The organism is Clostridium sp. C2-6-12, assembly GCF_009928485.1.
Lineage (GTDB): Bacteria > Bacillota > Clostridia > Clostridiales > Clostridiaceae > Clostridium.
On sequence record NZ_JAABNP010000015.1, the window covers coordinates 73,405 to 126,571 of the forward strand.

The 53,167-nt window shown below is 29.1% G+C and carries 63 protein-coding genes, 2 riboswitches and 1 other annotated feature (1 of these 66 cut by a window edge); of the genes, 14 read left to right on the forward strand and 49 right to left on the reverse strand.

Translation table 11 applies throughout. The features are described from left to right. The 9 genes from GXK56_RS14025 to GXK56_RS14065 form a co-directional block, all read right to left on the reverse strand. Positions 1-288, reverse strand: the 5' portion of a protein-coding gene (locus GXK56_RS14025) for a DUF3102 domain-containing protein (RefSeq protein ID WP_160688363.1). It extends 678 nt beyond the left edge of the window; only the first 288 of its 966 coding nucleotides appear in the window; the start codon lies at positions 286-288; the stop codon falls past the left edge of the window. Further along, the gene (locus GXK56_RS14030; protein ID WP_160688365.1) at positions 289-1,785 is read right to left on the reverse strand and encodes a PcfJ domain-containing protein; all 1,497 of its coding nucleotides are present in this window, start codon (positions 1,783-1,785) and stop codon (positions 289-291) included. Position 1,786: 1 nt separating this feature from the next. Next, positions 1,787-2,194: a hypothetical protein gene (locus GXK56_RS14035; protein ID WP_160688367.1), complete on the reverse strand. Its 408-nt coding sequence runs from the start codon at positions 2,192-2,194 to the stop codon at positions 1,787-1,789. A 46-nt stretch (positions 2,195-2,240) separates the two neighbouring features. Further along, positions 2,241-2,417 (reverse strand): hypothetical protein, encoded by a 177-nt coding sequence (locus tag GXK56_RS14040; protein ID WP_160688369.1) that lies wholly within the window; start codon positions 2,415-2,417, stop codon positions 2,241-2,243. A 13-nt stretch (positions 2,418-2,430) separates the two neighbouring features. Then, positions 2,431-2,811, reverse strand: coding sequence for a VRR-NUC domain-containing protein (locus GXK56_RS14045; RefSeq protein WP_160688371.1), 381 nt, complete (start codon positions 2,809-2,811; stop codon positions 2,431-2,433). 8 nt (positions 2,812-2,819) lie between these two features. Continuing rightward, on the reverse strand, positions 2,820-3,665 hold the full coding sequence (locus GXK56_RS14050) for a hypothetical protein (protein WP_160688373.1): 846 nt from the start codon (positions 3,663-3,665) through the stop codon (positions 2,820-2,822). A 205-nt stretch (positions 3,666-3,870) separates the two neighbouring features. After that, complete coding sequence (locus tag GXK56_RS14055) at positions 3,871-4,023, reverse strand: hypothetical protein (protein WP_160688375.1); 153 nt, start codon at positions 4,021-4,023, stop codon at positions 3,871-3,873. 12 nt (positions 4,024-4,035) lie between these two features. After that, complete coding sequence (locus GXK56_RS14060) at positions 4,036-4,278, reverse strand: hypothetical protein (RefSeq protein WP_160688377.1); 243 nt, start codon at positions 4,276-4,278, stop codon at positions 4,036-4,038. Between the two features lie 3 nt (positions 4,279-4,281). Next, positions 4,282-4,524, reverse strand: a complete 243-nt coding sequence (locus GXK56_RS14065) for an AbrB/MazE/SpoVT family DNA-binding domain-containing protein (RefSeq protein WP_160688379.1) — start codon at positions 4,522-4,524, stop codon at positions 4,282-4,284. A gap of 76 nt (positions 4,525-4,600) precedes the next feature. On the opposite strand from GXK56_RS14065, the gene GXK56_RS14070 reads away from it, so the two are divergent. Further along, on the forward strand, positions 4,601-5,026 hold the full coding sequence (locus GXK56_RS14070; RefSeq protein WP_160688381.1) for a DUF2513 domain-containing protein: 426 nt from the start codon (positions 4,601-4,603) through the stop codon (positions 5,024-5,026). Here the strand turns inward: GXK56_RS14070 and GXK56_RS14075 are convergent. Genes GXK56_RS14075 through GXK56_RS14090 form a run of 4 tightly spaced genes read right to left on the reverse strand, consistent with a single transcriptional unit; the run spans position 5,010 to position 5,867 of the window. Further along, complete coding sequence (locus GXK56_RS14075; RefSeq protein WP_160688383.1) at positions 5,010-5,216, reverse strand: hypothetical protein; 207 nt, start codon at positions 5,214-5,216, stop codon at positions 5,010-5,012. The two genes, GXK56_RS14070 and GXK56_RS14075, sit on opposite strands and share 17 nt — an antisense overlap. Before the next feature lie 36 nt (positions 5,217-5,252). Continuing rightward, entirely contained in the window at positions 5,253-5,396 is a 144-nt protein-coding gene (locus tag GXK56_RS14080) for an aspartyl-phosphate phosphatase Spo0E family protein (RefSeq protein WP_160688385.1), read from the reverse strand. A gap of 37 nt (positions 5,397-5,433) precedes the next feature. Beyond that, positions 5,434-5,601 (reverse strand): hypothetical protein, encoded by a 168-nt coding sequence (locus GXK56_RS14085; protein WP_160688387.1) that lies wholly within the window; start codon positions 5,599-5,601, stop codon positions 5,434-5,436. Positions 5,602-5,660: 59 nt separating this feature from the next. Then, the gene (locus GXK56_RS14090; protein WP_160688389.1) at positions 5,661-5,867 is read right to left on the reverse strand and encodes a helix-turn-helix transcriptional regulator; all 207 of its coding nucleotides are present in this window, start codon (positions 5,865-5,867) and stop codon (positions 5,661-5,663) included. Positions 5,868-6,079: 212 nt separating this feature from the next. On the opposite strand from GXK56_RS14090, the gene GXK56_RS14095 reads away from it, so the two are divergent. Both GXK56_RS14095 and GXK56_RS14100 read left to right on the forward strand, forming a co-directional pair. Beyond that, on the forward strand, positions 6,080-6,472 hold the full coding sequence (locus GXK56_RS14095; protein ID WP_160688391.1) for a helix-turn-helix transcriptional regulator: 393 nt from the start codon (positions 6,080-6,082) through the stop codon (positions 6,470-6,472). 57 nt (positions 6,473-6,529) lie between these two features. Next, positions 6,530-8,020 (forward strand): recombinase family protein, encoded by a 1,491-nt coding sequence (locus GXK56_RS14100; protein WP_160688393.1) that lies wholly within the window; start codon positions 6,530-6,532, stop codon positions 8,018-8,020. A 177-nt stretch (positions 8,021-8,197) separates the two neighbouring features. On the opposite strand, the gene GXK56_RS14105 is transcribed toward GXK56_RS14100, so the two are convergent. The 3 genes from GXK56_RS14105 to GXK56_RS14115 are packed head-to-tail and all read right to left on the reverse strand — an operon-like array spanning position 8,198 to position 14,453. Then, positions 8,198-9,937: a FapA family protein gene (locus tag GXK56_RS14105; RefSeq protein ID WP_160688395.1), complete on the reverse strand. Its 1,740-nt coding sequence runs from the start codon at positions 9,935-9,937 to the stop codon at positions 8,198-8,200. Between the two features lie 27 nt (positions 9,938-9,964). Next, positions 9,965-12,934, reverse strand: a complete 2,970-nt coding sequence (locus tag GXK56_RS14110; RefSeq protein WP_243156129.1) for an EAL domain-containing protein — start codon at positions 12,932-12,934, stop codon at positions 9,965-9,967. A 52-nt stretch (positions 12,935-12,986) separates the two neighbouring features. Further along, positions 12,987-14,453 carry an extracellular solute-binding protein gene (locus tag GXK56_RS14115; RefSeq protein ID WP_243156130.1) on the reverse strand — a complete coding sequence of 489 codons (1,467 nt, stop codon included), beginning with the start codon at positions 14,451-14,453 and terminating at the stop codon, positions 12,987-12,989. 278 nt (positions 14,454-14,731) lie between these two features. Between GXK56_RS14115 and GXK56_RS14120 the strand changes: the two genes are divergently transcribed. Continuing rightward, positions 14,732-15,139, forward strand: coding sequence for a secondary thiamine-phosphate synthase enzyme YjbQ (locus GXK56_RS14120; protein ID WP_160688397.1), 408 nt, complete (start codon positions 14,732-14,734; stop codon positions 15,137-15,139). Positions 15,140-15,245: 106 nt separating this feature from the next. On the opposite strand, the gene GXK56_RS14125 is transcribed toward GXK56_RS14120, so the two are convergent. From GXK56_RS14125 to GXK56_RS14155, 7 genes are all read right to left on the reverse strand, one after another. Continuing rightward, positions 15,246-15,464, reverse strand: a complete 219-nt coding sequence (locus GXK56_RS14125; RefSeq protein ID WP_160688399.1) for a heavy metal-associated domain-containing protein — start codon at positions 15,462-15,464, stop codon at positions 15,246-15,248. A gap of 171 nt (positions 15,465-15,635) precedes the next feature. After that, positions 15,636-16,202, reverse strand: coding sequence for a nitroreductase family protein (locus tag GXK56_RS14130; RefSeq protein ID WP_160688401.1), 567 nt, complete (start codon positions 16,200-16,202; stop codon positions 15,636-15,638). Positions 16,203-16,219: 17 nt separating this feature from the next. Next, the gene (locus tag GXK56_RS14135; RefSeq protein ID WP_160688403.1) at positions 16,220-16,900 is read right to left on the reverse strand and encodes a GTP pyrophosphokinase family protein; all 681 of its coding nucleotides are present in this window, start codon (positions 16,898-16,900) and stop codon (positions 16,220-16,222) included. 118 nt (positions 16,901-17,018) lie between these two features. Then, positions 17,019-17,522 (reverse strand): 3D domain-containing protein, encoded by a 504-nt coding sequence (locus tag GXK56_RS14140; protein WP_160688405.1) that lies wholly within the window; start codon positions 17,520-17,522, stop codon positions 17,019-17,021. A gap of 129 nt (positions 17,523-17,651) precedes the next feature. Next, on the reverse strand, positions 17,652-18,425 hold the full coding sequence (locus GXK56_RS14145) for an endonuclease/exonuclease/phosphatase family protein (protein WP_160688407.1): 774 nt from the start codon (positions 18,423-18,425) through the stop codon (positions 17,652-17,654). 228 nt (positions 18,426-18,653) lie between these two features. Then, positions 18,654-18,836 (reverse strand): DUF1858 domain-containing protein, encoded by a 183-nt coding sequence (locus GXK56_RS14150; protein WP_160688409.1) that lies wholly within the window; start codon positions 18,834-18,836, stop codon positions 18,654-18,656. Between the two features lie 152 nt (positions 18,837-18,988). Further along, complete coding sequence (locus tag GXK56_RS14155) at positions 18,989-19,642, reverse strand: HAD family hydrolase (protein WP_160688411.1); 654 nt, start codon at positions 19,640-19,642, stop codon at positions 18,989-18,991. Between the two features lie 232 nt (positions 19,643-19,874). Between GXK56_RS14155 and GXK56_RS14160 the strand changes: the two genes are divergently transcribed. Both GXK56_RS14160 and GXK56_RS14165 read left to right on the forward strand, forming a co-directional pair. Further along, positions 19,875-20,417 (forward strand): NADH peroxidase, encoded by a 543-nt coding sequence (locus GXK56_RS14160; protein ID WP_160688413.1) that lies wholly within the window; start codon positions 19,875-19,877, stop codon positions 20,415-20,417. A 41-nt stretch (positions 20,418-20,458) separates the two neighbouring features. Further along, entirely contained in the window at positions 20,459-20,776 is a 318-nt protein-coding gene (locus GXK56_RS14165) for a DUF1540 domain-containing protein (RefSeq protein WP_160688415.1), read from the forward strand. Between the two features lie 196 nt (positions 20,777-20,972). On the opposite strand, the gene GXK56_RS14170 is transcribed toward GXK56_RS14165, so the two are convergent. The 5 genes from GXK56_RS14170 to GXK56_RS14190 all read right to left on the reverse strand — a co-directional run bounded on the left by GXK56_RS14170 (position 20,973) and on the right by GXK56_RS14190 (position 23,653). Further along, positions 20,973-21,410, reverse strand: coding sequence for an N-acetyltransferase (locus GXK56_RS14170; protein WP_202127890.1), 438 nt, complete (start codon positions 21,408-21,410; stop codon positions 20,973-20,975). Positions 21,411-21,432: 22 nt separating this feature from the next. Next, complete coding sequence (locus GXK56_RS14175) at positions 21,433-21,924, reverse strand: HD domain-containing protein (RefSeq protein ID WP_160688419.1); 492 nt, start codon at positions 21,922-21,924, stop codon at positions 21,433-21,435. Between the two features lie 248 nt (positions 21,925-22,172). Next, positions 22,173-22,775 (reverse strand): isoprenylcysteine carboxylmethyltransferase family protein, encoded by a 603-nt coding sequence (locus GXK56_RS14180; RefSeq protein ID WP_160688421.1) that lies wholly within the window; start codon positions 22,773-22,775, stop codon positions 22,173-22,175. Positions 22,776-22,790: 15 nt separating this feature from the next. Then, positions 22,791-23,192, reverse strand: a complete 402-nt coding sequence (locus tag GXK56_RS14185) for a DUF3021 family protein (protein WP_160688423.1) — start codon at positions 23,190-23,192, stop codon at positions 22,791-22,793. Positions 23,193-23,215: 23 nt separating this feature from the next. Next, positions 23,216-23,653, reverse strand: a complete 438-nt coding sequence (locus tag GXK56_RS14190) for a LytTR family DNA-binding domain-containing protein (RefSeq protein WP_160688425.1) — start codon at positions 23,651-23,653, stop codon at positions 23,216-23,218. Between the two features lie 191 nt (positions 23,654-23,844). Here GXK56_RS14190 and GXK56_RS14195 point away from each other — a divergent pair, with 191 nt between their 5' ends. Further along, complete coding sequence (locus GXK56_RS14195; RefSeq protein ID WP_160688427.1) at positions 23,845-24,393, forward strand: MarR family transcriptional regulator; 549 nt, start codon at positions 23,845-23,847, stop codon at positions 24,391-24,393. Positions 24,394-24,426: 33 nt separating this feature from the next. Beyond that, complete coding sequence (locus GXK56_RS14200; protein WP_160688429.1) at positions 24,427-25,857, forward strand: serine hydrolase; 1,431 nt, start codon at positions 24,427-24,429, stop codon at positions 25,855-25,857. Between the two features lie 174 nt (positions 25,858-26,031). Here the strand turns inward: GXK56_RS14200 and GXK56_RS14205 are convergent, their stop codons facing one another. The 6 genes from GXK56_RS14205 to cbiQ form a co-directional block, all read right to left on the reverse strand. Continuing rightward, on the reverse strand, positions 26,032-28,461 hold the full coding sequence (locus GXK56_RS14205) for a heavy metal translocating P-type ATPase (RefSeq protein ID WP_160688431.1): 2,430 nt from the start codon (positions 28,459-28,461) through the stop codon (positions 26,032-26,034). A 21-nt stretch (positions 28,462-28,482) separates the two neighbouring features. Then, on the reverse strand, positions 28,483-28,848 hold the full coding sequence (locus tag GXK56_RS14210) for a metalloregulator ArsR/SmtB family transcription factor (RefSeq protein ID WP_160688433.1): 366 nt from the start codon (positions 28,846-28,848) through the stop codon (positions 28,483-28,485). 198 nt (positions 28,849-29,046) lie between these two features. Next, complete coding sequence (locus tag GXK56_RS14215; RefSeq protein ID WP_160688435.1) at positions 29,047-29,370, reverse strand: cobalt transport protein CbiN; 324 nt, start codon at positions 29,368-29,370, stop codon at positions 29,047-29,049. Then, positions 29,370-30,122: an energy-coupling factor ABC transporter permease gene (locus GXK56_RS14220; protein WP_160688437.1), complete on the reverse strand. Its 753-nt coding sequence runs from the start codon at positions 30,120-30,122 to the stop codon at positions 29,370-29,372. The genes GXK56_RS14215 and GXK56_RS14220 overlap by 1 nt, the downstream gene beginning before the upstream one ends. A gap of 78 nt (positions 30,123-30,200) precedes the next feature. Further along, positions 30,201-31,028 (reverse strand): energy-coupling factor ABC transporter ATP-binding protein, encoded by an 828-nt coding sequence (locus tag GXK56_RS14225; protein WP_160688505.1) that lies wholly within the window; start codon positions 31,026-31,028, stop codon positions 30,201-30,203. 66 nt (positions 31,029-31,094) lie between these two features. Further along, the gene (gene cbiQ, locus GXK56_RS14230; protein ID WP_160688439.1) at positions 31,095-31,994 is read right to left on the reverse strand and encodes a cobalt ECF transporter T component CbiQ; all 900 of its coding nucleotides are present in this window, start codon (positions 31,992-31,994) and stop codon (positions 31,095-31,097) included. A gap of 230 nt (positions 31,995-32,224) precedes the next feature. Further along, a riboswitch (cobalamin riboswitch) is annotated at positions 32,225-32,434 on the reverse strand. A gap of 182 nt (positions 32,435-32,616) precedes the next feature. Here cbiQ and clcA point away from each other — a divergent pair. Continuing rightward, positions 32,617-34,203 (forward strand): H(+)/Cl(-) exchange transporter ClcA, encoded by a 1,587-nt coding sequence (gene clcA, locus GXK56_RS14235; protein ID WP_160688441.1) that lies wholly within the window; start codon positions 32,617-32,619, stop codon positions 34,201-34,203. A 167-nt stretch (positions 34,204-34,370) separates the two neighbouring features. Here the strand turns inward: clcA and crcB are convergent, their stop codons facing one another. The 3 genes from crcB to GXK56_RS14250 all read right to left on the reverse strand — a co-directional run bounded on the left by crcB (position 34,371) and on the right by GXK56_RS14250 (position 35,840). Further along, the gene (crcB, locus tag GXK56_RS14240; protein WP_160688443.1) at positions 34,371-34,748 is read right to left on the reverse strand and encodes a fluoride efflux transporter CrcB; all 378 of its coding nucleotides are present in this window, start codon (positions 34,746-34,748) and stop codon (positions 34,371-34,373) included. A gap of 220 nt (positions 34,749-34,968) precedes the next feature. After that, positions 34,969-35,337: a DUF4180 domain-containing protein gene (locus tag GXK56_RS14245; protein ID WP_160688445.1), complete on the reverse strand. Its 369-nt coding sequence runs from the start codon at positions 35,335-35,337 to the stop codon at positions 34,969-34,971. A 14-nt stretch (positions 35,338-35,351) separates the two neighbouring features. Beyond that, positions 35,352-35,840 (reverse strand): helix-turn-helix domain-containing protein, encoded by a 489-nt coding sequence (locus tag GXK56_RS14250; protein ID WP_160688447.1) that lies wholly within the window; start codon positions 35,838-35,840, stop codon positions 35,352-35,354. A gap of 360 nt (positions 35,841-36,200) precedes the next feature. Between GXK56_RS14250 and GXK56_RS14255 the strand changes: the two genes are divergently transcribed. Beyond that, on the forward strand, positions 36,201-36,557 hold the full coding sequence (locus tag GXK56_RS14255; protein ID WP_160688449.1) for a NifB/NifX family molybdenum-iron cluster-binding protein: 357 nt from the start codon (positions 36,201-36,203) through the stop codon (positions 36,555-36,557). A gap of 238 nt (positions 36,558-36,795) precedes the next feature. On the opposite strand, the gene GXK56_RS14260 is transcribed toward GXK56_RS14255, so the two are convergent. After that, the gene (locus GXK56_RS14260; protein WP_160688451.1) at positions 36,796-37,683 is read right to left on the reverse strand and encodes a LysR family transcriptional regulator; all 888 of its coding nucleotides are present in this window, start codon (positions 37,681-37,683) and stop codon (positions 36,796-36,798) included. 125 nt (positions 37,684-37,808) lie between these two features. Here GXK56_RS14260 and GXK56_RS14265 point away from each other — a divergent pair, with 125 nt between their 5' ends. Next, entirely contained in the window at positions 37,809-38,807 is a 999-nt protein-coding gene (locus GXK56_RS14265; RefSeq protein ID WP_160688453.1) for a YeiH family protein, read from the forward strand. A 157-nt stretch (positions 38,808-38,964) separates the two neighbouring features. Here the strand turns inward: GXK56_RS14265 and GXK56_RS14270 are convergent, their stop codons facing one another. From GXK56_RS14270 to GXK56_RS14305, 8 genes are all read right to left on the reverse strand, one after another. Further along, positions 38,965-39,165: a hypothetical protein gene (locus GXK56_RS14270; RefSeq protein WP_160688455.1), complete on the reverse strand. Its 201-nt coding sequence runs from the start codon at positions 39,163-39,165 to the stop codon at positions 38,965-38,967. Positions 39,166-39,202: 37 nt separating this feature from the next. Continuing rightward, positions 39,203-39,658, reverse strand: coding sequence for a DUF134 domain-containing protein (locus tag GXK56_RS14275; protein ID WP_160688457.1), 456 nt, complete (start codon positions 39,656-39,658; stop codon positions 39,203-39,205). A 157-nt stretch (positions 39,659-39,815) separates the two neighbouring features. After that, positions 39,816-40,373 (reverse strand): DUF488 domain-containing protein, encoded by a 558-nt coding sequence (locus GXK56_RS14280; protein ID WP_160688459.1) that lies wholly within the window; start codon positions 40,371-40,373, stop codon positions 39,816-39,818. Positions 40,374-40,449: 76 nt separating this feature from the next. Next, on the reverse strand, positions 40,450-41,892 hold the full coding sequence (gene proS, locus GXK56_RS14285) for a proline--tRNA ligase (protein WP_160688461.1): 1,443 nt from the start codon (positions 41,890-41,892) through the stop codon (positions 40,450-40,452). Between the two features lie 58 nt (positions 41,893-41,950). Next, positions 41,951-42,173: a binding site (T-box leader), on the reverse strand. 76 nt (positions 42,174-42,249) lie between these two features. Further along, positions 42,250-43,683 (reverse strand): glycoside hydrolase family 1 protein, encoded by a 1,434-nt coding sequence (locus GXK56_RS14290; protein ID WP_160688463.1) that lies wholly within the window; start codon positions 43,681-43,683, stop codon positions 42,250-42,252. 22 nt (positions 43,684-43,705) lie between these two features. Beyond that, complete coding sequence (locus tag GXK56_RS14295) at positions 43,706-45,538, reverse strand: beta-glucoside-specific PTS transporter subunit IIABC (RefSeq protein ID WP_160688465.1); 1,833 nt, start codon at positions 45,536-45,538, stop codon at positions 43,706-43,708. A gap of 75 nt (positions 45,539-45,613) precedes the next feature. After that, entirely contained in the window at positions 45,614-46,456 is an 843-nt protein-coding gene (locus tag GXK56_RS14300) for a PRD domain-containing protein (RefSeq protein ID WP_160688467.1), read from the reverse strand. A 369-nt stretch (positions 46,457-46,825) separates the two neighbouring features. Beyond that, positions 46,826-48,067 (reverse strand): DUF1565 domain-containing protein, encoded by a 1,242-nt coding sequence (locus GXK56_RS14305; protein ID WP_160688469.1) that lies wholly within the window; start codon positions 48,065-48,067, stop codon positions 46,826-46,828. A 356-nt stretch (positions 48,068-48,423) separates the two neighbouring features. Next, positions 48,424-48,597: riboswitch (cobalamin riboswitch) on the forward strand. Between the two features lie 150 nt (positions 48,598-48,747). Between GXK56_RS14305 and GXK56_RS14310 the strand changes: the two genes are divergently transcribed. From GXK56_RS14310 to GXK56_RS14320, 3 genes are read left to right on the forward strand one after another with little or no spacing between them, the layout of a single operon-like run. Continuing rightward, complete coding sequence (locus GXK56_RS14310; protein WP_160688471.1) at positions 48,748-49,662, forward strand: ABC transporter substrate-binding protein; 915 nt, start codon at positions 48,748-48,750, stop codon at positions 49,660-49,662. Further along, positions 49,655-50,668, forward strand: coding sequence for an iron ABC transporter permease (locus GXK56_RS14315; RefSeq protein ID WP_160688473.1), 1,014 nt, complete (start codon positions 49,655-49,657; stop codon positions 50,666-50,668). The genes GXK56_RS14310 and GXK56_RS14315 overlap by 8 nt, the downstream gene beginning before the upstream one ends. A gap of 8 nt (positions 50,669-50,676) precedes the next feature. After that, the gene (locus tag GXK56_RS14320; protein ID WP_160688475.1) at positions 50,677-51,432 is read left to right on the forward strand and encodes an ABC transporter ATP-binding protein; all 756 of its coding nucleotides are present in this window, start codon (positions 50,677-50,679) and stop codon (positions 51,430-51,432) included. A 98-nt stretch (positions 51,433-51,530) separates the two neighbouring features. On the opposite strand, the gene GXK56_RS14325 is transcribed toward GXK56_RS14320, so the two are convergent. The 3 genes from GXK56_RS14325 to GXK56_RS14335 form a co-directional block, all read right to left on the reverse strand. Then, positions 51,531-51,809, reverse strand: a complete 279-nt coding sequence (locus GXK56_RS14325; protein ID WP_160688477.1) for a barstar family protein — start codon at positions 51,807-51,809, stop codon at positions 51,531-51,533. Between the two features lie 27 nt (positions 51,810-51,836). Beyond that, on the reverse strand, positions 51,837-52,358 hold the full coding sequence (locus GXK56_RS14330) for a ribonuclease domain-containing protein (protein ID WP_160688479.1): 522 nt from the start codon (positions 52,356-52,358) through the stop codon (positions 51,837-51,839). 176 nt (positions 52,359-52,534) lie between these two features. Beyond that, the gene (locus tag GXK56_RS14335) at positions 52,535-53,089 is read right to left on the reverse strand and encodes an NAD-dependent epimerase/dehydratase family protein (protein ID WP_160688481.1); all 555 of its coding nucleotides are present in this window, start codon (positions 53,087-53,089) and stop codon (positions 52,535-52,537) included. Positions 53,090-53,167: the final 78 nt, after the last annotated feature.

The window sequence follows — 53,167 nt, forward strand, 5'->3', positions numbered from 1 at the left end:
GCCTAATTCTCCAATCGCTTGGCTTTTTGCATTACCTAAAAGGTTCATTTGTTCATCTGAATACTTCTCAAATATTTTCATAAGATTATTGGCTGTTGATTTTGAATAATCAACTTTTTCCTCTAGCCATTTTCCCCACTCTCCATGACTTACCAATGATTTCGCCTCTACAAGCTTTCTCCCTATCTCAATACTGTTATTTAGAACCTGTATTCTAGTTTGCTCTTTTATATGATTAATTTCAGCTGCTATTAAATCCGGTGTTCTACTAATCGATATTTCATTCATTTATGCTACTCCTTTTCTTCTACTTTTTTTCAATACTTCTTTTTCAAACTTTTCTATGAATATCTTTACCTCTTCCTCAGGAGATTTATTTCTATATCCTCTTACTTGCATTATTTTTTTCTCTTTTATCTCAACTGTATAATAAGGCTTGTCTTTCTCTTCAATTTTTCTTATTACAAAAATATTAGTTTCAGCATTTGCATACCTTTTAGCATATCCTCCAACACAATGTACTAATTTTTCTCCTTCAGCAATAAGTTCTTTCTGGGAAACTGCAGGTCTTATTAATAATCCATTATATTCAAACATAAACTTTTCCAATGTTTTTGCTCTATCACTTATTTTTTTATTCAATTCTTCATCTACTTTATATCTAACTTGCTTTATTGTTTCTTGATGGGCCTTATACAAATCTTTAGGATACAATATACTATCATTATTGAGATCAAGCCCTAATGTTTTACAATCAGCCATGTAATCTCTCCATGTTGTTGATATATTCTCTCTACTATGAAAATGCTTCCCAAAGCTCTTATGCTGTTTCTCTATATAATTAGCAGCCTTTCTCAAAGGAATTTTCTTCGCAATATTTATAAGTTCATCTAAACTATATATATTTTCTGTATATCTTGTTTTAATAAATGCCACTTCTTTAACTGATAGCCTAGGCTTATATTTTTTAGATAATTGGTATAATTTTAAGAAAGCTGGAGTTATAACTATTTCTGCTTCTTTAATCTCTTTTAGTTCACCTCTAGTAATCTTTAACATTTCCCAAATTGTTTCTCCTCTCCAATTAATGGCTCCATATGTTTTGTTGTAATCATATGCCTTACTAGCTACAATATCACCAAGTCCAATTTTGCTTAAAGATTCAATCAATGGGTATTTTCTGTATAAATCTAGCCATCTAACTATACTTACCTTAGATGAATTATGTGCATTATATTGATATATTGTCCCCTCAACGGTTTCTTTTAAATTTTCTTTCGAAAAATGTAATCCCTTATTGGCTAGCCATCCAACATTGAAATCATAAATACCAACTGTTGAACGTGCTCCCGAGTAGTATGATTCCTTGTACATTTTTGCCTCATCTTTATCAAATGTATATACTGCATTTAATTTATACTCTATTTGGGGATGTTTATAATTCATATAATTTTTAGTGACATATAAACCTTGGCAAATTATCGTATCCGGATTGTCCTTAGACTTCTCAAACCAATATACACATGTGTCCAGCATCAATTTCTTTTTTCCAAACTTCGCATTTTTCTCAATTAATTTTGCACTACATTTAGGACATATTGTTTTTCTATTATGATCTACATGATTAACTTCAAATTCATATCCACAGGCAGAACAATAAGCTTCAACTTTATATCCCTGATTATTTACAAATAAATATTCTTCATCTTTAAATATTTTATTTACGAATTTCTCTAGTTTAAAATCATCTGCAGGATCTGAAAGATTACTAAAAAGAACACTCATTTTAAAGACCTCCTAAGATATCATCTAGATTTACATCAAAACTTACATCTTTTTTATTTACCTCTTCACTCTTAATATCATTAGTTTCTTTTATTTCATTGACTTCAACTTCTAAAATCTTATCTTGCACTGCTTCAAAGCTGAAATATTTCATAATTATTTTAAATCCCTCTGCAGGAGCTATAGCCACACACTGTGTACCTGTTTTTTTCTTAACTTTAGCCAATGCCTCTTTTTGCATTTCCTCTAAACTTTTTAGTATTGTTTTTCCTTCCTGAAGAATACCTGCAGCTGCATCTTTGTTTATCTCTATTTGCTTCAATAAAAAATCTCCTATAACTTGTACAGCTTCATTGTCTTTATTAGCTTCCATTTCAGCTTTAATTTTCTCAATTGCCTTTTCTATCATTTTTAGATTTCTCCCTCCATATCTCCAAGCGATTGGAAATAATAATTTAATAATTTTTACTTGAATATGAACATCTTTTTAATTTTTTATTTATCTTTTGCCTATTATCCATGCAGTGATCAAGAGCAGCTCTTTCCGCTTGCCTCTTCAATTCTCTCTTTTTTGATATATCTTTAATTGTTTTTTCTGCCAGTTCACGAGGTGTCATATCGCTAATATTCATTTAATACACCTTCTTAACTTATAGATTTAATTACCTGTGTTTTGGGTTGCTCTAAATAATTTTCTATTACTTCTGAAGCTTCTATCCACCCATAACAAACCTTAACAAAATAGCCTTGAAATTTTAAATCTTCTATCCACTTTAATTGATGTTCTTTAGGCTTATTTTTACCAACCTTTAGTTCTATATATAAACCGAAATATTCTCCCCTTGCCACTGGAAGTACCAAATCTGGAACTCCTGCTTTTACACCTTCTTTTCTCAAAGATGCTGCTTCTCTCTTTTCACGCTTTCCTCCATTGGGTACATGAAAAAGTAACTCTAATTCAGGATATTTTTGTCTTGCTACTCCAGCCCACTGAAATAGAAATTTTTGTTCTTGTGCTTCTGTCAAAACTTCATTCACTCCTTTTTCTTCATTCTCACGTAAATATATACTCCTGGACAATCATCACTATAAAAAGCACTGAAATCTTTATAAATACAATCAGGATTATCTTTTTCAAATATTTCCTTAAATGCATCTTGATTTTTTAATAATTTTAAAGCCCTTCTCTTAGTGAATCCTGTTCTGCTTTCTGTAACTTTAGGTTTTTTTAGATTTCTTGAAGCACTCCATCTGTCTTTACCTTGATTAGCTATATATTTTCCTACTCCAGTTAATTCAAAATCATCTGGTTGTAATCTCTTACTATTAGCCCATCCATGAGTCCATAACTTTTCTGCTTCATTTCTATCCATTTTGTTAATAATTAAATGATGATGTATTCTAACTTTTTTACTTTTTCCAGGATCATTTTCATACCCTATAGAATAAATATATTTAAGTTCATCTAGTCCATTTTTCTTCCTGTACCTTTTTAATCTTCTTATATAATTTTGCATATCTTTTCTTGCTGCAGTTTCATCTGGTAAATATCCATCTTTATATGAAACTGTAATAAATAAATCCTCTTCTCCAAAATTAGCATTTACTAATCTAACTGCCTTCTTTTGTGAATTTTTATGATTTAACTTTTTTTGAGATTCTTTACTTTCTTCTCTATCTTTTCTCCTAGGAATATCATGCTTACATTTCCAAACTGGATATAATTCCAATTCAACAATTTTCCCACTAACTATTCTTCTTCTTACATAAACAACATTATTGTTCATTCTAAGATCTTCTATTTTTTCTTCTCTTAATTCTTCTTTAAGTAACTTATTAAATATTTTTTCATAATCATAATCTCTATGTCTCTTTTTCATATGTCTACCTCATTATTAATATGTGGTTGAATTATTAATACCCATTACAAGCCCGTATAACGGCTCTAAAAACCGTTTAAAAAATTGACATAATACCTATATAAGACTATAATTATGTTAAGTTGATTTCTTATTTTAGGTATTAGAGAAAGTGTTTCAGTGCAAATGAAACACTTTCTTTTTATGTCATTATTGTTAAAATATTTCATTTTCCTTTTTCCTGTCTTTGCTGCTTGTCCTTATTATTCGGATTACTTCTCTTAGCAATGCACCAGGGGCAAATATACCCTTTAGGATGTATTGTTTTCTTTACACTTACATTCCAATGTAATTTACATTCGATACACTTTATCGTCATAGTAATCACTTCCTATTTGAAAATGCTAATCATAAAAATTATGGCTTGAATTATAAATGCCAATGCAAGTGAATATTTTATAATTGAAACATCATCCTTTCTCTTTTCTTTAAGATAATATATAGCTGCCTCTAGAGCTGTTGCATCTTGTTTAAATATTTCATCTGACTTTTCACAGCTACACATATGATCTGCTTCAATTTTTAAAGATTCTAATTGGCTAATAACATCTTTTTTACTCATACGTTTAATCATAAGTTACCTGCTTTTCATCTCAGCTAAGCAATTCTTACAAATATTTTTTCCTTTGTAATTAATTACGTCTCTTGCATCACCGCAGAAAATACATGCAGGTTGATACTTCTTTAAAATGATTTGTTCACCCTCTACATAAATTTCTAATGCATCCTTTTCGGCAACGTCTAATGTTCTTCTAAGCTCTATTGGAAGAACAATTCTTCCTAGTTCATCTACTTTTCTTACTACTCCTGTTGATTTCATATTTTATTCTCCTCTCAAATTTTGATATTTTAACTTTCAACATATGGTAAAATTATGTTGAAAGGGGGTGTCTATTATGAAATTAAATCCTGATTGTATTAGAGATATTTTACTTACTGTTGAAGATACTACTTCTCCTTCATCTGTAATGGCTTATAGACCTTCTGAAAATATCTATGAATCTCTTTTGGATGACGAAGCAAGTATTACTCCAAAAATTGAGCATAAGAGATTAAAACCATACACTGATGAAGAAATTCAATATCATATTAATCAATGTGAATTATCTGGATTTTTTACTGAAATAAGTTGGTTTTGTGGCAATAGTTGTTTTATTCAAGATTTATCTCCTCTTGGCCATCAATTCTTAGCTGATATCCGCACAGATACTAATTGGAATAAAACCAAAGATATTGCCAAAAAAGTAGGTTCTTCATCTCTAAGCACTTTGAAAGATATTTCTGCACAAGTTATAGCAGAAGTTATTAAAACAACTTTCTAATGTATTTTTTAATGTCACTGATTGTATTTTTCACAGCCCAATCAGTGGCTTCTTCAAGTTCTTCTTCTGTTGGCTTTATATTATTTATTTCCATATAATGAATTGCTCCACATAGTCCATGAAAATAAGTAAACCATTTAACTAATGCTAATCCTATAACTCCTGACATTATTAAAAATAATATAATCATCCTTCCTCCCAAAAAACTCTTCCTAATTTTTCACTTTTAATTTTTATATGAACAATTCTTATTCATATATCTGTCCAACCTTTGGCTAGCTTGTACAACTTCTTTACAAGTCAAATTTCCACCATTTTTATTAATTTCCTCATACATTTGTTCTCTTAGCTGCTCTCCTCTTTTATCCACTTTCCTCACCACCTATCACCGAAATTTATTTGACCATTTAATCATTTGTTTCTCTCCCTATAAATTGAGGAAAACTATTAAAAAATCTTTCAAATGCCGCTTGTTGTTTTGATGGATTTAATATTATTACACGCTTAATAAGTTCACCACTAAATTCTATTTCTATCGGCTTTTCATTCATTTCTTTACAAATAACCTCACTCATTTTTCTCCCCACTTTTTTTCTTAAATTCTGATAATAGCTTGTTAAAAAGTTTTTCATTCTCAGTCATCTATATGCGCCTCCTTGATAGCTTGTTCAATTTCAGCTTTCGACTTTTCATAAACTTCACTTAACTTTTCAACTTTATCATCACTAATATTATAAAGACCTTTTTCCAAATTACGAAATTGTATTCTGCTCACGCCCAGTTTTTCAGCTATTTTATAAGCTTTAATTCCACTTTCCTTCCTCATTTGCTCAAGGTTCATAGCACCACCTCCTATGTCTTCATAATAAATTAGTTTATCAAAAATGAAAAGTTTATTTTTACCTCATTTTTCCTTATTTATTCAATTTATCTCCGTATTTCTCGATATTTCTTCATTTTTTATATCTGCAAAAACTTTTCTTTTTATTTTAAAACGAGCTTTACATTTTTGAAAAGCAAATGTATAATATTTTATAAGAAAGGATGATTTTTATGTTTCAAGAAAGACTACAAAATTATAGGAATGATTTAGGTTTAACAAAAAGAGAGATGGCCGATAGATTAGATATTAGCGAAGGTTATTATAATTTAATCGAAAACGGTAAAAGATCTCCTTCAAAAAGCTTTATTGAAAAATTAACATTAGATAGCGAACGTCCTGAAGAATTTTGGATATATGGTGTTAACGAAAAAGATTATATTGATGTTAGAGAAGATTTCAAATGTATACAAAAAGCAGCTGAACAAATAATCGAACTAGGATTAGTTAACGATGTTAACAAATTATTCAACGGGAATTATCCTGAAGGAACCTTAGAAGAACTCTTAATCGTTGCTTTAAAAACAGATTTGGAATACTTGGTAAAAAAAAGAGATAAGAAATAATAAAACAGAAAAATTTTATTATTTCTTAAATATATTCAGTTTAAGAAAGGTGATAAAATGAATAAAATTGCAATTTATACAAGAAAATCAATCTATGTAGAAAACTCAGAAAGTATAGAAACTCAAATCACATTGTGTAAAGACTATTTTAAATCTAAAGGTGAATGTACAATTGAAGTATTTGAAGACGAAGGCTTTAGCGGAAAAAATACTAACAGACCTGCTTTCCAGCGTATGATGAAAGAAATAAAATTAGGCAAATTTAATATAGTTGCAGTTTATAAGGTAGATAGAATCGCACGTAATATAGTTGATTTTGTAAAAATTTATGATGAGCTAGAAGCATTAGATGTAAAATTAATTTCTATAACAGAAGGCTTTGATCCTTCCACTCCTATGGGAAGAATGCTAATGATGATTTTAGCAAGTTTCGCTGATATGGAAAGAGCCAATATAGCTCAAAGAATTAAAGATAATTTATTACAAATTGCTAAAAAAGGTGCATTTACTGGGGGAAAGCTTCCGTTTGGTTGCACAACTGAAAAACACTCTGACGGTAAGAGCTACTTAGTAATAGAAGATGTGAATATGATTCAAACTGCCTTTAACATTTACTTAGAAACCGGTAATTTATATGCCACACATAAGCGTATGGTTGAATTAGGCTATAATATAGCCACTAAACTCAGTATGAAGGGATTATTAACTAACCCAAGCTATTGCGAATCTTCCAAAGAAGTTTCTTACTATCTGCAAAGCGCAGGATATGAGATAGTAGGAAAACCCAACGGAAAAGGCTATATGACTTATGGATGCAGAGTTGGAGAACCAATTGCTGTTGTCGGCAAACATACTCCTTGTATATCATCAACCAAATTTTTAAAAGTCCAAAAATTATTAGACACCAACAAAGAACGTGCAAAACTTGCTAGTAAAGATAGCAAAATTCACTGGCTGAGCACATTGATTAAATGTCCAGTATGTGGCGGAAATTACATTCTTGTAAACAACGGAAAGAAAACATATTATGTTTGTACAAACCGTGTGCCTTCAAAAGGCAAAAAAAATAAGCCAGAGAATAAATGTAAAAATGCTGCTTATATTGATGTAATAAAAATAGAAAAAGAAGTTAAATCCATGTTACTAGATTTAACCAACTATGATCTTTTCTTAGCTTCATATAAAAAAGAAAGAACCCAATTAAATGACAGTATTAAAATACAGAATACTATAGCTCAAAATCAAAAATCAATCGATAATTTAGTTGATAAAATAGCATTACTTTCCACCGAAGCCAGCCTCCCTCTGTTAGATAAAATTGAAAAACTCACAAATGAAAATTCAAAGTTAAAAATCTCACTTGAAGTCGAAAAATTAGCTGAAATAGAAAATCAGATTTCAAACGGAAATGAACAATATATATTTAACAACATTTTAGAATTCGTTAAATTGACAAGTCCTGAAGATATGAAAGATAAAATACGATTAATTTTCAAAAACTTAATTTACGATCCTTCTAATCAATCCATAAAATTGGAATTTTTATAAAAAAACAATCCGCAACTTTTAATAACGTTACGAATTGTTATCTTATCCTAGTATTTTAGGGTATCGGTTTTAATATGCACGCAGAAACTTTCCAACCATAATATCGGAAATATACGAGTCTTTTATATAAATTATTTTTTTATTATATCATATGAAAAGTTTTTGTACAAACTTCTTTTATACTGATGATTTAACTATTTCAATTCGTCTAGCTTCTGAATTAAAGTGAGCATTGATATTTTTATAATCTTCTTCTAAAACCATTTTTGTTTTTCCAAAGCAAAGAACTGTATTTCTAAATATTGCTGCTGCACTTATTTTACCATATTCAGGAACCATAAGCATTGTTTGTACATATGCGTTATTTCCTACAATTCCAGCACTAATATTTTGTCCTGCAGATAATATACCGCCTCTTGCAACAGAGTTAGATTTAGTAAACATAATATCTTTCATAGCACTAAGTTTAGAAACATAAGCCCCCTGTCCTCCTATTATAATATTTCCAGTTGACTTTATGTTACAGTCCTGACAATATCCTATTCTTATATCTAGGGGGACTATTATGTTTTTATCATAATAATCTATTTCGTTATCTAATATATTAACTAATGTTACTAAATCATTTAATGAAGTTAAATTTAAAATATTATATCCTAATACATTTTCTTTAATAAAATCTACCAATTTATTGCGTTTTGTTTTATTTTTTATGTTTAAAGAAACTATATTTAATGCCAATCTTTGAAAATCTCTAAAATTATTTTCTGTTAAACTTCTTATAAACTCACTATTTTCAAATTTGCTATTTTTTAAATTTAGTTTTTTAATTACTTCAATCATTTGTGATGTAACAGTTTTAAATTCATTTAAAACATCAGCATATTCTTTTTTTCTTATATCTATTTGACCAGATAATATCTTTGAATTAATTGCATTTCCAAGTATAGTAATTTCTCCTCCAGTAACTACATTTGAAGTATTAACATTTTGACTTACATCCAGTGATCCACCAGCATTTACAGACATGTTGTCATCAACACTGTCATATACTTCTATATCTCCGTAAAATTTAATATTGCAAGTAGTCATATTTACAGATTCAACCGTATAAATAGGATTGACACTTACATTTCTATTAGCTATATGAGCCTTTCCATCAATTAGTGCAATTATATTGTTATCTCTTATTTCACATCCATTAGTAGCATTTATAGGAAGTTTTCTTATATAATCTCTTTTTATAACTTGTCCAAAAACATTTTTTCCGTCCCTACCAATTATTTCAGGAATTATTTCAGCAATTTTATCTCCAGCATTAACATTTGAAATTCTAAACAAGTTTTTATAGTCCACTTTTTCATTTGAATCTACCTCAGGAAAAATCATTTGAGTTGGAGTAAAAAACAACTTAACTTCACTAGGTATATCATTAATTGGCTTTTCTCCCTTTGCAACTAAAAACTCCTCAGAACATCCTTCTAATGCTATTTCCAAGTTTTCTTCTATAATCCCATACGTAATACCACTTTCTTTTAATAGACGTTCTAATTCTGCTATATTAAAATGAATTGGCTCCTTTTCAGATAGGATTTCAGTTGATATTGCTAAGTTTAAAAATGCTTCTTTATCTTTTAATTTATATTCTGTTTCAGGGACATATTCTACTGTTATATATGCCTTCATTTTATCTTCGGAAGTGGTAATATTAACCTTTCTGCTAGCTTCTGTTTTCTCGCAAATACACTTTATTTCATCCTTTGAAGTTACTTCATATGCTTTATAGTTTTCACATTTTTCACCATTAATGAATAAATTTATGTTTTTTCTAGCTTTTATAGTTATAACTTCATTATTTAAACCATCAATTACTATTACTTCTCCATTAACAACCTTAGCACCAACTTCTCTTTCCATACTTATCCCCCAAATAAAAATTATACTCTAAATATTATTTTTTAATTTTTCATTTATCTGTAAGATTTCTTCAACTAGTTCATTACTTATTTCCGGTGGAATAAATTCCGGCTTGCTAAAGTAATATCCTTGTAAATAATCTACTCTAAGTTCTATGAGTTTTTCTAATTCTTCTTTTGTTTCTACGCCTTCTGCTATAATTTTAATATTTCTTTGCTTTGCATAAGAAATAAGGTTCTTACAAATTTGTTGCCTGTCTAAGTCTTTATCAATCTCTCTAACGATTTCCATATCTATTTTTACAAAGTTTGGTGTAATAGCTAATAAAACAGCTTCATTATTATAACCAGATCCAAAATCATCTATAGCAAGTTTAGCATTCCATTTCTCAATTAGTTTTCTCTTTTTTGAAATCTTTTTTTCATTAGATTTTTCATTTTCTAATAACTCTATTACCAATCTATTTATATGTTCTCCATATAACTTCTCAAATTTTTCCGAATCTTCATTGGACAATATGTGATTTGGTATAGAATTTATAAACAACTTTGCATCTTTAAATTTTTCTGCATTTTTTGCAAAACCTTCTAAGGCTTTAAAAAATGTAATTCTCTCTATTTCATATAATCTAGAGTCAGCAGTTGCGAGTTTTATTACATGAAGTGGATTTTTAAGTGATTCTAATTGTGGCCTCATAAGTGCCTCATATGCAAATATTTCACCTGTATTAGAACAAACAATAGGCTGATATGCATATTCTATAAGTTCTTCATCAAGTAATTTATTTAAGTTTTCCTGACTATTTAATAAAAATGCATCCTCATTGTATTCTTCTTTATTGAACTCACTTATGTTTCCTTTAATTGTTCTTTTTATTTTGTACATTGCATAATCAGAATATTTCGCAAGTTCTTCAAATGTTCTTCCATCATCTGGATACCATGAAATTCCTGTTGAAATTCTTATTTTCAATTCTCTGTTATCAGGTAATTTTAATACTGATTTTTCAATATTATCATGTATTTTTTTTATAATTTTTCTTATTTCTTTTTTATCATCATAACCATATAAAAATACATAAAATTCATCTCCAGATCTTCTTGCAACTATTCCTCCATATTCTTCAAATTTCTTCAATTCTACAGAAGCAATTTTTATATATTCATCTCCATAATCATGTCCATATGTATCATTTACATATTTTAAATTATCTAAATCCCACATTATAAATGCGCCAATTTTAAAATTCTCATTTTTTATTATTTCTTCTACTACATTATAAAAAGCACGTCTATTTAATATGTCAGTAAGTAAATCATAATCTCTGTCATATTCTATTTTTTGCTTTTCTAATACTTCTTGAGTAACATCGCTTACTACCCCTAAAATTCTCGACTCATCATCCAAAATCTTTAGTTTTATCCATTTATTTTTATCTTTTTCAACTTGAATTTTATAAATGTCCTCCATGTTTTTTTCTTTATTTATGATTATCTTTTCAATTATTTTTTCAAAAGTTTGTATGTTCAAATATCTATCTTGTTCACTTTCAATTTTAATTCCTATAATATCGAAAAAGGATTCTGTACATAGTACTAACTCCTCACCTTTTCTGTGTTCAAATGCTGCTATTGGCATATTAAAAAGTTTTATTATTTGAGATAACTTAGAAGCAGAATCAGCCACATTTGAGCTTAATGCAACAATTGCTGAGGATAATTCATCTATTTCAGATATATTTATCTGTTTTAATGATAAAGGTTCTCTTGGGTTACTTGTTTTTACCTCTCTAGCTAAGTTCCTTATAGGTTTTGTTATCCTGCCTCCTAATATTATAATTACCGATATTCCTAATATACTTGAAATTATTAGAGAAATAATTAATAACCTTGTGAATCTATTTGAGTAATTTAAAATAATATCTCTTTCTATCATTCCTATAAGTACCCATTTCTCATTTTCAAAAGGAGTATTTGTATTATATAAATTAAAGTACTTTATACTTGCATATGCCTTTTTATCTGAATCGTGAATATTTGTTTCATATATGAGCCCGCTATCTAACGACCTATCCAATTTAAAGGCTTCATGATCTCCTATTATCTTATTAAACATAGGACCTGTGCTAGTTATTCCTGAGAAATCCATGTTATTACTATCATTAAACCCTAAAGTATATACGCCTTTTCCATTTTGATCAATTTCCTCATATGAAAGCAGAGAGTTTAAATATTTTAAAGAAACAGCGATTCCAAGAACTCCATATGGTTTGTTGCTTTTATCCAGCAATGGAATTGAATATGTTATAATCTTCATATCTTTTGAACTTAGAGAAAAAGGCTTACTCCAATATCCTAGATCTTTATATGTTAAATTTTTGTTTTCCTTAGCTGCATTAATTGGTTTATAAAAAAACTCATTAGGAGATGAAGCCTTACTTCTTCCATCAAAAATAAATTTATTATTCCACCAAGTATCTAATGGTATATTTAATTTTTGTGCAATAGATGCTGGTCCTCTTTCCATAAGCAAATCTGAATTGTCACTTGGATTTGAGTTAGGATCTAAATCTCTAAAATATATTCCATTCTTTTCTTTTGAATTGCTGTCAAGTACTAAAAATGCTCCTGTTACATAATTTTTTCTAAGCATAAATATTAAATCACTAGAAACTTCTTTTAATAATTCTGTGGCCAATTCTCCATCTTCAGCTATATTTTCAGTTTGGAGACCTTTACTTTGAAGCTTTTTTAGAATATCAGAATTAATTATACCTTCAGCTTCGCTAACATTGCTCCAATGCTGAATCATTTCATTTTGAAGATAATTTCCCCTTGATTCTACTTTTTGATTTAAAATACTAAATGAATTTTCTTTTAATATTTGAATTATTCCACTTGAGCCAATTACAGTTACAAATAAAACAACTTGTACCACTACGACGCTTATCATAGGAATAAGTAATTTCCTAATTATTGAATTTTTACTTATAATCAATTCTCAACTTCCCTCCACTAATTGTAACTTATCCTTAGCAAAATAGTAAAAATTATTGGATATTCTTCATATCATTCTTTAAATCTTCAAACCATTTCTTAAAATTTTCTTCTGTTTCATATTTTTTCATCACTTCAGTTTTTGAAATTCCACTTACCAATTGCTTTTTTATTTCTTCCTTATCTGATTTTGCTTTATTTATTAGTGATTTTTCTAAAACAATTCTTGCATCATTTCCTCCATCAAATGCTTTATTTGCATAAAACTTATAGGATTTTTCCTGATTCATAGCTGATAAAATTGCTGCTTTAGATTTCTCTGAAATCTCTATATTTTTATTTGTTTTGGTTTTTTCTTCTATTAAATTTTCATTATTTGCCTCTTTTTTTACGGGCATATAACCTGATTTGATTGAAAATTCTATATTTCTATCAGCATCTGTAAACCATTTAAGGAATTCTGTTACTGCATACTCATGCTTTTTATCAGATTTAATTAATACCATTCCAGCCCCTTGTTCAACCATATAATTTTCACCATCTATAAACTTAGGAATTGGCAAAACCATAGATTCAATATCATAACTTTTTTCATCATTTGTTATTACTGAATCCGGAAAATATTCAGCTCCTGATGTTGAGCCCACAAATGCAATTATATCGCCTGTTTTGGCGTCATCTGATCTAAACCTTCCATAAGAAGCATAATAGCCATTCACATAAGGAATATAAAAATTATCCCATAATTTTTTCATTATATTTTCATCTATATTTATATTAACTTTACCCTTAGTAACTTCAAATATTTCTTTTCCAAGCTGCATGCTGCCAATTATCATGTAATTTGCCATAGCATCTCTTCCAAAAAAAGCTTTACCATCATTTAAGGTTTCAGTTTTGCTATCGGTCCATTCATAATACTGTTTAGCTAATTTAGCAATTCCTTCCCAAGTTTCAAAATCTTTTATATCTGCATTAGTTTCTTTTTGAAACTTATCCCAATCGGTTTTATTTACCATAAGAGTTTCTGTTGATTTAGCTATTGGAAATATTTTCAATTCATTTTCACCAATTAATTTACCTTCGTCAATATAGGATTCTATATATTCATTTTTTTCTTCATTAGTTAAATAATCATTAAAATCTGCTGCTAACCCCAGCTTATCTATTTCATAAGCTGTATCTGCATAGGCCATAAAAGCATCTGGTAATTTACCAGTTCCAACTTTTTTATTTGCAGTATCTAAGATTTTTTCGGTAATTTCATTTGCACTACCTTGATTAAAGGCTTCAACAATTATACCTTTTTCTTTTCCCTCTGTTTTATTAAATTCTTCTACCATCTTATCAAATTCAATCTTTTGAACACCATTATAATAGTGCCAGATTTGAACTGCCACTGGATTATTTTTATCTAACCCATATTTATTACTCCTAGTGTTGCCACATCCTGTAATAATAAAAAAACACATTACTAATATAGTTGTAACCTTTATAAAACTTTTTACCCCTATTCTCATTTTTCCCCCTAAAAACGTAAATTATACTCTAATCCTAATTATAGGTTAAAAATAACTTAAATTCCACAAAATAATTAAATTTTACTTATAATATCACCCACTCTTTTACAGCATAATACTAAATCATAAATATTATTTTCTCTTTGGAACCTTTTATTTTATTAGTGAATCCTATGATCCATCCGTATAATTTTTATACTACTATTCTAAATTCACTTCCATATTGTTATAATTAATCTAATAAAAAATATAAATTAACTAAATTAAGGAGGCTTAATATGTCAAATTTATTCAAACATTCTATTGAAATTAATCCTAGGCAAACTATGATAGATATAACTTCTTACATAAAAGAAGACATTAAATCTAGCACTATTAAAGATGGTATAGTTATTGTCTACTGTCCTCATACTACAGCAGGTATAACTATAAATGAAAATGCTGATCCAGATGTAGTTCGCGATTTAATATATGGTTATGAAAAAGCATATCCAACTTCTGATTTAAACTATAGACATTTTGAAGGAAATTCCCATGCGCATTTAAAAGCTTCAACTATAGGAGCCTCACAAACTCTTATTTTAAATGATGGAAAGTTAATATTAGGCAGATGGCAAAACATATATTTTTGTGAATTCGATGGACCTAGAGACAGAACCTTCTACGTAAAAATTATAGCGGGATAACTCTAAATAAAATTATGTAAAATAAAAAAATCAGAAGAAATCACCAAATAATTTCTTCTGATATATTTGAAAAGCCGCAAGGCTTTTCTCCCTAAACTGTTAATTGTTAATGGTTACCTGTTAATTGAACCTCATGTCCTGTCTTTTCTATACAACTTTGTATTTCTTTTTCAATAGTAGGATTATTATATATCACTTCAACACTTCCACGAGCAAGATCTACACAAACCTTATTAACTCCTTCAATTTTTTCCAAAGCGTTTTTTACTTGTGTTTTCATGTTTTCATTAGCTAAGCCATCTACAATATAATGTTTTCTTTCCATAATTCTTATCTCCTTTATATAAATTCATACATATAGTATGCTCAAAATCACTTTATTATATAAGATCTAAGAAATATTATTCATTAAGCTTTCTAAGCAAAAAAATAATGAACTAGTATACCTGTCCATTATTTTTCATTACTATAAATTATAATTAGCAAACTTGACTGGCTATAAAATCACTTCATCTAATGTTCTCTTAGGAACATGATGAACTTCTTTTTCATCTCTCCAGTATTTAAAATCTCCATCTTCATTAATTTCTTCAATAACTACTTCTTCCTTTGGATATCCTAATGCCAACACTAAAGCTATTTCATATTTTTCATTTAAATTTAATTTTTTTGATAATTTTTCTTTATCTATATTTCCTATTATGCAGCCTCCAAGACCTTTTTCAACTGCTCCAAGAAGAATACTTTGAACTGCTATGCCTTGATCCTGAGCCATACTTATCCCTAAACTATTATCTTTAACTAAAATTATGTAGGCACTTGGTTTTTCTCCTTCTTCTGGACCATCCCAATCTTTATAATATCCAGCCCAATGTATATGTTCAAATATTTTACTGTTTTCTTCTTCTGTATTAGTTAAAACATATTTTAAGGCTTGAACATTTCTTCCTGAAGGTGATAACCTTGCTAAATCAACTAATTCTCTTAAGGTATTAATATCAACAGCCTTCTCTTGATGAAATCTTCTATAGGATCTATTTTTTACTATAAGATCTTTGATCATTTAATTCACCTGCCAATTTATCTTAATTTTTCAACTTCTCTTTGTATGTCCTGCATCCTCATATCTGTTGATGCTATAAGATCAGCACATTCTTTTAAATCCTGTGTAATGTGCGCAGGACTTTCTCCTGATTTTTTATAATATAATTTGTGTTCTAAGCTTGCCCAAAAATCCATTGCTATTGTTCTTATTTGAACTTCAACTCTTACTGATTCTTCATGATCTGAAAAAAATATTGGAATTTCTAAAACTAAATGAAGACTTCTATATCCATTTGGTTTTGGATTTTTTATGTAATCCTTTTCCTCTATAAGTATAATATCATCCTGTCTTATGAGCATTTCAGCTATATCATATATATCACCAACAAATGAACATATAACCCTTATGCCAGCAATATCATTCAAGTTTTTCTTAGCCGATTCTATACTCATTTCAAAACCTCTGCGTCGAAGCTTTTCCATAATACTTCCTGGTGTTTTAACTCTTGATTTCATATATTCTATTGGATTTCTTTTTCTTCTTATTTTAAGTTCGTCATCTAAAATATCTAATTTAGTTTTAACCTCTTTTATAGCTGAACGATAAAGAAGCAAGGTTTCATTTATTTCTTCTATTTTTTCCTCCACCACTTCTGGTGATATGTTTATCTCTCCACTATCTAAAAATATTTTGTCATTCTCTTTTACTTGAGCCATAAGATATCTTTCACCCCTTAGCCTTTTCCTTTTTATGAAATTCTGCGCATTTTGGAATATTTTTCACAGAACCTTGTCTTACCAATTAATTTTAATTGAATTAATTAAAAACGTCAAATTACTTATTATTTATTAAATAAACCTTAGTTTTTTTTCTACCAAATTCTTTTACCTCTTCATGGGTTTTTAACCACACATCTATTATGTGAGTACCGTCATTTTTTACAATAACAGCTCCTCCTCTATCCTCAGCCTCAAATATTCCATCTTCTTTATAATCTTTTAAATCTGGAATATAAATTTTACTACCCAATTGAATATCTTTGGGCACTGCAATAATACCTACTCTCGTATGTGTCTGCATAGCGGTTTGAGATCCCCATGCTTCTGAACATATCTTACAATTACAATAAGCTGTCAATTCAGCTTCAATTGGAGTAGAGTTTTTGATTATTTCATCTTCTTCAGTGGTATTATTACTATTATTTTTATTATTGTCCTCCTGCGCCATTGCTTTAAGATTCATTTGATCAAAGGTGAACTTAAAATATGCTGAAACACCACCTAAAACAATTGCTAAACATATGTATGTCAAACATACATACTTCCCCAACTTTGACAATAAATCATTCCCTTCTCTTATATAACACCTTTAGTAATTGTCATATAATACAATAATTTTACAATATATACTATTATATTATACATCTTCGTGTTTTTAAAGGAAATTTATTGTCCACTAAGTTTTCCTTCACTTAATTTTTATTTCTGCCATTAATGGATAATGATCTGAGGGGTACTTTCCATTAACATTATAATTTATTATTTCTGCATTAATCACTTCTATTTCTTTTGATACAAATATGTAATCAATATGAACCCCTTTTTCTGTTCTTTTAAAACCATCTCTTGTTGCCTGTTTATATAATTCCTTGTTAATTTCTTGTACTGCTGTCAGCTTTTTATTAGAAAACTTGCCTTGTATAAAATCATTTATTAGTTTGCTATCAGGTGTAGCATTAAAATCTCCCATTAAGATCATTGGAATTTCTTCATTTTGGTCTTCTTTTTCTATAACCTCCATAAGCTTGCTTAATCCAAATTCTCTTGCTTTAGAAAGAACATGATCTAAATGTGTATTACAAATTCTAACTTTCGTATTATTTATTTCTACTATTGCCGTTGTACATATCCTTGGGAAAAATGAATACCATTTTTTACTTCCAACTTTTTCAGGATTTTCTGATAACCAAAAAGTCTTCTCTTCATGTATAATATGTTTTTTTGAAATTAAAATATTATTTCTTTCTGACGATATTTTTTTATACCTGGGAATTCCAATAATATTGTGGCTATTAATATTATTATTCAAATCCTTAAGCATATTATCCTTAACTTCTTGAGTACCAATAATATCACAATCATAATTTTTAATTACATCATAAACTATATGTTTCCTCTTATCCCATCTATTATTAAAGTATAATGGATGATCACATTTTAAATTAAAGGTCATTATTTTCATATCCTTCCTCCTTCCTCACAAAAGTTTATTTAAATACTCATCATTCTTATTTATTTAATGAATTTTAATTTTTTATACCATAATATATTTATATCATATTGGCTAGCCATTAAATACAAAGTTTACAGAATATTAATTATTAAAATATTATTACAGAAAAAGCTCCATTTAAGATAAACCTTTGCTTACAAAACTGTTTATCTTAAATGGAGCAATATTTCTTAAGAATTATTTATTTAATGCTGCTAATAATTCGTCTAAGTTTAAACCATGAACTTTTGAAGCCTCTTCAATTGTTTCCGCTTGAGCTGATGGACACCCTACGCATCCCATTCCAAAACTCATTAAAATTTGTGGCGCATCCTCTTTCATTCTTATGATTTCACCTATTGTTAAATCTTTTGTTATCATATTACCTATCTCCTCTCAATTTATCTAAATTTTTATTAATTTACAAATTAAACTTTTTGTTTACCTATGACCTTATTATATTCCCTAACTAATTTAAGTTCTGTAACCAATGTTACAAAGTTATTATTAAATATTATTTTATTCTTCGCATTTTAAAGAACAATATTTAATATTTCCTCTGGAGTCTTTGCTATATATTCTGCTCTTGCCTGAGTCAATTCTACTACATCACCATATCCATAAAGGACACCTATTGATTTAATATTATTTTCTTTTGCTCCAATAATATCATGCTCTCTATCACCAATCATAATCACTTTAGACAAATCAGATATTTTAGCTTCTTCTAAAGCATACTTTATGACTTCACCTTTTTTTACTCTTGTTTCTTCGAAATCAGAACCTGCTGCAAAAGTAAAATACTTATCTACTTTAAAATACTCTAAAATTTGTTTAGCATATACTTCTGGTTTTGATGTTGCAAGTATAATCATCTTATTATTTTTCTTAAGAGCCTCTAAAAGCTCAACAACTCCCTCATATAAACTATTTTCAAAAATCCCTTTTTCCGCATAATATTCTCTGTATTTTTGTAATCCAAGCTCCGCTTTTTCATCATCAAAATTATAAAATTTCTTAAATGAATCCTTTAATGGTGGTCCTATAAATTTATTCAAATCTTCAAGCTTTTCAACATTAATATCAAAAGATTTTAGTGCATATTGAACGGATTTAGTTATTCCTTCACCTGAATCAGTAATGGTCCCATCAAGATCAAATAATATGTATTCAAAATTATTATTCAAGTAAAAATTCCTCCTAAATTAAAGTATTCTTTTTTCTTGTGTAAATTATACCATACTTAATTACAAATATTCTAATATAAGTAACACTTTAAATCATAAAGGAACTGTTCTTGATTTTAAATATATCTGTTTTGAATAAGATATTTTTATTAATAATTTTACTATTATGAGGAAATACTATCTTTTGAATTCTATAATATCTAAAAACAAAAAAATTTTTGGAGGTATTTTAATGAAAAGATTTATTTGTACTATATGTGGTTACATACACGAAGGTGATGTACCACCTGAAGTTTGTCCTATTTGTAAAGCAGGTGCTGATAAATTCAAAGAAATGGATGATGAATTAAATTTTGCCGATGAGCATAGAATTGGTATTGCTGATGGGCTTAATGATGAATTATTAGAAGGCTTAAGAGCTAATTTCATGGGTGAATGCACTGAAGTTGGAATGTATTTAGCCATGTCCCGTCAAGCTGACCGTGAAGGCTATCCTGAAGTTGCAGAAGCATATAAGCGAATTGCTTTTGAAGAAGCTGAGCATGCTTCTAAATTTGCAGAAATATTAGGTGAGGTAGTTGTAGCTGATACTAAAGCTAATTTAAGTGCAAGAGTTGAAGCAGAGTATGGTGCCTGTGAAGGTAAAAAGAAACTTGCTACCATTGCTAAAGAAAATAATTTAGATGCCATCCACGATACAGTTCATGAAATGTGTAAAGATGAAGCTAGGCATGGTCGAGCATTTAAAGGTCTTTTAGACAGATATTTCAAATAATATATTCATGCTTACAACAATAATATTAAAGGAGTGTTTTTATGCAAAGAATAAATTGTGATGTAACTAATTGTTCACATAATAAATCAGGTATTTGCTATTCTAATAGAGTTGATATTGGAGGTGTATCTGCAAGCAGTGAACGCGGAACTTGTTGTGGCTCATTTTTAAATGAATTTTTATATAGCACTTTAACAAGTAATACAAATTCTAAAGGTCAATGTGATGCACTTACCTGCAATGTTGAAACTTGTGCTCATAATTACAATAAACTTTGTGATTTAAATTCCATAAGTGTATCTGGTGAAGGAGTTCAAGTATATTCTCAAACAAGATGTTCTAGTTTTGATAATAAATAGTAAAGTTAATCTCTTAGATCTCAGCCAGCATTTTTACTATAAATATTTAACTATTTTTATATTTATATAGTAAAGTATTTACATATTTACGTATATTAATATGTTTATTTTTTTCAATATATATTTAAACCTATGTACCTATAAATATAGTTTTATAGGTACATAGGAATCTATGAAAATAAGCTCTTATAAATATTTAAATTTTCTTTCCCATAAAAACCATATCTTCAAAGTTTTTAAATCCATGCTTTTTATAAAAACCTTCTGTCCCATCTCCTCTAGCTGTAAGTAAAATTATTTCATCTATTCCGTTACTCGCTAATCTATTTGAAAACTTTTCAATAAGTTGTGCACCTATGCCTCTACCTCTAAGATTTAAATCAACACAAAATTCTTTAATATGAAAATGCATTCCATTGTAATAATATTCATGATTTCCAAGTATCATCCCCAATATTTTTTCATTTTCACAAGCAATAATTCCATCGAAACCTTCGCAATTCATCATTTGGGAAATTCGTTTTGTTGCAGTTTCCGTAGTCCACTCATCATTCCAAGGTTCACAATTAAAAGCACGTACATAAATTTCAGCAATTTCATTAATATGCTCTTTGGTTAATTCTTTATACTCAATCATTTTTAGCCGCTCCAGTTCCTTACAAATATAAATTAATTAAAAATTCAGTTCCTGCTTTAGTTTTAAAATATTTCTCTTTAATACTTTCAATTTGAGGGCCTTTTATTTCATCTTCATATATATTAACTAAAAAATCCGCTTCTATTAATATTTGATAATCAATCTTGTCAATTTTACCATAGGTATGATGATTACCTATTAAGAAGCAAACTCTTTCTATAAATTTTTCATCAAAGTTAAATTTTAATAACATTTCTCTAGCAACAGGAGGTCCTTCTATTTCTTGATAATTTCCTGCTGATGAATTATACTTTTCTTCACTTACCTTTATACCTATATCATGCATGACTGCTGCTACTTCTAAAATATGTTGAGTTTCTTTATCTAATTTTTCTAATTCACCTATTGATTTTGCAAAAGAATATACCTTTAAAAAGTGATTTACTCTTCTTGGATCCTTTGCATAATATTTAATCATTTCATTAATTATAGTACTTATTTTTTCTGCCATATCATTTTTAGTGTAGGCTATTTTTACGGAAAAAGCCTATACTAAATTTCACCTTCTTTCCATATTAATATCATATAAATTAATATTTATTATACTAATTATTAACCAATATTAATATACATAAAATAATAATTTGCTAAATTAAGTTAATCATTACCCATAAATAATTTAGCTTTAAATTCCAAATGGAAAGTTCAAATAATGAAATATCATCTGGTATCTAATGTCAAATATACTAATAATATAATTCACCAAATAAATGGAATAATCCTTTTAGTATGCTTCTTATACTCTGGATAGCTTGTCTTGAAATAACTTGCTAACAAGTTTTCTTCAATCTTAATTCTATAACCATATATGCATGCAATAATAATTAGCGTTCCTACTACCCCTATACTACTTCTAAAAGCTAATGATATTCCAATCAATGATAATATACTTCCACTATATGCAGGATGCCTAATGTATTTATAAGGACCACTTTGAATTATTTTTTGATTTGAATCCACTTGCACTGAAACCGTGAAAGCTTTTCCAAGTGTTAATACTGAATATATTCTTAATATAACACCTATGATAATAAATATAATTCCAAACCAATAAATTAACTTAGGCATTATTCCCCAATCATTATTTCTACAAATAAGATTTAATAACACTATAACCATAGTTCCAGCTACTATTATTAAACATGATCCTTTATCTCCTTTACTCTTTTGTGAATTATTTCTATTCTGGCGTGAAGTAAACGCAAAAATAAATATTTCTGCCATAATATAAATTATAAATACCATTTGAAAAATTTCTTTAAATAAAGCGGTTTCAAAATATGAATCTCCAAACAAATACATATAAATGCCTTCTTTCTATTTTTCTGATAATTTTTTATTTATATCCTCTGCATCATTTTGAATAGAAACATAAATACTAAATATAGTCATTCCATAAACCAGTACTAATACGAAAATAATCTCAGCAAAATCATATATTGATCCAATTTCAACTACCTTCAATGGAACGCCAATACCAAAAGTGACTATAGTAGCTATAGCAAATTCTAAAACAATATGAATAACTTGAGATTTAATTTGCAAATCTTCGAAAAAATAAATTATTATATTTATTAATGTAATAATTAAAATCATAAAGATTTCTGAATTCACATTAATAGTACTTTGCATGTTCATAATATGCATAATAATCGTTATTATATTTGCTGTAGTAAATGCAATGCAACTTCCCAAAAAATATTGATTTATTCTTTTCATAATTTCCTCCAATCTGTGTTTTATTATATATTTAATTTGCATTTTACTTCTTGTACATAACTTCTATTAATAATTAGCTTTTCACCATTAGACAATGTTGCAAGTAATCTTCCATTAATTTGACCTTTAACCTTCTTTAATTTTGCTATGTTCATTATGCAAGCCTTATTTATACGAGTAAATTTTGTTCCTTTTAACTTATCTTCTAGCTCATATAACTTCATATCACTTTCATAAACATTATCCTTACAATAAATATAGGTTCGATTATCAACAGATTCAAAATAGTAAATATCTCTTGAACAAATCTGCGTAAATTCATTTTCGATTCTTCCATTAATAATTAACTGCTCTTCAAAAATGGTTGAAGCTAATTGGTTAACATATTCATTTTTCTCTTTACATTTAATTTGTATCTCTATCTCATCAATTAAAGGCTCTTCAATTATTTCAATTCTCATAATTTTCCTCCTTTCAATTAAAGAATAGCACACGGCAACTATGATAACAATTATGGAACAAGTATATTGCAAATATACATAGGTAACTTGCATATAATTAAAACGAAATTTTAGACAGTATATTGACCTTTCTGGAATATTATGCTATCGTATTTTTAGACAGTATAATGTCTAATTTAAAGGAGGTCTTTATGAACAATTACAAAGCTTTATATTTAATACAACAAATCTACGCAACACTCTTCTCTCTTACCAACAAACTTCAAATAAAAGGTGATGAATTTTGTGAGCAAATAACAAGCAGACAATTTATGGCCTTGGTAGCTATTATTCATTTACCAGAAAATGAAACAACCCTTAATAACATTGCTAGAAAACTTGGTACGACAAAACAAAGTGTTAAACAAATGATTACTATTTTAGAAAACAAGGGCTTTGTTCTTACTGTACCAAGTCAATATGATAAGCGTGCAGTTAATGTTAGGATTACTGAATCTGGTACAAAGGCTATGACTGTATGTGCTGAAAAATCAATGGGCTTTTTTGCAAATCTTTCGAGAGATTTTTCAATTGAAGAAATGGAAATATTGTGGACGCTATTAAAGAAATTATATAAATTTGATGGCGAAGAACAAGATGGTTTTGAAGAAAATGCTGATTTTGACATTGGTGAAGATACGACTGAAATTCAAGAAAGAGCCTTAAAGGAATTTGAGATAGTAAGGAATGAGAAAAAATAAAAAAAATTAATAAAACAAAGGTGGTGTAACATTATGAAAAATAATATATCAAATGATTTTCTATTAAAAAAAATGAAAGAATGGAATATTCCTGGAATGGCTGTAGGCATTATTAAAGATGGTGAAATAATATACTTAAGTGGATTGGGACTACGAAATATTAATAAAAATTTAGATACAACTGAAAATACTTTATTTGCAATAGGTTCTGCTAGTAAGTCTTTCACTACACTGGCAATAGGTATATTGGTAGATGAAGGAAAGCTTGACCTTGATACTCCTATAAAAAAATACATGCCTAGTTTTGAATTGAAAAACAAGTATGCTGAAGAACATATAACATTAAGAGATATACTTTGTCACCGTTCTGGTCTTCCAAGACATGATGCATTGTGGTATAACACTTCTTTTAGCAGAAGAGAATTAGTTGAAAGACTTAAATATTTAGAATTTAGCAAAGATTTCAGAGAAGCATGGCAATATAATAATTTAATGTTTGCTACAGCTGGCTATCTTATCGAACATGTTACTGGACTGACTTGGGAGGAATTTGTTGATATAAAAATTCTTCAACCACTAGGCATGAATAACACAAACTTTTCAGTGGAAGATTCAAAAAATTCTTCTGATTATAGTCAACCATATACACTAAAAGGAAATGATATACATCAAACAAATTTTAGAAACCTTGATCAAATTGGACCTGCTGGCTCAATAAATTCAAATTTAACTGATATGCTAAAGTGGCTTTCCCTTAATCTAAATAAAGGGAAAGTAAATGGAACACAGATTATATCTGAAAAAACTATAGAACAATTACATTCACCTCAAATACCTTGTCAACTATTTCCTATGAAATTTGATGAAATTCAATTTTCATCTTATGGCTTAGGTTGGTTTATTGAATCCTATAGAGGAAGAAAACATGTTAATCATGGTGGAGGTATTGATGGCTTTTGTTCCTATACAAGTTTTCTTCCAGATGAGAATATTGGTGTAGTTATTCTTAGTAATTTAGATAACCCTTTCTGTACTATGCCTATAGCTTACTATATATATGATAAGCTTTTAGGATGTGAATATACTGACTGGAATGGAAAACTAAAAAACGAAGCTGAAAAAATGTTTAAATTAATGACTACTGCTAGTAATACAGTCATCGAATCTCAAAAAGAAAACATACACCCTTCTCGCTCATTAGAAGAATATATAGGTGTATATGAGCATCCTGGATATGGAATTGCAAAAATTGAATCGAAAGAAAATATTTTAACATTAACTTATAACAATATAGAATATGCACTTAAGCATAAATGCTACGACATTTTTAATATTAGCTTCATGGAGCATTACACAATTCCTGTTGCCTTTAATTATGACAGTAATGGTACTATTATGAGTGTTTCAATACCTTTTGAACAAAGTGTAAGAGCATCCGAATTTACAAAATGTAAATTAAAATAATTAATAATTGCATGTAATATATAATAATAAACCCTATTAATTTTATTTTAACATTCTCTTTTAAACTAAATGGAATGTGGATAATTGGCTATTTAATTCTTCTCCTTTTTGTATAAATTAGTAAAAGAGCTGGCTAAATTATTTGCCAACTCTTCCTTATGATTTGAAACTTTATTAACTATTTTCTACTTTCATTGCTCTCATAGCATTTAAGACTGCTAGAAGTGCTACTCCCACATCTCCAAATACAGCTTCCCACATAGTTCCAAGCCCAATTGCTACAAGAACTAATATTATAAGCTTAACACTTAAAGCAAATACTATATTTTGCATTACTATACTTCTTGTTTTCTTAGCTATTTTTATAGCTGAAGCGATTTTAGAAGGTTCATCTGTCATTATAACTACATCTGCTGCTTCAATAGCTGCATCTGATCCAACGCCGCCCATCGCTATACCTATATCTGCTCTAGCTAAAACTGGAGCATCGTTAATTCCATCTCCTACAAATACGATTTTACCTTTAGGGGATTTTTCTTTAAATAGTAATTCTAACTTTTCAACTTTTTGATCTGGCAATAATTCTGCATGAACTTCATCTAAGGCTAATTCCTTTGCTATTTTAGTCCCAACTGTTTTATTATCACCTGTGAGCATTACTGTTTTCTTAACTCCAACAGCTTTTAAAGCTTTTATTGCCTTTGAAGAATCTTCTTTCACCTCATCAGAAATAACTATATAACCTGCATATTTTTTGTTAATAGCAACATGCACTACAGTTCCTATAGTTTCTAATTCCTTATAAGAAATATTTTCCTTATTCATTAGTTTATAGTTTCCTGCTAGCACTTCTTTTCCATCAAGAATAACTTTAACACCATGACCTGATATTTCTTCATAGTCTTTTATTTTATCTTGAATTATTTCATTGTTATATGCTCTTAATATAGAAGTTGCTATTGGGTGATTAGAATAATTTTCTGCATAAGCTGCACAAGCTAAAAGTTCATCTTTTGAAATATTGTTTTCTGAATTTATTTCTGTTACTTTAAATATACCTTTTGTAAGAGTTCCAGTCTTATCAAACACAACCATTTCAACATTATTTAAGGCTTCAAGATAATTTCCACCTTTAACAAGTATTCCATTTTTCGATGCTCCACCTATTCCTCCAAAGAATCCTAAAGGAATTGATACAACCAAAGCACATGGACAAGATACTACTAAAAAGGATAAGGCTCTGTAAATCCAATCTGAAAAAGTTGCTCCTTCTATAACTAGTGGTGGTATTACAGCTAACGCTAATGCTGCAAAAACAACTGCTGGAGTATAATATCTAGCAAATTTTGTTATAAAATTCTCTGTTGGCGCTTTCTTACTGCTTGCATTTTGTACTAAATCCAATATTTTAGCAACAGTAGAATCTCCAAATTCCTTTTCTACTTCTATTGTTAAAAGCCCATTTTTATTAATAACCCCACTTAAAATATTGTCTCCTACACCTACTTCTCTAGGAACAGATTCTCCAGTTAAAGCTGCAGTATCAACCATTGAATTTCCTTCAATTACCTTCCCATCTAAAGGCACCTTTTCCCCTGGTTTTACAACTATTATATCTCCTATCCTAACTTCTTCTGGTTCTACTTTTTTAATATCATTATTTACTTTTAAATTTGCAAAATTAGGTCTAATATCCATAAGGGCTGAAATAGATTTTCTTGAACGATTTACAGCCATATCTTGGAACATTTCTCCTATTTGATAGAATAGCATAACTGCTACGCCTTCAGGATATTCACCTATAGCAAATGCACCTATAGTTGCAATACTCATTAAGAAATTTTCATCAAACACTTGACCTTTGCGTATATTTCTTAATGCACCTAAAACTACTTCTCCGCCTACAAGAACATAACTAGCTAAATATAAAAGCAATTCTACTGTATTAGGAAACTTCATAACTGTTGCAATCCCAAAAATCAAAGCACCAATAGCAAATCTGACAATTTCACTTTTATTACTTTCTTCTTCTGATTCTTGGTTTTTATTTTTAATTTGACTATCCTTATTATCAATTTCTACTACATTGACATCAGGTTCTATTCTTTTAACAATTTCCTTAACATTATCAACAATATGATTTTGTTTTGAGGTATCTTCTATTTCCATAATTAATTTTGCTTTAATAAAATCTACTGTAGCAGATTTTACTCCGTCAATATTATTTGATTCCCTTTCAATTTTTGCTGCACAGTTTCCACAACATAAGCCTTCAAGTAAAATTTCTTTCTTTAAAAGTTTTCCCTTTACTTTTTCTATAACTTTAACGTGAGATTCAATACTAGTTACAATATTACTTACTGAACCCATTAGCTCTTCTAGTTTGTTGCCTTCTTTTGCTTGTAATACTAAAGTTTTAGTAACAAAGTTTACATTGGCAGAATCTATTCCATCTAATTCATTTATTTTTTTCTCCATTTTAGCTGCACAATTTGCGCAACCTAGTCCTTCTAATATAAATTCTCTTTTTTCATTTTTTACATTTTCTTTGTGAGATAATTTTGCATTAACAGGACTATTAGCTATTTTTATATTGCTTGCCATAATTCTTCCCCCAATCTAAACTTATTTTTTCTCTGATATATGAATCAATCCTTGATCAAAAATACTTTTAACATGTTCATCGTCTAAAGAGTAGTAAACTACTTTACCTTCTTTTTTATATTTTACTAATCTGGCTTGTTTCAAAACTCTTAGCTGATGAGAAATAGCTGATTGTGTCATTCCAAGAAGTGCAGCTATATCACAAACACACATTTCAGCTTCAAATAATACACATAATATTCTTACTCTTGTTGAATCTCCAAGGACTTTAAATAAGTCAGCTAAATCATAAAGGGTTTCTTCTTCTGGTATAATTTCTCTAACTTTACTTACAATATCTTCATGAATTACATTACAATTACAAACTTCAATATTATTATTCTCCATGTTTATCACTCTTTTCATCTGAATATTTGAATATATGAATACTTGTTCATATATTCATTGTATTCTCCTTATTTTATTTTGTCAATATAATTGAGATTTATTTTCAACTTTTTATACATAAAAAATAACAGGTAGTACGACTTTGAAATCATACTACCTGTTAATCATATTTATTGAATTTTAAACATACAAAAAATATTATTTAATATTGTTTTTCTCTTTTTCTATTTTATGTCTTTCTACAAACCTTCCCATAAAAAAGGCAATAACTCCAACTCCAATACCAGTTTGTACACAGAAAAGTAAGCTTTCAACTTCTCCTGGTAATTCTCCCCCAATCCATGTTTCCATAACTGGCTTAAACCAAGGCTCATATTTAGTACCTGTAATTTCAGAAACCACTTCACTTCCAGCATCATCTGATCCACCAAATTCTGCTCCTTTTAAAGTAAACAATGGCACAACGGCAATGAGTGCTGCAATAACTAATAAGCTTACAACTGTTTTTTTAGTCTTTGTCATTAATTTTCGCCTCCCTTTGCTAATTCAAGTTCTTTCAGTTCTGATTTCGCATAGGTTTCAAGGCCAATCATAATAACAACTGTCAAAATTCCTTCAATAACTGCAAGTGGAAGTTGTGTTGGTGCAAATACTGCAAGGAACTTAACTACTGATGTCATAACTCCACCAGTTTCAGATGGATATGCAAGTGCAAGCTGCATGCTTGTTATACAATAAGTAAATAAATCACCAATTGAAGCTGCTAAGAAAATTCCCACATATTTATTTACTTTTAATACCTTACATAATTTATAGATTCCATATGAAATAAATGGGCCTGCAATAGCCATAGAAAATGTATTTGCACCAAGAGTAGTTAAGCCTCCATGTGCAAGAAGAATTGCCTGGAAAATAAGCACAATTATACCCAAAATACTCACCACACTAGGGCCAAATAAAATTGCACCAAGTCCAGTACCAGTCATATGAGAACAGCTTCCTGTCACTGATGGAATCTTTAATGATGAAAGCACAAAAACGAAAGCTCCTGCCATAGCTAAAATAGTAATTGATCTATGATGGTTAGCTAAAGTTTTCTTTACTGATAAATAACCTGCTATTATAAAAGGAAGGCAGATAAATCCCCATATAATGCAAAATTGAGGTTGAAGATACCCTTCCATAATATGCATAGCATTTGCAGTTGGCTCCACTCCAAAAACTAAAGCAAAAGCAGCAGCAAGACTGATAATTCTCTTTTCTCTCCTATTCATTTTTCTCCTCCTTGTATGAGTTTTAAATTTGAATATTATTAAAAACTAGTTTATTTGTACGTCAAAAAGATATATTTCCTAATATCCGAGTAATTCTTTAAATTCTCTTATACTTTTAGGATATGATTTAATATCTTCTAGAAGTTTTTTCTCTACAAGAGATTCATAGACTTCTAACATGGTTGGCTGTTTTAAATTTGCCTGTTCCAAAATTTTCTTATTCTTAAAAATTTCTATTGGGTCTCCCTCTGCAATAATTTTCCCATCACAGAATACAATAACTCTTTCAGCCCATCTATATACAAAGTCTACATCATGTGTTGAAATAATCATTGTCTTTCCTTCCTCTCCAAGCTTCCCCAATACCTCTTCCAACATTATTGCATTTACTGGATCTAATGCTGCTGTTGGTTCATCAAAAATAATAATTTCTGATTTCATAGCAATAATGTCTGCAATGCTTACGCGTTTCTTTTCTCCACCGCTCAAATAATGAGGCGGACGATCCTTCAAATGAGAAATATTCATGTATTCAAGTGCTTCGTCAACACGTTCTAGCACTTCTTCTTTTGAAAGTTTTAAATTCATAGGTCCAAAAGCCACTTCTGATTTTACTGTAGATGCAATAATTTGATTATCCGCATCCTGAAATACAATTCCAATATTTTTTCTAAGTTCTTTTAAGATCTTTTTATTTATAACGGTATCTCTATAAATTATTTTCCCTTGCTCTGGTGTAAGAACGCCATCTATATTCAAGAAAAATGTTGATTTTCCTGAACCATTAGATCCAATAACAGCAATTTTCTCTCCTTCATATATATCCACACTTACTCCATCTAAGGCTGATTTTCCATTTCCGTAGGTATAATGAAGATCTTCAATCTTTAATATTAGTGATTTCATAATTATATCCATTCCTTTTCTCTAGCGTAAAACATCATGAAAGAGTTTCTTTCAGACTTTTCCTCTTTATCTTGTAAATAACCAAAGTAAAATTAAAAAACTCATATATGCTGTAAATGTAGTAGCCTGTCCTATCTCAACTTTTTTATCTTCCTCTAAAAACAAAAGTTCACCATCATAGCATCTTGCCTCCATAGCATCATAATAAGCATTTGCTTTTCCAAGAGAAATAATAAACATATTGCTTGCAATGCTTCCAAATGTATAACAGGAAGTTTTAAAATCACAATATCCCTGACGTGATTTTGCAGAATTTTTCATTTTACTATAAACATCTATTAAAATAAATATATAACGATAAATAAGACTCATAAGTTCTACAATTATCTTTGGTATACGAGCCTTTCGAAGCACATAAATAATTTCAGAAGATGGTGTAGATAATGTTAACATCTGCAAAGCACTAATTGCTGCAAAAATCTTTAAAATCAAAAAAGCCATTTTTTTTAGCTGATCAATCGTGGTAAAAATATAGCAAAATCCAAGGAACAAATTATATTCTCCCATTGGCTGTTTTGAAAAATCAATTGCAATGGTAAAGGTACTCAGCAAAATAAAAAACATAGGTATTGCTAATACGGATAAATATTCATTTATTGGTATTCCCCCTTTAATGACCGTTAAATATGACATTGAAATTATTATCACAATGGATACATATGGATTGTCTAACACAATACACAAAATAACTGTTAACACTGAAAGACTTACTTTAAAAGTAGAATTCCAAGGTCTGATTTTTGATGCATATGCATAAAAATCAATATAATACCCTTCCCCATGTTTATGTTTTATTTTATAGTTATTACTAAGTGCCTTCGAGTTATTATTCTTGCTTTTATATTTAAATTTATAGAAAACAATACCTATCATAAATACAGCACATAAGATAATAATTTTTCCCATCTTGCATCTCCTTTAAAATTTCATTCTATTACATTTAATAAAAACTTACTAGTTATGCACGAAGATTATACTTCATGTAAGTATATTTACTATATTTCATGTAGGTTTTTTACAAAATAAAAAGTCCTTCTAACTAAAGTGTTAAAAAGACATAATAATAAAACATACTCATTCATATAAAATTAGTAAATAAAGTTTCATTAAAACGCCCCCTCCATCGCTCGTAGAGTTTAATGGTGCAAAATATAGGCAGGTCTTCTGACTTAAGAATCTTCATTTAAGTACGTCTTCCCAGTTTCCAAGTGACGTATTATGTACTCAAACTCCTCTAATACAGCTACGGGATAGTTCAGGATTCTCACCTGCTTCCCTTTTAATTAATCAAGCTTTAGCTATGAATTTATACTAAATTTGATTAAACCTACATTTTATTATTAAATTCTAGTTTTTATAATTTCTACTATACAATATCATTATTTGCCAGAAATATCAATTAAAAAATTGTGACAGTCGCCCGCTATCAAATTTGTGACCATCACCATTTAATATGATAATATTATATATGCTAATAAGTTTATAGTTAAAGTTTAGCAATATTCGTATTAATATTGGAGGCATAAAAATGAAAACAAAAAACAAACACAATACCTATAATACTTTGTTTCACTGGCATAGTTTTAAATTAAAGCTTGTCTTTGAAGGAATATGTATAGGTATTATCTCCGGCTTGTTAATTGTGCTATACCGTTTAGCACTTGAAAAAGCCAGTATTTTTTTAGATATTGTATACAAAACTATATCCAAAAATCATATAATTATAATTCCTTGGATTCTAGTTCTAATAATCATAGGATATTTAGTTGGTTTAATGGTTAAAAATGAACCTATGATTAGTGGAAGTGGAATTCCCCAAGTTGAAGGTGTTTTACTTGGAAAGCTAAACATGACCTGGTGGAGAGTAATACTAGGCAAATTTTTTGGCGGAGTCCTTTCAATAGGTTCTGGTCTTTCCTTAGGAAGAGAAGGTCCTTCTGTTCAATTAGGAGCTGCTGTTGGACAAGGCTTTAGTAAAATTTTCAAGAGAATAAAAATCGAAGAGAAATATCTTATTACAAGTGGCGCCAGTGCAGGTTTAGCTGCTGCTTTTAATGCTCCTTTAGCTGGAACCATGTTTGCATTAGAAGAAGTACATAAGAATTTTTCACCCTTAGTTTTACTTTCAGCTTTATCTTCTGCAATATCTGCAGACTTTATTGCCAGCGGATTTTTAGGTTTAAAACCTGTTTTTAATTTTGGAAATCTGGCTTTAGTCCCTCTTAGATTTTATTTTTACATAATTTTATTTGGCCTTATTCTGGGCATTCTAGGAGTACTTTTTAATAAAACTCTTTTAAAAGCCCAAGACCTATATGTTAAACAAACATGGCTAAAAAAAGAATTTCGAATAATAGTTCCTTTACTAATTTCAGCTATCCTTGGCATTTTATTACCTCAAGTTTTAGGAGGAGGTCATGAACTTATCTCTTCTTTAACTAATAAAAATTTTTCTATTGCTATCTTAGCTATTATTCTTATTGTAAAATTTCTTTTTACAATGGCAAGCTTTGGTTCTGGGGCTCCTGGAGGCATCTTTCTTCCACTGCTTACTATTGGAGCTTTAATTGGAAATGCCTATGGAGCTACTCTTGTACATCTATTTAATTTTGATAATATGTATATTAACAATTTTATTATACTTGGTATGGCAGGATATTTTTCTGCAGTAGTAAAATCGCCTATAACAGGAACTATATTAATTACAGAAATGACTGGTTCCTTTAACCACTTGCTTTCTTTAGCCATTGTATCTGTAATAGCTTATATTGTAGCCGATATTTTAAGTTCAAAACCTGTTTATGAAGCACTACTCGAAAAAATTCTTAGAAATAATGGTGATGAAATAACTATTGGTAATAAGAAAAATAAAATTATCTTAGAGTACCCAGTATCTATTGGTTCTAAACTAGATGGTAAACAAATAAAAGAAATAAAGTGGCCCTCTCGCTGTTTACTTGTAGCTGTTAGACGTGGCGAAGATGAAATAATCCCTAAGGGAGATACCTTAATTTATCCAGGAGATTACTTGGTGGTACTTACTAATGAAGATAGGGTTTCTAAAATAAACGATACTTTAGCAATAATTACTGAAGGCTCTGAAATTTTCAAATAAAACTAAACAATAATAGTTTTCTTATATGAATGATACTGAAAATGAAGCATGTGCAAAGAACTTAATGTGCTTCATTTTTTCTTACAAAATAATATTATAAATTTAAAACTCAAGTAATCCAATTTGGGGTAATTACTTGAGTTTTTATTCTAATAAATAACTTAATATTAAATAATAGCCTTACATAAGTATGTAGCTAAAATAACTCCTCCTAAACTTAATAAAACATTTAAAAAAACATTTATTATTCCTGCCACATATCTACCATCGCTTATTAAACTAATTGTTTCATAACTAAATGTTGAAAATGTTGTAAGACCTCCCATGATTCCTGTAGTTAAAAACAGCTTTAAATTAGGTGATATTAAATCAGTGGATATGCTCAATTCCATTATTACCCCAATTAAAAAACCACCAATTACATTTACAATTAACGTTCCAAATGGGATACTAGAATTAAATAAATTTACTGAATGTTTAGTAATTAAATACCTAAGTGCAGCTCCTATACCTCCTCCAATACCAACATAAATAATTCTTTGCAATTTAATCTCCTCCTATTATTACTATTATAATTTATTAATTATTAAATCTATTGGTGTTGTAAACACAGCACCTCCTCAAAATTAAACCATTCTAATATTTTATATCATCATTAACATTAGAATGTCCAGCTTCAGGTAAAAGTTTTATTTCTACATGTGGAAGCAAGCTTCCTAAACGTCGTGCAATCTTATGCGAATGTAACATTATTTCCATTTCTCCTTAGTGTCTTAATTTCGAAATCCAAATTTCAGCCTCTTCAATATTCTTAAAAGTTCTAAAATTGCTTCCTTTATTAGCTTCCATAATCATTTCTTTAAATCTATCATTATAATTTACTTCATCTTCAATAATAACCGCAACTTTCACATGATAGTTAATGAATTTTTGTAACGCCATACCTGCAAGTTTAGTTTTAAGATTATAAAAATCTTCTGATAATACATTTGAAGGAAAAATAATTGTATAAACGTCCTTTTCCATACAAATAGATATACAATCTACAACATCTTGTTCTGAAGAAAGTTTCCATGTTTCAGAAATAACTTCAATATAATTAATATTATTTTTGTTTACAACTCTATAATTCAATAAGTCCACTCTCCTTATAAATCTCTTTGTTCCGCAAGCATGGATATAGAATTTAGCATTTCTTCAATGAAGCTTATATTCCCCCATAATAAAATCCTTAGCCTGTTTTCTTTTTCATCATATTTCATATTAATTGTTGATTGGCCCATTTTAGGGTCTTTACAATTCATTACTGCTATAAGAGTATTTGATAATCTAAAATATTCGTCTTTATCTACATCATTTATATCAACGACAGTAGATACATTAATTTTTCTCTTTTCAGTATGTTTGACTTCTCCATTAGTAACAAAATCAATATTTGATTCTTCTGCAATATTTTTATCAGTTATATTAACATTATTTTTTTCCATAAAAATGCTTAAATCATGCCCTGAAATTCTCCATTGCTTCCCTACTTTACTTGCTGCAAGCTTTCCTTCTGTTATAAACTTTCTTATTGTTTTGTGATGCATACCTAATATTTCCGCAATTTTATCTATTGTATAAAATTGATTTTCCATATAAAACCTGTCCTTTCAAAATTGTTCTATGATCAAATTATAATAATCCTTTCTGTTCTAGTCAAGAACTTTATTGAACTTTATTGTATTTTATTGTACTTTATTGAGTGAAACAATTAATATTAAAATAACTTTTCTTTTTTCATTCTATCTATAAATACTGAAATTTTTTCACAACAATTATCTATTTCTATGTAATGCTCCTGAATTCTATCGATAATCCTATAACTTCTATATAATACTGAAACTATTTTAGAATTATTGACATCTATTATTGATAAGTTTATGATAATATATATAGCATATGACAATAACCTTGCTGTTTTATGTTATTATAATACAATATTGGAGGTTTATTTAATGAAAATAGCATTACCATCACGTAATAATAATATTGATGATCACTTTGGACATTGTGAATATTTCACTGTTTTTACAGTTGATTCTCAAACTAAAGAAATAACTGCATCTGAAACTGTTGAATCACCAATTGGCTGCGGTTGTAAGTCAAATATAGCTTCAACACTTGCTGATAAAGGTGTTAAAGTTATGCTTGCAGGTAATATGGGAGATGGGGCTGTAAGAGTACTTAATAATTCAGGAATAGAAGTATTACGAGGCTGCTCTGGAGATGTAAAAGCTGTAGCTTTAAAATGGCTTGAAGGAGCTCTTATAGATTCTGGTGATTCCTGTCATGAACATGAATGTCATAATTAACTTAAAAATACATCGAATAATTATAAGGCATAAAATGTAAAAGAGCAGGGTAACTTTTACCTTGTTCTTTTTCTAAAACCATCACTAAAATAAGAAATTAATCAATCTTTTTTAGCACATCATCTATAAATTTTTATTTTCTCACTTTATCCATAACCCCTAAAATTCTCTCGCCTCTATTCCCTATTTTCCTGTAATACTCCATTATTCTATCAATATACATTAATAACCTTATAATTTATTGAAACTCATTTAATATTTGTAGATATAGTGCTTCAAATGCACTATTCTTTCTCCATATAAAATAAAATTTATGATTTTTTTGTAAGTCAGAAATTTCAACTTTTTGCAAAGTACCATTTTCTAGTTCTTCTTTGACTGCTGCTTCATATAAGGCTGTAATTCCATTATTATTTTTCACTAAATATTTTATTGAATTTATATTGCCTATTTCTATGACTTTACTAAAATCATTTATATGCAAATTTTGTTCTTCCAAATTCTTTTCCAGAATATCCCTGGTGCCTGACCCCTTTTCTCTTACGATCAAGGTTTCTTCAAGTAGATCTTCTAATATATTTGGCTTTTTCTTGAATTCATACTCTTTGCCTGCTACACAAATATAATTTTCCTTTGAATAAACAACATAATTATATTCACTTTTTGTGAAATATCCCTCTACTAAAGCAAAATCAATTTCTCCATGTTCTAATTTATTAAGGAGTTCCTTTGTATTATCTACAATCATAGTTATTTTTATATTCGCATTCTTGTTTTTATTTTTATTAAAATAATCATTTAATTTAGGTGGCAATATAAATTCTCCAATTGTGAGAGTTGCGCCAAATTTAATGCTCGTAACACCTAATTTTTCCTCTTTAATTTTTCCTTTAAGATATTCTTCATCATGCTTCATTGTAACGCTAGTTTGATATAATAGTTCTCCAGCCTTTGTTAGTTTTATTTTTTTTCCTTCATATTCAAATAATTTTGTGTCATATGTATTTTCTAAATATTTAATATGTTGAGATACGGCTGGCTGTGTAATACATAGTATCTCTGCTGCTTTTGTGAAGTTCATATAGTCACATACAGTTAAAAAAGTATTTATTCTAAAATCTAACATAAATTCACCTCTTCAGATTAATCATAACATATTTTTATCATTATATAAAAATAAATAATTTTATCTTATCATTCTTATATGCTAGTATTAATCCGAAGAAAAAAATTAGGAAATGAGGAATAATTATGAACTTTATTAAAACAAATTATCAAGGCTTATTGCTTTGCCTTGTAATAGGCATTCTTGCAACATTACTTGGAAATAACTTCACAATCATAGGAGGACCAGTGTTTGCCATTTTATTAGGATTAATAGCTGCACTTTTACCACGTAAAGATTCTTTTCAAAGCGGAATAACCTTTACTTCAAAAAAAATTCTTCAATATGCAATTGTTTTACTTGGATTTGGCATGAATCTTTTTGATATTTTTAAGGTTGGCAGACAATCCTTATTAATCATAATCTCTACAATTTCAACTTCGCTTATTATTGCATATTTAATAAGTAAATTAATCAAAATACCTTCAAATATTTCAATCTTAGTTGGAGTAGGCTCTTCCATATGCGGTGGTTCTGCAATTGCTGCTACTGCACCAGTAATTGATGCTGATGATGAAGATATTGCTAAATCAATTTCTGTCATTTTCTTATTTAATGTAATAGCTGCATTTTTATTTCCTGTTCTAGGTAATTTATTAAGCTTTAATGATATAGGTTTTGGAATGTGGGCTGGAACTGCCATAAATGATACTTCTTCAGTAGTTGCTGCTGGACAAACCTGGGCTGGTTATCATGGAAATGATATTGCTCTTAATTATGCTACTATAGTGAAACTTACACGAACTCTTGCAATAATTCCAATCACATTAATATTGGCTTTATATCGTTCTAAGAAAAATGCTGCCACTACAGTAAATTTCTCAAAGATATTTCCATGGTTTATTTTATTTTTCTTATTAGCAGCAGTTATAAGTACAGTCTTTAATCTCGATTCTCATACTTCAAAATCTATATCTGATATAGGTAAATTTTTCATTACAATGGCCATGGGCGCGATTGGATTAAATACCAATATTATAAAATTAATAAAAACAAGTGGAAAGCCAATTGTTGTAGGCCTTTGCTGTTGGATAAGCATAGCCTTTGTAAGCCTTTTAATGCAGCATTTACTACATATTTGGTAATACTTTCTTACAATATTCTTTAAGTTTTACTTTATTTCATAAAATATGAAATCACAAAAATAGTTAAAGAGCCCTTATAGTAAATTTTATACTACTATAAAAGAGCTCTATTTTTATTTCTATGCATTTTAATTAACATTGTTGAGCAAATTGAGATTTAACTATTACTATTCTTTAATATTTTTACAGAACTATATACAAGCACAGGAAGAGCAAAAATCTGTATAACACCCATACACCTTATTAATATATATGGTAATTTAATTCCAATAAGTGAAGAAAAGGCATTAATAAAAGTTACAATTGAAATAATAAATAAACTAATTCCCCACATTGTTCTATTTCTCTTATTATTCATTTAAATCACCCCTAAAAATTATAATTTATGAATTAAATTAATTATCCCTATCTATTTTATTACCGCTACACCAATGCTTACAAAATCCTGCCTTTTTACTGCACATAACCTTGTCGGACCCACAACTAGGACAAGCAAGTCTATCTTGCTCAAAATTTATTTCATAAATTGTGCCACATTCAGCGCATTTAAATTTACAAAGTTTTGTAGTATAATGCCCACCGCTTATTCTTATTGCTTTTCCTTCTGTTAATGCTAGTGCTACTTTTTTTCTTGCACTGTCTATTATATTTTGAAAGGTTTGTCTTGAAACCTCCATTTTTTCAGCACACTCTTCTTGATTTAATTCTTCAATATCTTTAAGCCTCATTGCTTCAAGTTCTTCTACTTTTAAGGCAATTTCTTCAAGTTCACATTTAGGTTTTCCCCATGGCACAAAAAAATCATCTTTTGGGAAAAACTCAACTCTTCTGAATTTCGTTGGTCTAGCCATTTTATCTCCTCCTAGATTAGAATATATTTAAACTTGGAATAATGTCTAGTTTTATTATCATTATTCAATCATACTCAATTTAATAAAATCTTCAAATCCTTAACCTTTGCTTATCTTCCCCTACCTATTAATTTACCATATTCCATAAATATATCCTTTAATTATTAACAAAGCATATTTCACTACATTCTGTATACATGAAGGATAATTGTTCATCAAATTTTCCATATTCCAACAAGTCTTTTCTTATATGATAAACCTTTATTCCCAATTCTAATAACCTTCTCCCAACCAATAGATTTCTATGGCATCTTTCTGGATTTTCTTCACTGCACATAATAGCGATATTTTCATTTTGGGCTAACTCAATTAGATTATTTATCCCCTTATTAAACCAGTCTTTTGTTTTTAACACCTCATAATTAATAAGTTCTGCAACATTAGTTTTTCGTGTTGGTAACTGTTTATTTAAATAACATGAAGTATCAGAAATTCTTCCTCCAAGACGTTCCCCATCATAACTGTATTTAATCCCCTTCTCCTTCAAAATCAATGATAATATTTCTGTGTTAAATTGTGAATAGTACTTGCTGTACGGTACACTTCTAATATCAATTACTCTTTCAATATTATATTTACTTATTAATGCTATGAAATCCTCTGCTAATAAATTACTATGTCCAATTGTATAAACACCATTATCATTATTTATCATAAAATTCACCACCATAATATTAAAAGTACAAAATACTTTTGTACTCCCATACTTTTAGATTAAGACAAAAGAAATCCTAATATGCCTTACCCCAATAAACCATTTTTTCTGCTTTTCTACCGCAGCATACACACTTGGTATCAAGCTCTTCTTGTTCAAATGGAATACATCTAGAAGTTAATCCTGCTACTTCCTTAATTTTTTCTTCACATTCTCTTTCACCACACCACATAGCTTTAGTGAAGCCAGATTTATTTTCAGCAATATCTTTTAGTTCTTCCATTGTTTTAGCAACAAATGTTCGTTCTTCTCTATTCTTTAACGCCTTCTCATATAAGCTATTGTGAATTTCATCTAGCGCAGCCAAAACTCTATCCTTTAAATCATTTAAATTAACTACTTCTTTTTCTCTAGTATCTCTTCTAACTAAAATTGCTTGATTGTTTTCTATATCCTTTGGTCCAATTTCTATTCTAACTGGTATACCCTTCATTTCATATTCATTGAACTTCCATCCTGGCATCTTATCTGAAGCATCTAACTTAACTCTTACAACACTAGAAAGAATATCTTTAAGTTCATTAGCCTTGTCAAGAACTCCATCTTTATGCTGAGCAATTGGAACAATGACTGCTTGAATTGGTGCTACCTTTGGTGGTAATACTAATCCACTATCATCTCCATGAACCATTATAATAGCTCCAATTAATCTGGTTGTAACTCCCCATGAAGTTTGATGCACATATTGCAGCTTAGAATTTTTATCTGAATATTTTATATTAAATGCTCTAGCAAATCCATCTCCAAAATCATGAGATGTTCCGCTTTGAAGTGCCTTACCATCATGCATTAAGCTTTCAATTGTGTATGTTGCCTTAGCTCCTGCAAACTTTTCTTTTTCAGTCTTTTGTCCTTTTAGAACTGGAATTGCCAAGTATTCTTCTAGAAGACTAGCATAAACATTAAGCATATCTATAGTTTCTTTTTCTGCTTCTTCGGCTGTCGCATGAGCAGTATGTCCTTCTTGCCATAAAAATTCAGAAGTTCTTAAAAATGGTCTAGTTGTTTTTTCCCATCTCACTACAGAACACCATTGATTATATTTCTTAGGTAAATCATTATAACTTTGAATAATCTTAGCATAATGTTCACAGAATAGAGTTTCTGAAGTTGGTCTTACTATTAATCTTTCTGAAAGGTCTTCTCCTCCTGCTCTAGTAACATAAGCAACCTCTGGCGAAAATCCTTCTACATGATCCTTTTCTTTTTGCAATAAGGTTTCTGGTATGAACATTGGCATATATACATTTTCATGCCCTGTTTCTTTAATCCTATTATCTAAGTACTTTTGAATGTTTTCCCAAATTGCATATCCATAAGGTCTTATAATCATGCATCCTTTAACAGTTGAATAATCAATAAGCTCTGCTTTCTTTACAATATCTGTATACCATTTAGCAAAATCTTCATCAATAGCTGTTATAGCTTCAACAAATTTTTTATTATTATTTTTACCCATAATTTTCTTCCTTTCTGTCATTTAATTTTTAAATACAAAAAAACACCAAGAAAAATCCACAAGGGACCCTTCTTGGCGTTACCACCCTAATTATTATAAAATTGTGCACAATAATCTTATAATCTCTCTTTATCTATAACGGGAATACCCGCTGCAGCCTACTATTATTTCGGTACAGAACTCCAAGGCTGGTTCAATAAATAATTTCTAGGAATTTTCACCAAACATTCCTTCTCTAATAAGAAATCACTTTATTTACTATTCCTCTTCACAGCAATAATATTTTTTCTAAATATTACCTCAATCCAACATTTACGTCAAGCATTTTTTTCCTTTAAATTTACTTATTATGATTATTTATGCTAAATCTTCGCCATTAGTTTCTATTACTTTTTTATACCAATAAAATGATTTTTTCTTAATCCGCTTAAATGTACCATTTCCATTGTCATCTTTATCAACATAAATTAAACCATATCTTTTCTTCATTTCCCCTGTACCAGAACTAACTATATCAATAGCAGACCACATAGTATATCCTATTAACTCCACATTACTTTCTATAGCTTTATTCATTTCTACTATATGGCTTTTTAAATAACTAATTCTATATTCGTCATTAATACATCCATTATCATCTATTTCATCAATTGCACCCAAACCATTTTCTACAACAAATAAAGGAATCCCATATCTGTCATAAATTTTATTTAATGTATATCTAAGTCCCTTTGGATCAATCTGCCATCCCCATTCACTTGCATGTAAATATGGATTTTTCACTCCACCTAGTAAATTTCCAAGGGTAGTTTCATGTCCTTCTTCTGTAGTTATACAATTACTCATATAATATGAGAATGAATAAAAATCAACACATCCCTCTTTCAGAATCTTCTCATCCTCTTCTTCAAAAGTAATCTTAATATTATTCTTTTTAAAATAATCAAATATATAATAAGGATATACTCCTCTTACTTGTACATCTGGACAAAAGTTATTTATAATATTATCTAATTCTTGTTGAAGAAGTAGATCTTCTGGTCTGCAAGTTAAAGGATACATAGTAATATGTGCAATCATGCATCCTACTTTAAAATCTGGATTAATCTCATGCGCTATTTTCACTGCTCTTGCACTTGCTAGAAAAACATGATGTAACGCTTGAAATCGTAATTGCATATTATCTAAAGGATTTGCTATTTCTTCATCTTCTTGATTCAATATGCCTAAAATCTCTAAGTTTCCCATTGGCATAGTTCCAAAATTAATTTCATTAAATGTCAGCCAATATTTCACTTTATTTTTATAACGTTCAAACACAGTCCTAACATAACGTTCAAAAAATCCAATAACCTTACGGCTAGTAAACCCTTGATATTCTTTCACTAAATTATATGGAATTTCAAAATGACTTAATGTTACTAGTGGCTCAATTCCATATTTATTACACTCATCAAACACGTTATCGTAAAATATCAAGCCTTCTTCGTTTGGCTGCTCATCGTCTCCATTTGGAAAAATACGGCTCCAAGCTATTGATAAACGAAATACTTTAAAACCCATTTCAGCAAGTAATGCAATATCTTCTTTATAATGATGATAAAAATCTACTGCTTCATGACTTGGGTAGTTTTCTTCTGATAAAATCTTAGACGTAAATTTTCTGTTTTTATGAATTGACCCTGCTGTTAAATGGTCACATATGCTTTCTTTTTTACCATCTACGTTCCAAGCTCCTTCACATTGGTTAGCTGCTACTGCACCGCCCCATAAAAATTCTTTAGGAAACATCTTAATTCCTCCTTTCTCCTGATTATAATACGATTATTAAATCTTCACCCGCATTAATGTCCGAATTACTATCTTTTCCTACTACAATATCTAAATAATCTTTTGTATTTGTTACTAAAATAGGCGTATCTAATGAATACCCTTCATTTATAATAGCATCTTTATCAAAAGAAATTAACAAATCACCTTTTTTTACCTTATCACCTTGTTTTACATGTGTTTCAAAATATTTACCTTCCAATTGTACTGTATCCATACCAATATGAATTAATAATTCACAGCCCTTGTCTGATAGTAATCCAATTGCATGTTTAGTTGGGAACATTGCCATTACAGTACCATCAAACGGAGCAATAACCTTTCCTTTACTTGGTACTATAGAAACTCCCTTCCCCATAGCACCATTTGCAAAAGCTGCATCTTTCACTTCTTCTAAAGGTTTTAAAGTACCAGTCATAGGAGCAGAAATAACTTCTTTTCCATTTTTAATCTCATCATCTTCTTGAACTTCATTTACAATATTCGCTCTATCTTTAAATCTAATAAATGCTACAACAAATCCAATTACAAATGAAATAACAGTAATGATTAAGCAATAAATTAAACTTGTTCCTGGTTGTTCAGGATTTAATAATGCAGGTATTTCAAAAATCCCCATTCCTGCCATTGTGTAATATTTTAATCCAAAGAAAGCTGTCATTCCTCCAGCAATTCCACCACAGATACATGAAAGTACGAACTGTTCTATTCTTGGTAGCAATACTCCATAAATTGCTGGTTCAGTTACACCAAAGAAGCCTGATACCCATGCTGGTAAAGCAATTTGTTTTAAAGCTTTGTCTTTTGTCTTTAACCAAATTGCAAAGACCATACCTGTAGTACTAAAGGTTACAAATGTAGTAAATCCCAAAATCGGATCAGGAATACCCGCTGCAATATTAGAAACACATAAGAAAACTAATACAATATGAACTCCAAAAATAATTAATACTTGCCACAATGCGCCAACAAAAATCCCAGCCAAAATTGGATTTAATTTATACACATATAAAACTGCATCAGATACTATTTGCGAAAGCATATTTGCAAATGGTCCTATAAAAACAAAACCTAATGGAACTGAAATCAGTAATACAAGCATTGGAGTAATAAAAGTTTTAACCATATCAGTAATTACACGATTGAAAAAAGTTTCCAATGGCTTTGCAATTGCAACAATTAATATAACTGGTAATAGGGTAGATGTATAGTTTGCATTAACCACATGTCCAAATAATTGAATATCCACATTATTAATTGCTGGATAACATAATGATGCACCAATGATTAATCCTAAGTAAGGATTCATATTAATTTTCTTTGCTGTATTATATCCAATTACAATTGGAAGAAAATAGAATATAGAATCTCCAATTGCATTTAATAACAAATAAATTCCATCTGCATTAGAATATAATCCAAGATACGATAAAATAGAATTCAAGCCTTTTAACATACCACATGCACATAATAATGCAATTGATGGCATCATTATACCTGTAATCAAGTCTAAGGATTTTTCTTTTAAACTCATTTTCTTTTTTATAGATGCAGTAGATGACGAAGAAATATTAGCCTCCTTACAAACCTCTTCATACACTTGCGGTACATGATTTCCAATAACAACTTGATATTGTCCAGCGCTATGCATTACAGTGATCACGCCATCCATATCTTTCAAAACTTCATCCTTTGCAAGACTCTCGTCTTTCAAATTAAACCTCAACCTAGTAACACAATGTAATAGGCTGATAATGTTGTCTTTTCCACCAACATTTTTAATAATGTCCTTTGCTAATGATTCATACTTTCCCATGTTTTAATTCCTCCATTTTTCTTTTTATTTTTATATGAAATATGAAGGTATAGCCAACTTAATGTCACCATCCAGTCATGATTCTGACTTATAAACTAATCGTTCAATATGAATAGTTAAATACAATTTTTCTTCATTTGTTATATTATAATCATATCTTCTTTTAAGAAAGTCACCTATTTTGTTAACGCATTCATACGAATTAACATATTTTAATTTTACTGTATCTAACAGGTCATCATTTTTGTCATCAATATTTATCTTATTTCCTAATAAACGTTGTGCAAAAAATTTCAGATGCGTAATGAATCGATAATAATATATTGAATCTTCGTTAAAGGCAATATGAAAATTATATTTCACTATATTTGATATTTCTGACATTACTTCTGTTATATTGTACATATCTTCAACGTTTTCATTTAATAGTGCTTCCACAATATGTATTGCTATAAAGCCTGCTTCATCATCTGGCAACCTAACTAGAAATCTTTCTTCTATCATATTAAGTACATTTAATCCAATATTAAATTCATCTTTATAAAATCTTTTAATATCCCATAAAATAGCATTTTTAACTGAAATACCATCTTTAAAACGTTTAATTGCTGCATATATATGATCAATTAGAGAAATATATATTGTATCGTTTAAATTTTTACCTAAAGTTTTTTCTGTATACCGTATAATATCTTCGCCTAATTCAATATATTCAGATGGAATATATGTCATTAGTTCTTGAAACTTATTACTGACATCTGGATTTGATAATATGAATGTTTTATCAATTTTACTTTCATCCAATTCTTCTCCACATTTTTTCTTATAAGCAAGCCCACATCCCATTACAATTTTCTCTCCAGCATTTTCATCTTTGATTAATACAGCATTATTATTAAAGATTTTTGATATTATCATAACACATGCCCCTTTACTAATAAGTTTATTACAATTTTAATAAAAATTAAAAATTAACTATAAAATTTTTATTCCCATTAAACAAAAAAAACCTATTTGCTATATTTATATAAAATCACATAATAATTTTATATAAATATAGCAAATAGGTATAGCTCGTTTTTCACGATCACCATCCATTAGTTAAATTATATCTTATAAATATTTTAATTGCAATATATATTTATTCTCATTCAGCTTTCAACTTATTTTTAAATTGCTCATTCAAATCCTTTAGCATTGTACATTATCATTCAATATATAAGTACAACTTACAAATGATATATTTATACTAGTAGTAAACATATTATTTCTTTTTATCTTTTCAACTTAAAAACAGCCTAATCCCTTTAAATCACTTTTATTATTAAGATGCATAAATGTAATAACTGGCAACTCTCCATTTTCCCCACGTGGTTTTGTCATTTGGCTTGCATCTAAACTTTGAAAATCCTCTGCTGTTACTGAAACTCCGCTTTTATTCCAAGAATTATCAGTCATATTTTCATCAGGTAAGTTAGCATCTTTTAAGGCCACTCCTCCAAAAGCAATATTATTATGTAATTCTTCTCTTGTTCCTGGAATATCAGTTGCATCACTTGTGCTTACTCTCTCAAGCATATCAAAGTTTCCAAGTCTATTATTATATGCAGTATTACTTGTCCAAGTAGCTGATTTTCCTGGTTGATGATTTGCATAAAAACCATGGGCACCATTACTTGCAGAAAGACAATTCTTAACGGTATGAACTGGAGCCACTTCTGGTGGTGTTCCCATTGCATATCCACCTATCTTAAATCCATTAGAATCTCCACCAGCATTCATGTTATATGCCCAGCAAGTATCAAAAGTATTTGCTCCAGTAGATGTAAGACAATCATAACCGTCATCACTACAATTCCATGCACGACATTCTTTAAAAGTAACACCTTCTCCATGTGCACCAAAACCATCTGTATTCCCCATTGATATTCCCTTAACTCCAATATTGTTATAAGAATCACATCTATAACATGTACCAGTTCCATGATTTACAAAATAAAATCCATTAGCTGCATTATCGTGACAAGTCACTCTATTAAAAGTAGCATTTCCTTCAATTCTAAAGCATTCAGATTGTTTTTGAGTTCCTACTGGTACTCCAGTAACATTAATCCCTGTAAAAGTAACATCTTTAACCCCTCTTGCTATTCTAAAAGCAGCTACACGCTTATCAGTTGTTACACTAGAAAAATCAAAAGTTGGCATATCATTCATAGAATAAGCTTCATAGGTAATTCCACTCTTAGTTATATCATTTACATAGTTATAAACATTATCTGATTTTGCTATATTAAATTTTTTATAAATCCCCCCCATTATATATACTGTGTCTCCAGCGGAAGCCACTTCTTGTGCTTTTGTTATACTGGCAAATGGAGCTTTTAAAGTTCCTGAATTGCTGTCATTACCATTTGTAGAAATATAATATTCTGCTGCATAAGCTTTAGTTGTTGGAATAGTTAATGATGCCGATATACCTATAGCCACAACTCCGATACCTAAACAAATTTTCTTAATAAACTTTCTCATTATTTTGCTCCTTTTTATTATTTATATATTGTACAAAATTAATTCCATTATATTAGAACTTCTGAATAAATAAGAGAGAGGTAAGAATTAATAGGTAAGAGATAAAAGTTAAGGCTAAAATAGCAAAGCTATTCCTAAAAAATATATATTAATTAAGAGGAATGCTTAATTTCTTGCCAAAACTAATGCCTCTCCTATAAATTCTTAACTCTTAAATAATACAGAAAATCCTCATATAACTTAGCACAACCTCCAAGTAAAGTAAATATTTATGGCTTAAAATATATAAAATTTGTCCTTAAATAAATGTTTCATTTATTATATTAAGTTGACAGTCCATAATTAATTGAATATAATCAAGGAAATAATTCATATAATATATTTTTAATAAAAAGGGAATGAAGTGAAATTCTTCAACTACCCCAGTAACCGTAAAACAGACGAAATCAAAAATGCCACTGAGAAATTGGGAAGGCTTGAAAGTAGGAGGAAGTTAAGTCGGGATACCTTTATATAATTTTAAACTAATATTCTCTGAGGGTGGAATATTGGATTAGTGTGTATTTCATTAAATAAAACTTGTTTTTTTATTTAATGAATTTATTATGCTTTTTTTGGCGTACTCTCAAAGGGTATGCCTTTTTGTTGCCCTTGAATTTTATAAATTTTAGGAGGACCTTATGAAATTAAAAAACAAATTCTTATTACTCATTTTAATAGTTGTATTGGCTGTTACTACTTTAATTGGCTGTGCAAATAAAAGTGCAACAGCAGTAGACAGAGAAGGCAATAATTTTAAACAGCCTAAAAAAGTAAATACCATAATATCTACAGCACCTTCTAATACTGAAATATTGGTTGGACTTGGATTGTCAGACAAATTAGTAGCTATTGATAAATATTCAGCAGATGTTGATGGTGTAAATAAAGATTTACCTAAAATAGATTTTAAAAATCCTGATGCTGAAACTCTTGTAGGCTTAAAGCCTGATATAATAATAGCTTCTGGTCATAACAAAACTGGAAATGAAGACCCTTTTGCTTCTGTAAAGGAAGCTGGTATCGAAGTTGTATATATCCCTGTTAGCTCTAGTATAGAAGATCTTTACAAAGATATAGACTTTATAGCAAAAGTTACAGACACAGAAAAAAAAGGCGAAGAAATGATTAATAATATGAAAAATGATATAGATTCTATTAAGAAAATAGGAGATACAATTACTAATAAAAAAAATGTATATTTTGAAATAGGATCAACTTCTGCTTTATATAGCTTTGGTAATAATACTTTTTTAAATGAAATGATAGAAATAGTAGGCGCCAAGAATATTTTTGCTAATGAAAATTCATGGATATCACCAAGCCCAGAAGCTATAGTAAAAGCTAATCCTGATGTAATACTTACAAATGAACCCACCCAAAATGCTGTTGATGCTATAAAAACACGTGAAGGCTTTAAGGATATAAAGGCAGTTAAAGAAAATAATGTCTTTTCTATTGATAATAATTCCTCTTCAAGACCATCTCAAAATATTATGAAAGCATTAAAACAAATAGCAAAAGCTATTTACCCTGAGAAATATTCAAATGTATAAAAAAGCAATCATATTATTAATACCTTTAACCTTTTTAATTTTATGTATTGGAACTTCCATAGGAAGTTCTGGTACTAGTGTTTTAAATATTATATCAATAATCGGCTATAAAGCTTTTGGAATACCCTTATCTAAAAATATTAATGCTAATGATATAGCAATAATTTGGAATCTAAGGTTACCAAGAGTTTTATTAGCCTTTATAGTAGGTGGTTCATTATCTGTAAGTGGTGCTGTAGTTCAGTCTGTACTTAGAAATCCATTAGCTTCCCCATATACTTTAGGAGTTTCTTCTGGAGCTTCTCTTGGAGTTGGCTTACTTATAATTTCAAGCTTTTCAATACCATTATTAGGAAAACTAACATTGCCTTTAGCAGGCTTTTTATGTGGACTTTTAACTGTACTCATTATTGTAAAATTTGCCTCTAGCGTTGATAAACACATGTCAACTTCAACTATAATTTTATCAGGAATGGTTTTTTCCCTATTTTGTAATGCTGTACTTACTACTATAACAGCCTTATACAGTGAAGATATAAAAAGTATAGTACTTTGGCAAATGGGTTCCTTTTCTATGAAAGGCTGGTCTTATGTACAAATTGGATTACCATTTTTTATTTTAGGAATTGTAGGCATTATGTTTTATTGTACTGAGCTGGATATTTTATCTTTTGGTGAAAATCAAGCAAAATCAGTTGGAGTAAATACAACTAAAGTAAAGAAGCATTTACTTATATGTTCAGCTATATTAACTGGCTGTGCTGTAGCCTTAAGTGGTATTATTGGCTTTGTAGATTTAATTATTCCTCATCTTGTACGAAAGCTTATTGGTGCTAAACATAAATATGTTATTCCTGTTTCTGTACTTTTAGGAGGTTCCTTTATGGTAATTACTGATTTAATAGCAAGAACTATTATAGTCCCTTCTGAATTACCAGTTGGAGCTATTACTGCACTTATTGGAGCTCCTTTCTTTACGTACATATATTTCAAAAAATCAAAGTAGGTGAAGTTTTGTTAGAACTTAAGAAGATTTTCTGTGGCTATGAACAAGAAGATATAATAAAAAATGTTACCTTTGAAGCTAAAAGAGGTGAAATACTTTGTATAGTTGGCCCAAATGGATGCGGGAAAAGCACTCTTTTAAAGGCCATAACCAAACTTATTGAATATAAAGGAACTATCTTATTAGATTCAAAGGATATAAAAATTTTAACAGGTAAAGAATTTGCTAAAAACATTGCCCTAATGACTCAAACAAATGATGTATATTTTCCTTATACAGTTTACGACACAGTTGCTCTAGGTAGATATGCTTATTTAAAAGGAGCTTTATCTTCTTTAAGTAAAAAAGATGATTTTATTATTACAGAATCTATAAAAAATGTTGGCTTAATAGAATTAAAAGATAAACTTATAAGCGAATTATCTGGCGGGCAGCTTCAAAGAGTATTTTTAGCAAAATCCTTTGCACAAAATCCTGAGGTTATTTTATTAGATGAACCCACAAACCATCTTGATTTAAAATATCAAATTGAAATTTTAGAATATTTAAAGCTGTGGGCAAAGGAAAATAATAAAATTGTAATAGGTGTATTTCATGATTTAAACTTAGTTAATTTGTTTGGCGAAAAAGTTATATTATTAGATCATGGCCAAATTATAAGCAAAGGAACACCTAATGAAGTACTTTCAGGAGAAAATTTGAAAAAGGTATATAATTTAGATATACGAAGTTTCATGCTTAATGCACTAAAAAAGTGGCAATAAAATTTCGGTAAGTCTAACGCCTATATGTATTACTATAAATATAGCCCATTCTCCGTAAGAATGGGCTAAACAGAAAGCTTTAAGTAAATTAGTTCTTTTTAATTATTAATAATTATATTAAGTTTTCCTTTAGTAAATTTTTCAGCTTCATTAAAAATTTCTAAGGTATTTTCAGCATAATCACCTAATAATTCTTTACTTTTTTGAAAATCAACCCATTCAATTGTAAGTGGCAATTGAACATCAGTAGTTAGGCAATCCCAAAGTGCATCTAAATTTTCACCGTAATAAGCAGGAAGCTTTAATTCTTGTTTTAAAATTTGGTGTAAAATATTTTTATCCTTAAGCTTACTGCCTTGTATTACTACTTTATTCAAGCTATTCACATCCTTTTAAATAAAAAACTATTTTCCTTTATATAAAACTTTAAAAGTTTTGTAATGATCAGAAGTAGAATAAATTAATCCATCATTAGAATAAAGGATCCTATCCTCCCCGCGATGTCCTCCATTATAATTAATATCGCACTCATGCCAAATTCTACCTGGCGCATCTGGGAGAGATTTTTCAGCATTTTTAAAAATATCTCCTCCTATGCTTTTACCAGGTGCTACTTTATCAAGATCTCCTCCTGGCTTCCATCCAAGCTTATCAGCCTGATCCTTTGTTATATAGTTATCGGGCAAAGTTCCATTTTTATGTATATAATCTGCAACACCTTGAAAATCGTTAATTATTTTTTTATTTTTTGAATCTTCATTTTGATTAGAATCTACTTTTTTATCTTCTGATTTTATAGTTTCCGAATGGTTATCTTGCTGCTTATTTACAGTAGCTTTATTTGTTGCTGCACATCCAAATAAACCTATGAACATAAGTAAAAGTATAAAAACAGCAGAAATTTTCTGTATAAATAATTTTTTCATTTCTCATCCTCCATTTAATAAAACCTTATACCTTAATATTATAACCCACGTAGAAAAACTATACAAAATTTATAATTCCTTTTAAGTCTTTCTTTTCTATTATAAAACTTATCCCTTTAACTACATCATGTACATGTATCAGCTGAACCAGTTGTTCCCCGCATCAATAGACACACCTATTTTAAATTTAAATATGTAAGAAAGCCTCCCTGTCCTAACACTATTCCAAACCTAACTATAGCTATTCTATTAAAATAACCATTAAGACTCAAAACTTTCTCTTCTAAAACTTTGCACGTTTCTGATAGAAAACCTTCGCCACAAATAGAATCTTCATTAACAACTATATCATCATTATATCCATAAAAACCTGACACTGATGCTTGTATCAAAAGTGGTACTTTCTCTCCACTCTCTTTTACAAATGCCTCAATAACCTTCATAACCTTTAGTCTGCTTTCTAATATTCTTTTTTTCCTCTTTTTAGTCCACCTTAAACCTTTAATGCTTTCTCCTGCTAAATTTATAATAACATCTATCCCTGTAATTTCTTTTAAGTCAACGTATTCATCTTCTCTATATTCAACAATTTTATCTACCTTACTTAGTTTTTTATTTTCACTATTTTTCTTTCGAGTCGCTAAAATCAAGTAATTACAATCATCTTTAAGTTCTTCAACTAATTGTGTACCTATAAAACCTGTGCCACCAAAAATTAAAATTTTTCTCATAAACGCCTCCTCATTTCATATGTCGATCTGTTAAGTTATATGAACATTGCGCTTCTCAACCTTAGGAAATACAATAGG

Bases quoted from the DNA above. Each gene is read 5' to 3' on its own strand.
- GXK56_RS14120 (WP_160688397.1), top strand. From the start codon at position 14,732: ATGTCAAATTTATTCAAACATTCTATTGAAATTAATCCTAGGCAAACT.
- GXK56_RS14090 (WP_160688389.1), bottom strand. From the start codon at position 5,867: ATGAACCTTGAGCAAATGAGGAAGGAAAGTGGAATTAAAGCTTATAAA.
- GXK56_RS14295 (WP_160688465.1), bottom strand. From the start codon at position 45,538: ATGGGAAAGTATGAATCATTAGCAAAGGACATTATTAAAAATGTTGGT.
- GXK56_RS14250 (WP_160688447.1), bottom strand. From the start codon at position 35,840: ATGGAAAATCAATTTTATACAATAGATAAAATTGCGGAAATATTAGGT.
- GXK56_RS14220 (WP_160688437.1), bottom strand. From the start codon at position 30,122: ATGAATAGGAGAGAAAAGAGAATTATCAGTCTTGCTGCTGCTTTTGCT.
- GXK56_RS14185 (WP_160688423.1), bottom strand. From the start codon at position 23,192: ATGAAAAGAATAAATCAATATTTTTTGGGAAGTTGCATTGCATTTACT.
- GXK56_RS14115 (WP_243156130.1), bottom strand. From the start codon at position 14,453: ATGAGAATAGGGGTAAAAAGTTTTATAAAGGTTACAACTATATTAGTA.
- GXK56_RS14095 (WP_160688391.1), top strand. From the start codon at position 6,080: ATGTTTCAAGAAAGACTACAAAATTATAGGAATGATTTAGGTTTAACA.
- GXK56_RS14200 (WP_160688429.1), top strand. From the start codon at position 24,427: ATGAAAAATAATATATCAAATGATTTTCTATTAAAAAAAATGAAAGAA.
- GXK56_RS14135 (WP_160688403.1), bottom strand. From the start codon at position 16,900: ATGGCTCAAGTAAAAGAGAATGACAAAATATTTTTAGATAGTGGAGAG.
- GXK56_RS14280 (WP_160688459.1), bottom strand. From the start codon at position 40,373: ATGATAAATAATGATAATGGTGTTTATACAATTGGACATAGTAATTTA.
- GXK56_RS14070 (WP_160688381.1), top strand. From the start codon at position 4,601: ATGAAATTAAATCCTGATTGTATTAGAGATATTTTACTTACTGTTGAA.
- GXK56_RS14330 (WP_160688479.1), bottom strand. From the start codon at position 52,358: ATGAAAAAATTATTTATACAGAAAATTTCTGCTGTTTTTATACTTTTA.
- GXK56_RS14065 (WP_160688379.1), bottom strand. From the start codon at position 4,524: ATGAAATCAACAGGAGTAGTAAGAAAAGTAGATGAACTAGGAAGAATT.
- GXK56_RS14290 (WP_160688463.1), bottom strand. From the start codon at position 43,683: ATGTTTCCTAAAGAATTTTTATGGGGCGGTGCAGTAGCAGCTAACCAA.
- GXK56_RS14040 (WP_160688369.1), bottom strand. From the start codon at position 2,417: ATGAATATTAGCGATATGACACCTCGTGAACTGGCAGAAAAAACAATT.
- GXK56_RS14060 (WP_160688377.1), bottom strand. From the start codon at position 4,278: ATGATTAAACGTATGAGTAAAAAAGATGTTATTAGCCAATTAGAATCT.
- GXK56_RS14150 (WP_160688409.1), bottom strand. From the start codon at position 18,836: ATGATAACAAAAGATTTAACAATAGGTGAAATCATAAGAATGAAAGAG.
- GXK56_RS14175 (WP_160688419.1), bottom strand. From the start codon at position 21,924: ATGGCAGAAAAAATAAGTACTATAATTAATGAAATGATTAAATATTAT.
- GXK56_RS14300 (WP_160688467.1), bottom strand. From the start codon at position 46,456: ATGATAATATCAAAAATCTTTAATAATAATGCTGTATTAATCAAAGAT.
- GXK56_RS14305 (WP_160688469.1), bottom strand. From the start codon at position 48,067: ATGAGAAAGTTTATTAAGAAAATTTGTTTAGGTATCGGAGTTGTGGCT.
- clcA (WP_160688441.1), top strand. From the start codon at position 32,617: ATGAAAACAAAAAACAAACACAATACCTATAATACTTTGTTTCACTGG.
- GXK56_RS14260 (WP_160688451.1), bottom strand. From the start codon at position 37,683: ATGTTAGATTTTAGAATAAATACTTTTTTAACTGTATGTGACTATATG.
- GXK56_RS14190 (WP_160688425.1), bottom strand. From the start codon at position 23,653: ATGAGAATTGAAATAATTGAAGAGCCTTTAATTGATGAGATAGAGATA.
- cbiQ (WP_160688439.1), bottom strand. From the start codon at position 31,994: ATGGGAAAAATTATTATCTTATGTGCTGTATTTATGATAGGTATTGTT.
- GXK56_RS14165 (WP_160688415.1), top strand. From the start codon at position 20,459: ATGCAAAGAATAAATTGTGATGTAACTAATTGTTCACATAATAAATCA.
- GXK56_RS14205 (WP_160688431.1), bottom strand. From the start codon at position 28,461: ATGGCAAGCAATATAAAAATAGCTAATAGTCCTGTTAATGCAAAATTA.
- GXK56_RS14225 (WP_160688505.1), bottom strand. From the start codon at position 31,028: ATGAAATCACTAATATTAAAGATTGAAGATCTTCATTATACCTACGGA.
- GXK56_RS14125 (WP_160688399.1), bottom strand. From the start codon at position 15,464: ATGGAAAGAAAACATTATATTGTAGATGGCTTAGCTAATGAAAACATG.
- GXK56_RS14085 (WP_160688387.1), bottom strand. From the start codon at position 5,601: ATGAGTGAGGTTATTTGTAAAGAAATGAATGAAAAGCCGATAGAAATA.
- GXK56_RS14335 (WP_160688481.1), bottom strand. From the start codon at position 53,089: ATGAGAAAAATTTTAATTTTTGGTGGCACAGGTTTTATAGGTACACAA.
- GXK56_RS14275 (WP_160688457.1), bottom strand. From the start codon at position 39,658: ATGGCTAGACCAACGAAATTCAGAAGAGTTGAGTTTTTCCCAAAAGAT.
- GXK56_RS14075 (WP_160688383.1), bottom strand. From the start codon at position 5,216: ATGATTATATTATTTTTAATAATGTCAGGAGTTATAGGATTAGCATTA.
- GXK56_RS14130 (WP_160688401.1), bottom strand. From the start codon at position 16,202: ATGATCAAAGATCTTATAGTAAAAAATAGATCCTATAGAAGATTTCAT.
- GXK56_RS14215 (WP_160688435.1), bottom strand. From the start codon at position 29,370: ATGACAAAGACTAAAAAAACAGTTGTAAGCTTATTAGTTATTGCAGCA.
- GXK56_RS14210 (WP_160688433.1), bottom strand. From the start codon at position 28,848: ATGGAGAATAATAATATTGAAGTTTGTAATTGTAATGTAATTCATGAA.
- GXK56_RS14315 (WP_160688473.1), top strand. From the start codon at position 49,655: ATGTATAAAAAAGCAATCATATTATTAATACCTTTAACCTTTTTAATT.
- GXK56_RS14265 (WP_160688453.1), top strand. From the start codon at position 37,809: ATGAACTTTATTAAAACAAATTATCAAGGCTTATTGCTTTGCCTTGTA.
- GXK56_RS14035 (WP_160688367.1), bottom strand. From the start codon at position 2,194: ATGATAGAAAAGGCAATTGAGAAAATTAAAGCTGAAATGGAAGCTAAT.
- GXK56_RS14310 (WP_160688471.1), top strand. From the start codon at position 48,748: ATGAAATTAAAAAACAAATTCTTATTACTCATTTTAATAGTTGTATTG.
- GXK56_RS14050 (WP_160688373.1), bottom strand. From the start codon at position 3,665: ATGAAAAAGAGACATAGAGATTATGATTATGAAAAAATATTTAATAAG.
- GXK56_RS14160 (WP_160688413.1), top strand. From the start codon at position 19,875: ATGAAAAGATTTATTTGTACTATATGTGGTTACATACACGAAGGTGAT.
- GXK56_RS14055 (WP_160688375.1), bottom strand. From the start codon at position 4,023: ATGACGATAAAGTGTATCGAATGTAAATTACATTGGAATGTAAGTGTA.
- GXK56_RS14030 (WP_160688365.1), bottom strand. From the start codon at position 1,785: ATGAGTGTTCTTTTTAGTAATCTTTCAGATCCTGCAGATGATTTTAAA.
- GXK56_RS14195 (WP_160688427.1), top strand. From the start codon at position 23,845: ATGAACAATTACAAAGCTTTATATTTAATACAACAAATCTACGCAACA.
- GXK56_RS14145 (WP_160688407.1), bottom strand. From the start codon at position 18,425: ATGAAAATAATGACCTTTAATTTAAAATGTGATCATCCATTATACTTT.
- GXK56_RS14105 (WP_160688395.1), bottom strand. From the start codon at position 9,937: ATGGAAAGAGAAGTTGGTGCTAAGGTTGTTAATGGAGAAGTAATAGTA.
- GXK56_RS14255 (WP_160688449.1), top strand. From the start codon at position 36,201: ATGAAAATAGCATTACCATCACGTAATAATAATATTGATGATCACTTT.
- proS (WP_160688461.1), bottom strand. From the start codon at position 41,892: ATGGGTAAAAATAATAATAAAAAATTTGTTGAAGCTATAACAGCTATT.
- GXK56_RS14180 (WP_160688421.1), bottom strand. From the start codon at position 22,775: ATGTATTTGTTTGGAGATTCATATTTTGAAACCGCTTTATTTAAAGAA.
- GXK56_RS14100 (WP_160688393.1), top strand. From the start codon at position 6,530: ATGAATAAAATTGCAATTTATACAAGAAAATCAATCTATGTAGAAAAC.
- GXK56_RS14270 (WP_160688455.1), bottom strand. From the start codon at position 39,165: ATGAATAATAAGAGAAATAGAACAATGTGGGGAATTAGTTTATTTATT.